The organism is Demequina iriomotensis, from assembly GCF_000971395.1.
Classification (GTDB): domain Bacteria; phylum Actinomycetota; class Actinomycetes; order Actinomycetales; family Demequinaceae; genus Demequina; species Demequina iriomotensis.
In genome coordinates this window covers 114,651-155,941 of record NZ_BBME01000017.1, presented here as the reverse complement: position 1 = coordinate 155,941, position 41,291 = coordinate 114,651, and the positions used below count along the sequence as shown (strand labels likewise).

46 protein-coding genes and 1 pseudogene (1 of these 47 only partly in view) are annotated in these 41,291 nt (G+C 72.2%); 32 read left to right on the top strand and 15 right to left on the bottom strand.

The window, feature by feature from the left end:
• The 10 genes and pseudogenes from AOM09_RS15390 to AOM09_RS12415 form a co-directional block, all read left to right on the top strand.
• Positions 1-904 (top strand): annotated as a pseudogene (locus AOM09_RS15390) (hypothetical protein); the annotation flags it as partial.
• Complete coding sequence (locus tag AOM09_RS12450; RefSeq protein WP_062389024.1) at positions 901-1,902, top strand: HAD-IIA family hydrolase; 1,002 nt, start codon at positions 901-903, stop codon at positions 1,900-1,902. The pseudogene AOM09_RS15390 and the gene AOM09_RS12450, both read left to right, overlap by 4 nt.
• A gap of 11 nt (positions 1,903-1,913) precedes the next feature.
• The gene (locus tag AOM09_RS15245) at positions 1,914-2,087 is read left to right on the top strand and encodes a hypothetical protein (protein ID WP_156162358.1); all 174 of its coding nucleotides are present in this window, start codon (positions 1,914-1,916) and stop codon (positions 2,085-2,087) included.
• Between the two features lie 2 nt (positions 2,088-2,089).
• Entirely contained in the window at positions 2,090-2,911 is an 822-nt protein-coding gene (locus tag AOM09_RS12445) for a TlyA family RNA methyltransferase (RefSeq protein WP_062389020.1), read from the top strand.
• A complete protein-coding gene (locus AOM09_RS12440; protein ID WP_062389017.1) occupies positions 2,908-3,774 on the top strand; it encodes an NAD kinase in 867 nt (288 codons plus the stop codon). Before AOM09_RS12445 ends, AOM09_RS12440 begins: the two co-directional genes overlap by 4 nt.
• Before the next feature lies 1 nt (position 3,775).
• Positions 3,776-5,458, top strand: coding sequence for a DNA repair protein RecN (recN, locus tag AOM09_RS12435; protein ID WP_062389015.1), 1,683 nt, complete (start codon positions 3,776-3,778; stop codon positions 5,456-5,458).
• Between the two features lie 5 nt (positions 5,459-5,463).
• Complete coding sequence (steA, locus tag AOM09_RS12430) at positions 5,464-6,591, top strand: putative cytokinetic ring protein SteA (protein ID WP_062389012.1); 1,128 nt, start codon at positions 5,464-5,466, stop codon at positions 6,589-6,591.
• On the top strand, positions 6,588-7,466 hold the full coding sequence (locus AOM09_RS12425; RefSeq protein ID WP_062389009.1) for a copper transporter: 879 nt from the start codon (positions 6,588-6,590) through the stop codon (positions 7,464-7,466). Before steA ends, AOM09_RS12425 begins: the two co-directional genes overlap by 4 nt.
• 38 nt (positions 7,467-7,504) lie before the next feature.
• A complete protein-coding gene (pyrG, locus tag AOM09_RS12420; protein WP_062389007.1) occupies positions 7,505-9,193 on the top strand; it encodes a CTP synthase in 1,689 nt (562 codons plus the stop codon).
• Positions 9,193-9,819, top strand: a complete 627-nt coding sequence (locus tag AOM09_RS12415; RefSeq protein ID WP_062389004.1) for an NUDIX domain-containing protein — start codon at positions 9,193-9,195, stop codon at positions 9,817-9,819. Before pyrG ends, AOM09_RS12415 begins: the two co-directional genes overlap by 1 nt.
• Before the next feature lie 75 nt (positions 9,820-9,894).
• Here AOM09_RS12415 and ilvA read toward each other — a convergent pair whose 3' ends face one another.
• Together ilvA and AOM09_RS12405 are read right to left on the bottom strand one after the other, a co-directional pair.
• Positions 9,895-11,121, bottom strand: coding sequence for a threonine ammonia-lyase (gene ilvA, locus AOM09_RS12410; protein ID WP_062389001.1), 1,227 nt, complete (start codon positions 11,119-11,121; stop codon positions 9,895-9,897).
• The gene (locus tag AOM09_RS12405) at positions 11,118-12,062 is read right to left on the bottom strand and encodes a COX15/CtaA family protein (protein ID WP_062388998.1); all 945 of its coding nucleotides are present in this window, start codon (positions 12,060-12,062) and stop codon (positions 11,118-11,120) included. The genes ilvA and AOM09_RS12405 overlap by 4 nt, the downstream gene beginning before the upstream one ends.
• Positions 12,063-12,342: 280 nt before the next feature.
• Between AOM09_RS12405 and AOM09_RS12400 the strand changes: the two genes are divergently transcribed.
• Genes AOM09_RS12400 through AOM09_RS12365 form a run of 8 tightly spaced genes read left to right on the top strand, consistent with a single transcriptional unit; the run spans position 12,343 to position 18,784 of the window.
• A complete protein-coding gene (locus AOM09_RS12400) occupies positions 12,343-12,993 on the top strand; it encodes a helix-turn-helix transcriptional regulator (protein WP_062388995.1) in 651 nt (216 codons plus the stop codon).
• Positions 12,994-12,995: 2 nt separating this feature from the next.
• Positions 12,996-14,423, top strand: a complete 1,428-nt coding sequence (gene sufB / locus AOM09_RS12395; protein WP_062388993.1) for a Fe-S cluster assembly protein SufB — start codon at positions 12,996-12,998, stop codon at positions 14,421-14,423.
• Complete coding sequence (sufD, locus tag AOM09_RS12390; RefSeq protein ID WP_062388991.1) at positions 14,420-15,607, top strand: Fe-S cluster assembly protein SufD; 1,188 nt, start codon at positions 14,420-14,422, stop codon at positions 15,605-15,607. Before sufB ends, sufD begins: the two co-directional genes overlap by 4 nt.
• Complete coding sequence (locus AOM09_RS12385; protein ID WP_062388988.1) at positions 15,600-15,956, top strand: non-heme iron oxygenase ferredoxin subunit; 357 nt, start codon at positions 15,600-15,602, stop codon at positions 15,954-15,956. The genes sufD and AOM09_RS12385 overlap by 8 nt, the downstream gene beginning before the upstream one ends.
• Positions 15,953-16,708, top strand: coding sequence for a Fe-S cluster assembly ATPase SufC (gene sufC / locus AOM09_RS12380; protein ID WP_062388982.1), 756 nt, complete (start codon positions 15,953-15,955; stop codon positions 16,706-16,708). Before AOM09_RS12385 ends, sufC begins: the two co-directional genes overlap by 4 nt.
• Positions 16,709-16,710: 2 nt before the next feature.
• A complete protein-coding gene (locus AOM09_RS12375; protein ID WP_062388980.1) occupies positions 16,711-17,982 on the top strand; it encodes an aminotransferase class V-fold PLP-dependent enzyme in 1,272 nt (423 codons plus the stop codon).
• On the top strand, positions 17,979-18,461 hold the full coding sequence (gene sufU / locus AOM09_RS12370; RefSeq protein WP_062388977.1) for a Fe-S cluster assembly sulfur transfer protein SufU: 483 nt from the start codon (positions 17,979-17,981) through the stop codon (positions 18,459-18,461). The genes AOM09_RS12375 and sufU overlap by 4 nt, the downstream gene beginning before the upstream one ends.
• Positions 18,458-18,784 carry a metal-sulfur cluster assembly factor gene (locus AOM09_RS12365; RefSeq protein WP_062388974.1) on the top strand — a complete coding sequence of 109 codons (327 nt, stop codon included), beginning with the start codon at positions 18,458-18,460 and terminating at the stop codon, positions 18,782-18,784. Before sufU ends, AOM09_RS12365 begins: the two co-directional genes overlap by 4 nt.
• 82 nt (positions 18,785-18,866) lie before the next feature.
• Here the strand turns inward: AOM09_RS12365 and AOM09_RS12360 are convergent, their stop codons facing one another.
• The 5 genes from AOM09_RS12360 to AOM09_RS12340 all read right to left on the bottom strand — a co-directional run bounded on the left by AOM09_RS12360 (position 18,867) and on the right by AOM09_RS12340 (position 22,897).
• The gene (locus tag AOM09_RS12360) at positions 18,867-19,703 is read right to left on the bottom strand and encodes an alpha/beta hydrolase (protein ID WP_062388970.1); all 837 of its coding nucleotides are present in this window, start codon (positions 19,701-19,703) and stop codon (positions 18,867-18,869) included.
• A 38-nt stretch (positions 19,704-19,741) separates the two neighbouring features.
• Positions 19,742-20,530, bottom strand: coding sequence for an SDR family NAD(P)-dependent oxidoreductase (locus AOM09_RS12355; RefSeq protein WP_062388967.1), 789 nt, complete (start codon positions 20,528-20,530; stop codon positions 19,742-19,744).
• A gap of 22 nt (positions 20,531-20,552) precedes the next feature.
• Complete coding sequence (locus AOM09_RS12350; RefSeq protein WP_062388964.1) at positions 20,553-21,422, bottom strand: helix-turn-helix transcriptional regulator; 870 nt, start codon at positions 21,420-21,422, stop codon at positions 20,553-20,555.
• A 66-nt stretch (positions 21,423-21,488) separates the two neighbouring features.
• A complete protein-coding gene (locus AOM09_RS12345; protein WP_062388961.1) occupies positions 21,489-22,013 on the bottom strand; it encodes an MmyB family transcriptional regulator in 525 nt (174 codons plus the stop codon).
• 86 nt (positions 22,014-22,099) lie between these two features.
• A complete protein-coding gene (locus AOM09_RS12340; protein ID WP_062388959.1) occupies positions 22,100-22,897 on the bottom strand; it encodes a helix-turn-helix transcriptional regulator in 798 nt (265 codons plus the stop codon).
• A gap of 130 nt (positions 22,898-23,027) precedes the next feature.
• Here AOM09_RS12340 and AOM09_RS12335 point away from each other — a divergent pair, with 130 nt between their 5' ends.
• Both AOM09_RS12335 and AOM09_RS12330 read left to right on the top strand, forming a co-directional pair.
• A complete protein-coding gene (locus AOM09_RS12335) occupies positions 23,028-23,594 on the top strand; it encodes an NADPH-dependent FMN reductase (protein WP_062388957.1) in 567 nt (188 codons plus the stop codon).
• On the top strand, positions 23,587-24,129 hold the full coding sequence (locus AOM09_RS12330) for a DUF1697 domain-containing protein (RefSeq protein WP_062388955.1): 543 nt from the start codon (positions 23,587-23,589) through the stop codon (positions 24,127-24,129). The genes AOM09_RS12335 and AOM09_RS12330 overlap by 8 nt, the downstream gene beginning before the upstream one ends.
• A gap of 29 nt (positions 24,130-24,158) precedes the next feature.
• On the opposite strand, the gene AOM09_RS12325 is transcribed toward AOM09_RS12330, so the two are convergent.
• From AOM09_RS12325 to AOM09_RS12310, 4 genes are all read right to left on the bottom strand, one after another.
• Positions 24,159-25,541: an HNH endonuclease signature motif containing protein gene (locus AOM09_RS12325; RefSeq protein WP_062388952.1), complete on the bottom strand. Its 1,383-nt coding sequence runs from the start codon at positions 25,539-25,541 to the stop codon at positions 24,159-24,161.
• A 66-nt stretch (positions 25,542-25,607) separates the two neighbouring features.
• A complete protein-coding gene (locus AOM09_RS12320; RefSeq protein WP_062388949.1) occupies positions 25,608-26,369 on the bottom strand; it encodes a CbiQ family ECF transporter T component in 762 nt (253 codons plus the stop codon).
• Positions 26,366-27,073 (bottom strand): energy-coupling factor ABC transporter ATP-binding protein, encoded by a 708-nt coding sequence (locus tag AOM09_RS12315; protein WP_062388946.1) that lies wholly within the window; start codon positions 27,071-27,073, stop codon positions 26,366-26,368. Before AOM09_RS12315 ends, AOM09_RS12320 begins: the two co-directional genes overlap by 4 nt.
• A 10-nt stretch (positions 27,074-27,083) precedes the next feature.
• The gene (locus tag AOM09_RS12310) at positions 27,084-27,764 is read right to left on the bottom strand and encodes a biotin transporter BioY (protein ID WP_062388943.1); all 681 of its coding nucleotides are present in this window, start codon (positions 27,762-27,764) and stop codon (positions 27,084-27,086) included.
• Between the two features lie 131 nt (positions 27,765-27,895).
• Here AOM09_RS12310 and AOM09_RS12305 point away from each other — a divergent pair, with 131 nt between their 5' ends.
• Positions 27,896-29,494, top strand: a complete 1,599-nt coding sequence (locus AOM09_RS12305) for an ABC-F family ATP-binding cassette domain-containing protein (RefSeq protein WP_062388941.1) — start codon at positions 27,896-27,898, stop codon at positions 29,492-29,494.
• A gap of 105 nt (positions 29,495-29,599) precedes the next feature.
• On the top strand, positions 29,600-30,892 hold the full coding sequence (locus tag AOM09_RS12300) for a glycosyltransferase (RefSeq protein WP_062388938.1): 1,293 nt from the start codon (positions 29,600-29,602) through the stop codon (positions 30,890-30,892).
• Here AOM09_RS12300 and AOM09_RS12295 read toward each other — a convergent pair.
• Positions 30,889-31,719 (bottom strand): SURF1 family protein, encoded by an 831-nt coding sequence (locus tag AOM09_RS12295; protein ID WP_062388935.1) that lies wholly within the window; start codon positions 31,717-31,719, stop codon positions 30,889-30,891. The two genes, AOM09_RS12300 and AOM09_RS12295, sit on opposite strands and share 4 nt — an antisense overlap.
• 61 nt (positions 31,720-31,780) lie before the next feature.
• Between AOM09_RS12295 and fabG the strand changes: the two genes are divergently transcribed.
• The 4 genes from fabG to AOM09_RS12275 are packed head-to-tail and all read left to right on the top strand — an operon-like array spanning position 31,781 to position 34,736.
• A complete protein-coding gene (fabG, locus tag AOM09_RS12290; protein WP_062388932.1) occupies positions 31,781-32,488 on the top strand; it encodes a 3-oxoacyl-ACP reductase FabG in 708 nt (235 codons plus the stop codon).
• A 25-nt stretch (positions 32,489-32,513) separates the two neighbouring features.
• Complete coding sequence (gene fabI / locus AOM09_RS12285) at positions 32,514-33,281, top strand: enoyl-ACP reductase FabI (RefSeq protein WP_062388928.1); 768 nt, start codon at positions 32,514-32,516, stop codon at positions 33,279-33,281.
• A 4-nt stretch (positions 33,282-33,285) separates the two neighbouring features.
• Positions 33,286-33,798: a SixA phosphatase family protein gene (locus tag AOM09_RS12280; protein ID WP_062388924.1), complete on the top strand. Its 513-nt coding sequence runs from the start codon at positions 33,286-33,288 to the stop codon at positions 33,796-33,798.
• The gene (locus AOM09_RS12275; protein ID WP_062388921.1) at positions 33,795-34,736 is read left to right on the top strand and encodes a glycoside hydrolase family 88 protein; all 942 of its coding nucleotides are present in this window, start codon (positions 33,795-33,797) and stop codon (positions 34,734-34,736) included. Before AOM09_RS12280 ends, AOM09_RS12275 begins: the two co-directional genes overlap by 4 nt.
• Before the next feature lie 14 nt (positions 34,737-34,750).
• Here the strand turns inward: AOM09_RS12275 and serB are convergent, their stop codons facing one another.
• Genes serB through AOM09_RS12260 form a run of 3 tightly spaced genes read right to left on the bottom strand, consistent with a single transcriptional unit; the run spans position 34,751 to position 36,860 of the window.
• Entirely contained in the window at positions 34,751-35,383 is a 633-nt protein-coding gene (serB, locus tag AOM09_RS12270; RefSeq protein ID WP_062388918.1) for a phosphoserine phosphatase SerB, read from the bottom strand.
• A complete protein-coding gene (glgC, locus tag AOM09_RS12265; RefSeq protein ID WP_062388914.1) occupies positions 35,380-36,621 on the bottom strand; it encodes a glucose-1-phosphate adenylyltransferase in 1,242 nt (413 codons plus the stop codon). The genes serB and glgC overlap by 4 nt, the downstream gene beginning before the upstream one ends.
• Before the next feature lie 35 nt (positions 36,622-36,656).
• Positions 36,657-36,860, bottom strand: a complete 204-nt coding sequence (locus AOM09_RS12260) for a hypothetical protein (protein WP_062388911.1) — start codon at positions 36,858-36,860, stop codon at positions 36,657-36,659.
• A gap of 205 nt (positions 36,861-37,065) precedes the next feature.
• On the opposite strand from AOM09_RS12260, the gene glgA reads away from it, so the two are divergent.
• The 6 genes from glgA to AOM09_RS12230 all read left to right on the top strand — a co-directional run.
• Positions 37,066-38,268, top strand: a complete 1,203-nt coding sequence (gene glgA / locus AOM09_RS12255; protein WP_062388908.1) for a glycogen synthase — start codon at positions 37,066-37,068, stop codon at positions 38,266-38,268.
• 10 nt (positions 38,269-38,278) lie between these two features.
• The gene (locus AOM09_RS12250; RefSeq protein WP_062388905.1) at positions 38,279-39,061 is read left to right on the top strand and encodes an ABC transporter ATP-binding protein; all 783 of its coding nucleotides are present in this window, start codon (positions 38,279-38,281) and stop codon (positions 39,059-39,061) included.
• A gap of 4 nt (positions 39,062-39,065) precedes the next feature.
• Complete coding sequence (locus AOM09_RS12245) at positions 39,066-39,539, top strand: RrF2 family transcriptional regulator (protein WP_062388901.1); 474 nt, start codon at positions 39,066-39,068, stop codon at positions 39,537-39,539.
• A gap of 86 nt (positions 39,540-39,625) precedes the next feature.
• Positions 39,626-40,531, top strand: coding sequence for a sulfite exporter TauE/SafE family protein (locus AOM09_RS12240; protein ID WP_062388898.1), 906 nt, complete (start codon positions 39,626-39,628; stop codon positions 40,529-40,531).
• 104 nt (positions 40,532-40,635) lie between these two features.
• A complete protein-coding gene (locus tag AOM09_RS12235; protein WP_062388895.1) occupies positions 40,636-41,082 on the top strand; it encodes an NfeD family protein in 447 nt (148 codons plus the stop codon).
• Position 41,083: 1 nt separating this feature from the next.
• A protein-coding gene (locus tag AOM09_RS12230) for an SPFH domain-containing protein (RefSeq protein WP_062388892.1) crosses the window boundary here: on the top strand, positions 41,084-41,291 show its start. Its footprint extends 869 nt past the window's final position; the window shows 208 of its 1,077 coding nt (coding positions 1-208); the start codon lies at positions 41,084-41,086; its stop codon lies beyond the right edge, outside the window.

The window sequence follows — 41,291 nt, the reverse complement described above, 5'->3', positions numbered from 1 at the left end:
CGGCGACCGTGACCGTGCCCCGCGCGGCTCCGGCCGCCCCGGCGCGCGCCCCGACCGCGGTGGGCGTGAGCGTCCCGACTCGGACGAGCGCACCGCCCGCGTCGCTGGCGTGCCCCTCACCAAGTCGCAGATCATCGAGGCGCCCGAGGTGCCCGAGGAGATCACGTACGGCCAGCTCGACCGCGATGTCCGCGCGCGTCTGCGCACGTTGAGCAAGGACAACGCCGAGGACGTGGGCCGCCACCTCATCATGGCCGGCAACCTGGTCGACACCGACCCTGAGCTCGCGTACCGCCACGCGCAGGTCGCGCTTCAGCGCGGCGGCCGCGTCGACGTGGTCCGCGAGGCGGCCGCGCTCACGGCCTACGCCACGGGGCGCTATGCCGAGGCGCTCCGTGAGCTCCGCACCGTGCGCCGTCTGGGCGGCTCGATCGAGCACCTTCCGCTCATGGCCGACTGCGAGCGGGGCCTCGGCCGCCCTGAGCGCGCCCTCGCGATCTCGGAGGAGCCCGACGCGAAGCTGCTCCCGCACGACTCGTCGGTCGAGATGCAGATCGTCATCGCCGGCGCCCGTCTCGACATGGGCGACCCCGAGGCGGCGCTGCTCGTGCTCAACCGGGTCGATACCAAGAACGCGGAGCTCAAGGTCCGCGTCGACGAGGCCCGCATCGCGGTCCTGCGCTCGCTTGGGCGTGACGAGGAGGCGGACGCGCTCGAGGCCGCCCTGCCCGAGGCGGTCGAGGAGGAGGCCGAGGAGGACATCGTCCTCTACGACACCGCGGAGCTTCCCGAGCCCGAGCCGGAGCTCGACGAGGATGACGACCTCGACGAGGACCAGGCCGCCGAGTACGACGACGAGGATGGCCTCCACGAGGTCGACGACGAGCGGGAGGACCGCGCGTGAGCGCGGGACTGCTCGGCACCGAGGCCTCCCTTCAGGAGACCTTCGACGTCGCGCTCGTCGACCTCGACGGCGTGGCGTACAAGGGACCGGACGCGATCCCCTCGGCGCCCCCGGCGCTCGCGGAGGCGCGCGCCGCGGGCATGGCGGTGGTGTTCGTCACCAACAACGCCTCGCGTGAGCCCGAGACCGTCGCCGAGCACCTCGCCGAGGTCGGGATCCCGTGCGCCGCGTCCGAGGTGATGACCGCCGCCCAGGCGGGCGCCGAGCTCCTGGCCGAGCACATCGCCGCCGGGGAGAAGGTCCTCGTGGTCGGGGGCGCCGGCCTCTACACCGCTGTGCACGCCAAGGGCTTCGTCATCGTCGACTCGGCGGACGAGCACCCGACCGCCGTCATCCAGGGCTTCGCCCCGAACCTGGGCTGGAAGGAGCTCGCGGAGGCGACGTACGCCATCAACGCCGGCGCGCGGTACTTCGCGACCAACCTCGACCTCACGCTCCCCACCGAGCGCGGCTTCGCGCCCGGCAACGGCTCGCTCGTCGGGGTGGTCCGCACCGCTACCGGCGTCGACCCGCTCGCCGCGGGCAAGCCCGAGCCCGCGATGCTCCACATGGCCGCGAGGAAGGCGGGCGCGAGCCGCCCGCTCATGATCGGCGACAGGCTCGACACCGACCTCAAGGGCGCCCGCGCCGCGGACGTCCCCGGGCTGCTGGTGCTCACCGGCGTCTCGACGGCGCGCGACGCCGTGCTCGCAGTGCCGGGCGAGCGCCCGGCGTTCATCGGAGCCGACCTGTCGACGCTCGCGGAGGCTCATCCCGCGCCGCAGCTGGTCGACAGCTGGTGGCACGTGGGCGAGGCCCGTGCGCGCGTGACGGACGGGCACCTCAGCGTGGACGGCGGATCGCCCATCGACCGGGTCCGCGCGGCCTGCGCCGCGGCGTGGAATGCGGCCGACGCCGGTGTGCACGTGGATGTCGACACGCTCCCGCACTTCGGTTAGCCTCCTGACCCATGGCTGACCTCAACAACACGCGCGACTTCAAGGGCCAGCTCGAGTACCCGGCCGAGGTGAGGGCGGCCCTGCAGGCCGTCACCGAGCTTCCCGACGACCTCGAGAAGCAGGCCGACTTCTTCGACAAGGTGCAGGAGGCGCTCTCGACGCGCCTCCGCGACGAGTCGCGCTGAGCATGCGGCTGGACCGCGCGCTCGTCGCGCGCGGGCTGGTCGCGTCGCGCACCCGCGCGCAGGAGCTCATCGCCGCGCACGCCGTGACCGTCGACGGCGCCATCGCGGCGAAGGCGTCCCTCGAGGTGGGGGACGATGCGCTGCTCGAGGTCGCGGGTGACGACGGCTATGTCTCGCGCGCCGCGCACAAGCTCCTCGGCGCGCTCGACGCGTGCCCGGAGATCGACGTGACCGGCCGGCTGTGCCTCGACGTCGGCGCCTCCACCGGCGGCTTCACGCAGGTGCTGCTCGAGCGCGGCGCCGCTCGTGTCCATGCGATCGACGTCGGTCACGGCCAGCTCGACGCGCGCGTCGCGCGCGACCCCCGGGTCGCAGCGCGCGAAGGCCTCAACGCTCGCGAGCTGAGCTCGTCCTCGCTCGGCGGCGACGCACCCGACCTGGTGGTCGCCGACGTCTCGTTCATCTCGCTCACGCTTCTCGTGGCGCCCATCGTGGCCACCGTGGCGGCGGACGCCGACCTGCTGCTCATGGTCAAGCCGCAGTTCGAGGTGGGCAAGGAGCGGCTCGGCAAGGGAGGCGTGGTCACGGACTTCGACGACAGGGCGCGTGCGGTGATGTCGGTGGCCGCCGCGATGATGGGTGCCGGGCTCGCGATCCATCGCATCGCGCGATCGACGCTCCCGGGCCCGCACGGCAACGTCGAGTTCTTCGTCTGGGCGTCACGGTCATGGCAGGCTGGTGGCGGCGTCCGGCATCGGCCCGCGCCGCTGACGGAAGCCCAGGTCAGGGCCGCGATCGAGGGAGAGACGGGAGGCACCGCATGACCCGCCGCATCCTGCTCGTGGTCCACCCGCATCGTCCCGAGGCGCAGGAGGCGGCGAGCCTCGCCGCCGCCGCGCTCGAGGCGGATGGCGTCGCGACGTGCATCGATTTCGAGAAGGGCGTCGACGCTCCGATCGAAGCCGCGCTGGTGCTCGGCGGGGACGGCACGATCCTCCACGCCGCCGACATGACGCGCGGCACCGGCATCCCCCTGCTGGGCGTGAACCTGGGGCATGTGGGCTTCCTCGCCGAGCTCGAGCGCGACGACGTCGCGCATGCGGCGCGTCGGCTCGCCGCGGGCGACTACGACATCGAGGAGCGTGGCACGCTCGACGTGACGGTGACGGCTCCGGACGGTCGGGAGACCTCCGGGTGGGCGCTCAACGACGTCACCGTGGAGCGAGCGAACCTCCGCACCACCATCGAGGTGGCGCTCGACATCGACGACCGCCCGCTGTCGACCTTCGGCTGCGACGGTGTGGTGGTCGCGTCCGCAACCGGGTCGACCGCACATGCGTTCAGCGCGGGCGGCCCCGTCCTGTGGCCCGACGTCGACGCGCTGCTGGTGGTGCCCCTCGCGGCGCATGCGCTGTTCTCGCGCCCGCTCGTGGTGAGCCCGTCGTCCGAGGTGCGCATCGAGATCCTCGACCGCTCGACCAGCGACGGACAGGTGGTGCTCGACGGCGCGCGCGCCCTCGACCTCGCGCGCGGCGGTCGCGTCGAGGTGCGGCGCGGTCGGCAGACGGTGCGTCTCGCGCGCATGTCCGACGCGCCGTTCAGCGAGCGCCTGGTGCAGAAGTTCGCGCTGCCCGTCGACGGCTTCCGCGGCGAGCGCCCCGTCTCCGATCCCGGCGCGGGGATCTGACATGCTCCACGAGCTGTCCATCGAGAACCTCGGTGTCATCGAGTCCGCGCGCATCGACCTGGGCCCCGGGCTCACGTGCGTGACGGGCGAGACGGGCGCGGGCAAGACCATGGTGCTGACCGGGCTGGGGCTCATCCTGGGGTCCAAGTCCGTCCGGGCGACGGTCCGCACGGGGGCCGATGCGGCGGTCGCGGAGGCCGTCGTGGACGCGCCGCCGGGTTCGTGGGCGGCCGAGCGTCTCGAGGAGGCCGGCGCCGCGTTCGACGACGACGGCACCGTCATCGTGAGCCGTAGCGTCGGCGCGACCACCCGGTCCCGCACCGTGATCGGTGGCCGCACCGTGCCTCAGGCGGTGCTGGCCGAGGTCGCGTTCCACTGGGTGACGGTCCACGGCCAGAGCGATCAGGCGCGCCTGCGCTCCTCGGTCGAGCAGCGCCTGATCCTCGATGGCTACGCCGGGCATTCGGCCCTCCTCGAGGACTACACGGCCGCGTGGTTCACGTGGCGGCAGGCCCAGGACGAGCTCGAGCGCATGGAGTCCGGCGCGGAGCTCGCCCGGCTCGAGGCCGCCCGCATGAGGGACGACCTGGAGGCGATCGACGCCCTCGCCCCGGAGGCCGGGGAGGACGCGCGCCTCAAGGCCGAGTCCGAGGTGCTCGAGAACTCCGAGGCCGTGCGCGCCGGCGTGGCCGGCGCGATGGCCGCGATCGATGGGGAGGCGGAGCTCACTCTCGTCGTCGCTGCCGACGCCGCGCGCCGCGCGCTCGCGGAGGCGGCGCGCCACGATGCGGCGCTCGGCGACCTCGAGACGCGCCTGGGCGACGTCGCCTATGCCGCGGCGGACATCGGCCACGAGCTCGCGTCGTACCTCGACCGCATGGAGGCGGACCCCGCCCGTCTCGAGCAGATCCAGGTGCGCCGCGCGGAGCTCACCGGGCTCATGCGCCGCATCGGCGCGGACCTCGACGGCGTCCTCGCCTACCGCGAGCGGGCCGCGACGGCCGTGCTCGAGGACGACACGTGGGACGAGACGCTCGAGGCGCGCCGTGCCGCCGTGCGGGCCGCGGGGGAACGGGTCGGGGAGCTGGCGGAGCGCCTGACGGCGAGCCGCCGGGAGGCGGCCGCGCGCCTCGCGGCGGACGTCGACGCCGAGCTCGCGGGTCTCGCGATGCCGGACGCGAGCTTCGCCGTCGAGGTGGAGCGCGCGGAGCTGCGGCACTCCGGCGCGGACGAGGTCTCGATGACCCTCGCGTCGCATCCGGGGGCCCCGCATCGTCCTGTCGCGGAGGCGGCCTCCGGGGGCGAGCTCTCGCGCATCATGCTCGCGATCGAGGTGTCGCTCGCGCGGCATGCCGCGGCGCCGGGGCACACGTTCGTGTTCGACGAGGTCGACGCCGGCGTCGGCGGCAAGGCCGCGATCGCCATCGGGCGGCGCCTCGCGGAGCTCGCGCGGACGCACCAGGTGCTCGTCGTGACCCACCTCGCCCAGGTCGCCGCGCACGCCGACCGCCACGTGGTCGTCGCCAAGTCCTCGGACGGCGCGGTCACCCGCTCCCAGGTCCACGAGGTCACCGGCGAGGCGCGCGTCGAGGAGCTCGCGCGCCTGATGTCGGGGCACGAGGGCTCGAAGACCGCACTCGCCCACGCACGTGAGCTGCTGGAGGCCTCGCGCGTGGCACCATAGCCGCCATGACCACCGCCGCCACCCTCATCTCGGGACCGGCTCGCGTCGACGCCTCGCCGCGCGCGCTCGCGCGCCGCCTGCAGGCCGGCGACGTCGCCATCGTCGATGCGCTCGACCTGGACAAGGGTGCCGCCGAGGCGCTCGCCGAGCGCCGTCCCGCCGCCGTCGTCAACGTGCAGTCGTGCATCTCCGGGCGGCTCCCCACCACGGGAGCGCTCGTGCTGCTGGAGGCGGGGATCCCCGTGATCGAGTCGGCCGGCCCCGGGGTGATGGCCCTGCGCGACGGCGCGGCGCTGACCGTGGACGGTGGGCGGGTGTCCGCCGCCGGCACGGCCGAGGAGGGCGTGCGCCTCACGCTCGAGGGCGTCGCGGACCGCGTGCGCGCCGCCGATGCCGACCTTCACGTCCACGTCGCCTCGTTCACCGCGACCGCGCTCGACCTGCTCAACCAGGACGCCGACCTGCTGCTCGACGGAGTGGGCCTCCCGGAGCTCAGGCTCCCGGTCGAGGGCCGTCCGGTGGTGGTGGTGACGGCGCGCTTCACGGGTTCCGATCCGGTGCTCGCGCGTTTCGCGCGGGAGCGTCGTCCCGTGGTGATCGGCGTGGGCGAGGGGACCGATGCGGCGCGCGCCGCAGGGCTCAACCCGCGCATCGTGCTCGGAGACATCGACGCCGTGAGCGAGGAGGCGCTGCGCCGCGCCGCGCAGGTGGTGGTGCACGACGGCGAGGGCCGCGACGCCGGTCGCGCGCGTGCCCAGGCCATCGGCCTCACCCACGATTCGTGCGAGGCGACGCTGTCGAGCGAGGACGTCGCGCTGCTTGCCGCTCACGCCGCGGGCGCGTCCGTCGTGGTGGTCGCGGGCGCCCGCGACGGGCTTCTCGACTATGTGTCCGACCGCTCGACCGCCGGCGCGGGTGCGCTCCTGTCGCGCCTGGTCGCGACGGGTGCCGTGATCGACTCCCGCGTGCTTCCCGCCGTCTACCGGCACCGGTACAGCGCGGCGATGTCGTGGGGCGCCTTCGGGCTCGCCCTCGGGGCGCTCGCGCTCGCGGCGTGGGGCACCCCCGAGGGCCACGACGCGATCGCGGCCGGGTGGGGCTGGCTCTCCGCCACCCTGGGCGGCGGCCGATGACCGACGCCCGCACGCGCGTCGTGTCCGCTGCGGCCGGCGTCGCGGTGCTCGCGGTCGGCGTGGTGCTCGGCTCGGGCCCGCTGCGTGCGGCCCTGCTGGGGCAGACGGGCGACCGGATCGACGCCCTCGAGGCGGAGGTCGGGCGCGCCGATGCGCGTGTCGAGGCGGCCGACGAGCACGCCGACCGCGCCGTCGACTATGTCGACGCGACCGCGCCGACCCTGCTCATCGGCCTGCTGCCCGACGCCTCGGTGGTGCTGGTCTCGGCGCCCGGCGCGTCCGGCGAGGTCCGCGACGCGGTCGCCTCGCGGCTGCCGCTCGCGGGCGCCGTCGAGGCGGGATCCGTGACCGTGGGAGCGGGGTGGGACGACCTGGCGACGGGGGAGTACCGTGCAGCCCTCGCCGACCAGGTGGCGCCGTCGCTCGTGGGCGTCGACGCGACCGACGTCGCGACCGTGCTGGCGCATGCGTTCGTGCAGGGCGCGACGGGCGGCGCACCGTCCGGCGCGGACCACACCGACGTCTCGGCCGCGGGCACGGACCGTGGCGCGGTGCTGTGGGACCTCCTCGAGCAATCCGAGCTCGCGATCGGCGAGCCGGCGGCCCGGGCCGATGCGGTGGTGATCGTCGCGGGCGACGGCGAGGCGACCGAGGCCCTGGTCGCGGCCTTCGCCGCCTACGACGCCCCCGTCACCGTCGTGGGGGCGCCCGCCTCGATCACCGCCGAGACCAGGCGCGACGATGTCGCGACCGTCGCATCGTCCGACTGGACCCTGGGCTCGATCACCGCCGTCGCGACGCTCGCGGAGACACTCGAGGGACAGCGTCCCCACTACGGCGACGGCGAGGTTCCGGGACTTCTGGGCGTTTCCTGAGACGCACCCGGGACTTCCGGCTGTTAGAGTTGAAGCCCGTGGAGCGAACGCGATTCTCGTCCGGAACGGACCATGTCACCCGTCACATCTTCGTCACCGGAGGCGTGGTGTCCTCCCTCGGGAAGGGCCTGACGGCCTCCTCCTTGGGACGGCTTCTCCGCTCGCGCGGCCTGCGCGTGACGATGCAGAAGCTCGACCCCTACCTCAATGTGGACCCGGGGACGATGAACCCCTTCCAGCACGGCGAGGTCTTCGTCACCGACGACGGCGCCGAGACCGATCTCGACATCGGCCACTACGAGCGCTTCCTCGACGTGGAACTGTCCGCCGCGTCGAACGTCACCACGGGTCAGGTGTACTCGCAGGTGATCGCCAAGGAGCGTCGCGGCGAGTACCTGGGCGACACCGTCCAGGTCATCCCGCACATCACCGACGAGATCAAGCGCCGCATGCGCCAGCAGGCCGGCCCCTCGGTCGACGTCATCATCACCGAGATCGGCGGCACCGTCGGCGACATCGAGTCGCAGCCGTTCCTCGAGGCCGCGCGCCAGGTGCGCCACGACGTCGGCCGCGACAACGTCTTCTTCCTGCACGTCTCGCTGGTGCCGTACATCGGCCCCTCGGGCGAGCAGAAGACCAAGCCCACGCAGCACTCCGTCGCCGCGCTGCGGTCGATCGGCATCCAGCCTGACGCCCTGGTGCTGCGCTCCGACCGCGAGGTGCCGACCTCGGTGAAGAACAAGGTCGCGCTCATGTGCGACGTCGAGCCGGGCGCCGTGGTCAACGCCATCGACGCGCCGAGCATCTACGACATCCCCAAGGTGCTCCACGCCGAGGGTCTCGACGCGTACGTGGTGCGGCGCCTCGACCTTCCCTTCCACGACGTCGAGTGGGGCGCCTGGAACGACGTCCTCAAGCGCGTGCACAAGCCCGCGAAGGACGTCGAGATCGCGCTCGTCGGCAAGTACATCGACCTGCCCGACGCGTACCTCTCGGTGAGCGAGGCGCTGCGTGCCGGCGGCTTCCACCACAACGCGAAGGTCCGCATCCGCTGGGTCGCGTCGGACCGCTGCCAGACCCCGCAGGGCGCCCAGGAGGCGCTCGGCGGCGTCGACGGCGTGCTCGTGCCCGGCGGCTTCGGCGTGCGCGGCGTCGACGGCAAGATCGGCGCGCTGCGCTGGGCGCGCGAGAACCTGGTGCCTACGCTCGGCATCTGCCTCGGCATGCAGACCATGGTGATGGAGTACGCCCGCAACGTCCTCGGGCTCGAGGGCGCCTCCAGCTCGGAGTTCGACCCCGAGACGCCGCACCCCGTCGTGGCGACCATGGAGGAGCAGCTCGACATCGTCGAGGGTAAGGGCGACCTCGGCGGCACGATGCGCCTGGGCGAGTACCAGGCGGTGCTCAAGGAGGGCTCGGTGACCGCGCTCACGTACGGCAAGACCACGGTCGGCGAGCGTCACCGCCACCGCTACGAGGTCAACAACGCCTACCGCGCGCAGCTCGAGGAGGCCGGCCTGGTCGTCTCGGGTGAGAGCCCCGACCGCTCGCTCGTCGAGTTCGTCGAGCTTCCCGCCGACGTGCACCCGTATTACGTCGCCACGCAGGCCCACCCCGAGTTCCTGTCGCGCCCGACCAAGGCGCACCCGCTGTTCGCGGGCCTCATCGGCGCGGCGGTCACGCGTCAGGAGGGTGCCTCGACCCCGGCGGACGCCGCGACCGTCTGATGATCGCCGACGTCGCGGGCGCACGGCCCGTCCTCGAGAACACCCTGGTGTACGCCGGGCGGGTGTGGGACGTGCGCTCGGACGTCGTCGACCTGGGCGAGTCGGGCGTGGTGACGCGCGACTACGTCCACCACAACGGCGCCGTCGCGGTCTTCGCGATGGACGAGGCCGAGCGTGTGTTCCTGGTGCGCCAGTACCGGCACCCCGTCCACCGCGAGCTGTGGGAGCCGCCGGCGGGCCTGCTCGACGTGCGCGACGAGCCTCCGCTGGACGCCGCCGCCCGTGAGCTGTTCGAGGAGGCGGACCTCCGCGCCGGGCGCTGGGACACGCTGATCGACTTCCTTCCGTCGCCGGGAGGCTCCTCCGAGGGCATCCGCATCTACCTCGCGCGCGAGGTGACGCCGGTGCCCGTCGAGGAGCGCCACGCCCGCGCGGAGGAGGAGCGCGACATGGAGGGTCGCTGGGTGCCCCTCGACGATGTCGTCGCGTCGGTCCTGGCCGGCGAGACGCAGTGCCACACGCTCGTGGTCGGCGCGCTCGCGCTCGACGCGGCTCGCCGCTCCGGGTTCGCCTCGCTGCGTCCCGCGGACGCGCCGTGGCACCGCCCGCCGTCGCGGCTCGGCTGAGCCGGCGCAGCGTCCCCGCACCGGACAGCGCCGCCGCATGTCACGGCTACGGTGCCTCCCGCGCGCGATGGCGCGTCAGCCCGCGACCACGTCGGGCGCGTAGCCGGCGCCCCGCAGCGCGTCGAGCACCTCGGCCTGGTGGTTCGGACCACGGGTCTCGATGCTCATCTGCAGGACCACGTCGTTGAGCGTCAGCCCCAGATCGTGCCTCGTGTGCAGCACCTCGATGACGTTCGCGCCGACGCCCGCGAGGAGCTCGGAGACCCGCGCGAGCTGGCCCGGGCGGTCGGGCAGGGGGATCCGGATCGTCATGTAGCGCCCGGACGCGACCAGGCCGTGGGCGACGATGCGCTGGAGCAGCAGGGGATCGATGTTGCCGCCCGAGACGAGCGCCACCGTGGCGCCGCGCGGCTCGATGAGCCCCTCGAGCACGGCGGCCACGGGTGCCGCGCCGGCGGGCTCCACCACGAGCTTCATGCGCTCGAGCAGCGTGAGCACCGCGCGCGCGAGCGCGTCCTCCTCGACGGTCACCACATGGTCGACGAGGTCCCGGACGATGGGGAAGGTGTGGTCGCCGGGCCGCACCACCGCGATCCCGTCCGCGATGGTGCCGCCGCGCTCGATGGTCACGGGATGCCCGGCCTCGAGCGACGGAGGGAAGGCCGCGGTCGCCGCCGCCTGCACCCCGATGATGCGGATGTCGCGGCCCCGCTGCGCGGCGATCGCCTTGGCCGCGACTGCGACGCCTGCGATGAGGCCGCCGCCGCCGATGGGGACCACCAGCGTGTCGGCGTCGGGGACCTCGGCGAGGATCTCGAGCGCGATGGTGCCCTGCCCGGCGATGACGTCGGGATGGTCGAACGGGTGGATCATCACCGCACCCGTCCGCGCGGCGTGCTCGGCGGCGAGCGCCAGGCAGTCCTCGACGGTCGCGCCGTCCGTGATGACCGTCGCTCCGTAGCCGCGGGTCGCCAGCAGCTTCGGCACGGGCGCGCCGAGCGGCATGAAGATGGTCGCCTCGACGCCGAGCTGCTGGGCGGCGAACGCGACCCCCTGCGCGTGGTTGCCGGCCGACGCGGCGACCACGCCCCGCGCCCGCTCCTCGTGGGTGAGGCGCGACAGCCGGTAGGTCGCCCCGCGCAGCTTGAATGAGCCGGTGCGCTGGAGGTTCTCGAGCTTGAGGTGCACGGGCGCGCCGTGGAGCTCGGACAGGTAGGTGGCGGTGTCGACGGGGGTGCGCTGCGCGACTCCGGCGAGGGCGCGCGCGGCATCCTCGATCGAGGCGAGCGTGACGGCGTTCATCGCGCGGCGGGGGCGCGCTTGTCGAGCAGGAAGAAGGCGGAGTGGGCCGCGGTGAGGGTCGCCGCGCCGAGCAGGTGCATGCCGACCAGGATCTCCGGCAGCCCCGTGAAGTACTGCACGTATCCGATCGCGCCCTGCGCGAGGGTGACCCCGACCAGGACCCACCATGCGCGGCGCGCCTCGTCCCGCTCGCCGACGCTGTGGTCGCGGCGGATCCTCCACCCGATCCACGCGAGCAGCGCGACGAAGGCCCAGACGGTCATGGCGTGCGCACGGGCGACGAGCGCCGGGTCGAGCGCGAGCCGCTCGGTCGCCTCGGCGTCCCCGGAGTGCGGGCCGGCGCCGGTGGTGAGGGCGCCGAGCACGAGCAGCACCACGAGCAGGCCCGCGGACAGCCAGCGCTCCAGGGCGAGAGAGCCCCCGGTCCGTCCTTGGGCGTCGCGGTAGCGCAGCGCGAAGCGCACCGAGTACCAGACGAGGCCGAGGCTCAGCAGCATGTGGGGCGCCACCACCAGCGGGTGGAGCTCGACCAGCACGGTGATCCCGCCGACCACCGCCTGCCCGAGCACGCCCAGCGCGGGCACGAGGCCCCACCACCGGAGGTCGGGCCGCGTGCGCCAGACGCCGATCGCCATGAGGACGGCGACCACGAGGAGCACGAAGGTCAGCGTGCGGTTGCCGAACTCGATCGACTGGTGGAACACCGACTCCGGGTGGGAGACGGGGGTGAAGCTGCCGGGCTCGCACTGCGGCCACGTCGAGCAGCCGAGCCCCGATCCGGTGAGCCGCACGGCGCCGCCCGTGACGATGATCCCCGCCTGGGCCGCGATGTTCGCAAGCGTGAGGCCGCGGGTGTGGCGCCCGATGAGGTCGCCGAGGCGTCGCGGTGCCGTGCGGAGGGGGGAGGCGGGTCGGGCGGGGTGCTGCTCGGTGGTGCTCACCGGGCAAGTCTAGGGCGGGACGATGCGCGATCGTCCCGGCCCGTCGACCCTTCGGCCGGAGGCGCGCGGGCGCGATAGCGACGTTGTCGCAGGCTCCCGGCCCCCGGGCACAGATCCGCCGCCACGGGCGTTGTCAAGGTCGCAGAGGAGCGCGCTCCGGCAGGGCCGGGAAGGTAAGGCGACCCTTGGTTGCGCCCTTTTTTTTAATGAATCAAAATGTTGCCTAATTGGAGCGAGCGCGTCAGCGTGCCCGCTCTCGGGACGAAGGAGAGGCCACCGGATGCACACCGACACCACGCGCGATCGTGTGCTCAGCCTCATCGCGACCGCGGGGCCCATCACGGCGGCCGCGCTCGCCACCGAGCTCGGCGTGACGCCGGCGGGAGTCCGCCGCCACCTCACCGCGCTCGAGGACGAGGGCCACATCGTCGATCACGAGCCGCCCGGCCAGCACGCCCGAGGCCGGGGCCGTCCCGCCCGCTCCTTCGTCGCCACCGGCGAGGGCCAGCGCGCCCTCGCCACCGCCTACAAGGACGTCGCCGTCGACGCCGTCGAGTTCCTCCGCGGCGCGGGCGGGCTCGAGGCGTTCGTCGAGGCCAAGGCCAAGGAGCTCGAGGACGCCGTCTCCGGCGCCGTCGACCCCGATGCGCCCATGGCGACCAAGGTCGAGGAGCTCGCCGCCGCGCTCGGCGAGCGCGGCTTCGCGGCCTCGGTGCGTCCCGGCCCGGGCGGCATCACCGTCCAGCTGTGCCAGGGGCATTGCCCCGTCCAGTCCATCGCGGAGAAGACCCCCGAGTGGTGCGAGGCCGAGGCCCGCGCGTTCTCGAGGGTCCTCGACGTGCACGTGCAGCGGCTGTCGACCCTCGCGGGCGGCGCGCATGTCTGCACCACCACGATCCCGCTCGCCACCCCCACCCGTAAGGAAGGATGAGCATGAGTGCTCCGACCGAGCCCATGACGCAGGACGAGGCCATCGCCTCGATCGGCAACTACCAGTTCGGATGGCATGACTCGGATGAGGCTGGCGCGCTTGCCAAGCGCGGCCTCAACGAGGACGTCGTCCGCGAGATCTCGGCGCTCAAGAACGAGCCCGAGTGGATGCTGAACCTGCGCCTCAAGGGGCTGAACCTCTTCGGCAAGAAGCCGCTCCCGAACTGGGGCTCCGACCTCACCGGCATCGACTTCGACAACATCAAGTACTTCGTGCGCTCCACGGAGAAGCAGGCGACCTCGTGGGAGGAGCTGCCCGAGGACATCAAGGCGACGTACGACAAGCTCGGCATCCCCGAGGCGGAGAAGCAGCGACTCGTCGCCGGCGTCGCCGCGCAGTACGAGTCCGAGGTGGTCTACCACCAGATCCGCGAGGACCTCGAGGCCCAGGGCGTGATCTTCCTCGACACCGACACGGCCCTCAAGGAGCACCCGGAGCTGTTCGAGGAGTACTTCGGGACCGTCATCCCGGTGGGCGACAACAAGTTCGCGGCGCTCAACACCGCCGTGTGGTCGGGCGGCTCGTTCGTCTACGTCCCGCCGGGCGTCCACGTGGAGATCCCGCTGCAGGCCTACTTCCGCATCAACACGGAAAACATGGGCCAGTTCGAGCGGACGCTGATCATCGCGGACGAGGGCTCGTACGTGCACTACGTCGAGGGCTGCACCGCGCCGATCTACTCGAGCGACTCGCTGCACTCCGCGGTGGTCGAGATCATCGTGAAGAAGAACGCCCGCGTGCGCTACACGACCATCCAGAACTGGTCGAACAACGTGTACAACCTCGTCACCAAGCGCGCGACCGCGGCCGAGGGCGCCACCATGGAGTGGGTCGACGGCAACATCGGCTCGAAGGTCACCATGAAGTACCCGGCGATCTTCATGCTCGGCGAGCACGCCAAGGGCGAGACGCTGTCGATCGCCTTCGCGGGTGAGGGTCAGCACCAGGACGCCGGCGCCAAGATGGTGCACGCGGCCCCCAACACGTCGTCGTCGATCATCTCGAAGTCCGTCGCCCGTGGCGGCGGTCGTACCTCGTACCGCGGCCTCGTGCAGGTCCTCGAGGGCGCCAAGAACTCGAAGTCGAACGTGCTGTGCGATGCGCTGCTCGTCGACCAGATCAGCCGTTCCGACACCTACCCGTACGTCGACGTCCGCGAGGACGACGTCCACATGGGCCACGAGGCATCCGTCTCGAAGGTGTCCGAGGACCAGCTGTTCTACCTCATGTCCCGCGGTCTCGAGGAGTCGGAGGCCATGGCGATGATCGTGCGTGGCTTCGTCGAGCCCATCGCGCGCGAGCTCCCCATGGAGTACGCCCTCGAGCTGAACCGCCTCATCGAGCTCCAGATGGAAGGATCCGTCGGTTGACCGTCACCGATCACACCCAGGCCACCGCTGACGCCGCGCACTCGCACGGCATCATCCCCGACAAGTCCCGCGCCGACCGTCCCACGTCCTTCGACGTGGACGCGTTCCCGGTGCCCACGGGCCGCGAGGAGAACTGGCGGTTCTCGCCGGTGCGCGACCTCCGGACGCTGTTCGCCGACGAGGCCGTCGAGGGCACCCTCGAGTGGGGCGCGAGCGACCTTCCCGAGGGCGTCGCCCTCACCCAGCTCACGGCGGACGATGCGCAGGCACGCACCGTGCGCGCCCCCGGCGACCGTGCCTCGGCCGTCGCGGTCAAGCACGCGGCCGCGCCGATGGCGCTCACCGTCGCGGCGAACACCGTGGTCGACGAGCCCATCTCGATCGACCTCACGGGCAAGGGCGGCGAGGCGCGCGGCCACATCCTCGTCGAGCTCGGTCAGAGCGCCGAGGCGACCGTGGTGATCCGCCGCACCGGCACCGCGCACTACTCGGAGCTCGTCTCCGTGAACCTCGCCGACAACGCCGGGCTCAACCTCGTGCTGCTCCAGCAGTGGGACGAGGACGCCGTGCACGCCGGCGAGGTGCTCGCCAAGCTGGGCCGCGACGCCCGCCTGCGCGGCACCGTCGTGACGCTCGGCGGCAAGGTCGTGCGCCTCAACACGTCGGTGGCCTTCGCGGGCGAGGGCGCGAGCGTGGACCTGTTCGGCCTCTACTTCGCGGACTCGGGTCAGCACCAGGAGCACCAGCTCTTCGTCGACCATGCCGTCCCGAAGTGCACGTCGCGTGTCACCTACAAGGGTGCGCTGGCCGGCAAGACGGCGCGCTCCGTGTGGATCGGCGACGTCCTCATCCGCGCCGCGGCCGAGGGCACCGACACCTACGAGCTCAACCGCAACCTCGTCCTCACCGACGGTGCGCGCGCGGACTCGGTCCCGAACCTCGAGATCGAGACCGGCGAGATCGAGGGGGCGGGCCACGCATCCGCGACGGGCCGCTTCGACGAGGAGCAGATGTTCTACCTGCGCTCGCGCGGCATCTCGGAGGAGCAGGCCCGCAAGCTCGTGGTGCGTGGCTTCTTCGCAGACCTCATCCACGAGATCGGCGTGCCGGCGGTCGAGGAGTCGCTCATGCGCCAGATCGACCTCGAGATCGCGCACGTCGAGGAGGAGCTCGGCGATGAGTGAGCAGCTCGCGTGCCTGGTCGGAGACCTGAAGCCGGGCTCCGCCATGCTCGCCGAGCTGACGCTCGCGAACGGCGCCGACATCCCCGTGGCGATCGTGCGCACGGACGACGGCGACTACTACGCGATCGACGACATCTGCACCCACGGAGAGGTCTCCCTCTCCGAGGGTGACGTCGAGGGGTGCTTCGTCGAGTGCTGGGGCCACGGCTCCCGCTTCGACGTCCGCACGGGCGAGCCGGACGAGCTCCCCGCCATCCGCCCCGTCACGACCTACCCCGTCCGCGTCGACGGCGAGCGCGTGCTCGTCGACGTCGACGCACCCAAGAATTCCCAGAAGGAGAACGCATGAGCACCCTGGAGATCCGCAACCTCCACGTCACCGTCGAGACCCCCGAGGGCACCAAGGAGATCCTCAAGGGCGTCGACCTGACGATCAACTCGGGCGAGACGCACGCCATCATGGGCCCCAACGGCTCGGGCAAGTCGACCCTGGCCTACTCGATCGCCGGCCACCCGAAGTACCAGATCACCGAGGGCTCGGTCACGCTCGACGGCGAGGACGTCCTCGAGATGAGCGTCGACGAGCGCGCCAAGGCGGGCCTGTTCCTCGCGATGCAGTACCCCGTCGAGGTCCCCGGCGTCTCGGTGTCGAACTTCCTCCGCACCGCGAAGACCGCGATCGACGGCGAGGCCCCCAAGCTCCGCACGTGGGTCAAGGACGTGCGCGTCGCGATGGACAACCTCCGCATGGACCCCGCGTTCGGCGAGCGCGGCGTCAACGAGGGCTTCTCGGGCGGTGAGAAGAAGCGCCACGAGATCCTTCAGATGGAGCTGCTCCAGCCGAAGATCTCGATCCTCGACGAGACGGACTCGGGCCTCGACGTCGACGCGCTGCGCATCGTCTCCGAGGGCGTCAACCGCGCCAAGGAGAGCACCGGCCTGGGCGTCATGCTCATCACGCACTACACGCGCATCCTCAACTACATCAAGCCCGACTTCGTCCACGTGTTCGTCAACGGTCGCGTGGCCGAGCAGGGCGGCCCCGAGCTCGCCGAGCGTCTCGAGGCCGAGGGCTACGACCGCTACGTGGCGAACGCCTGAGCATGCTCGCGGATCTGCACGGCGACTTCCCGCTCCTCGCCCGCACGGTGAGGAACGGGAGGTCGCTCGTGTACCTCGACTCGGGTGCGACGGCGCAGAAGCCGCTCGCCGTGCTCGAGGCCGAGGATCGCTTCTACCGTGAGCACAACGGTGCGGTCGCCCGCGGCGCGCACATCCTCGCGGAGGAGGCCACCGAGGCCTTCGAGGACGCGCGCGCGGACGTCGCCGAGCTGATCGGCGCGTCCACCGACGAGGTCGTGTGGACCTCGGGCGCCACCGCCGCGATCAACCTCGTGGCGAACGGCATGCTGCAGGCGTCGCTCGGCGCCGGCGGCGCCGAGGCCGAGCGCTTCCGCCTGGGCCCCGGCGACCGCATCGTGGTCACGGAGCTCGAGCACCACGCGAACCTCATCCCGTGGCAGCAGCTCGCCGCCCGCACGGGCGCCGAGCTCGCCTGGGTCCCCGTGGACGATGCGGGCACGCTACGGTACGAGGCGATCGAGTCGGTCATCACGGAGAACACCCGGGTGGTGGCGTTCAGCCACGCCAGCAACGTCACGGGAGCCGTCACCGACGTCGAGTCCTTCGTGCATCGTGCCCGCGAGGTCGGCGCGCTCACGGTGCTGGACGGCTGCCAGTCGGTCCCGCACCTGCCCGTGAACGTCGCGGAGCTCGGCGTGGACCTCATGGCGTTCTCCGGGCACAAGATGCTCGGACCCACCGGCATCGGTGCGCTGTGGGGTCGCAAGGACCTCCTCGACGCGCTGCCTCCGTCGCAGTTCGGCGGCAGCGCCATCAAGGTCGTCACCATGGAGACCACCACGTGGCTCGACGCGCCGCAGCGCTTCGAGCCCGGCACCCAGCCGGTCGCGCAGGCGGTCGGCATGGGAGCCGCGGCCCGGTACCTCATGGACCTCGGGATGGAGAACGTCGCCCGGCACGAGGCCCGCATCGCGCAGATCCTGCGCGAGGGCGCGTCCGAGATGCCGGGGGTGCGTCTGCTCGGCACCGTGGGCGACCCGGGCGCGATCGATGTGCTCGGCCTCGCCGCCGTGGTCGTCGACGGGGTCCACGCGCACGATGTGGGCCAGGTCCTCGACGATCGCGGCATCACGGTGCGCGTCGGCCACCACTGCGCCCAGCCCCTGCATCGTCGCCTGGGGGTGACGGGATCCACCCGTGCCTCCGCGCACGTCTACACCACCGAGGACGACGCCCACGCCTTCATCGAGGCGTTGGCCGGCGTCCGCGAGTTCTTCGGAGTTGCCGTATGAGCCTCGAGGCCATGTACCAGCAGGTCATCATGGACCACGCCCGCGAGGGCCACGGCCGTGGCCTGGTCGAGATCGACCTCCCGCACCGCGGCGAGTCGCACCAGGTGAACACCACCTGCGGCGACGAGGTCACGCTGCGCGTCGGCGTCGAGGGCGACACCCTCGCGCGGATCGCGTGGGAGGGTCAGGGCTGCTCGATCTCTCAGGCGTCCATCTCGGTGCTCGCGGAGCTGCTCGAGGGGGAGTCGCTCGACACCGCCGACGAGACCTTCGAGGCGTTCCGCGCGCTCATGCAGGCGAAGGGCGAGCACCTCGACGAGGAGCGCGAGGACCTGCTCGGCGACGCGACCGCCTTCGTCGGGGTGGGCAAGTATCCTGCACGCATCAAGTGCGCGCTCCTGGGCTGGATGGCCCTGCAGGACGCGCTGATCCAGGCGCGCGGCGCATCGTCCGCCGCCGTGGAAGGAGGACAGGCATGACCGAGACCACCACTCCGGCTAACGCCGCCGACGTCGAGGAGGCGCTCCGCGACGTCATCGACCCCGAGCTCGGCATCAACGTCGTCGACCTCGGCCTGGTCTACGGCGTGATGCTCGACGAGAACCGCCACGCCGTCATCGACATGACGCTCACGTCCGCGGCCTGCCCGCTGACCGACGTCATCGAGGACCAGGCGGGCCAGGCGCTTGCAGGTCTGGTCGACGGCTTCCGCATCAACTGGGTGTGGATGCCGCCGTGGGGCCCCGACAAGATCACGGACGACGGCCGCGAGCAGCTTCGCGCGCTCGGCTTCAACGTCTGAGACGCATCGTCTGGCGCACGAGAGCCCCCTTCCCTTGCGGGAAGGGGGCTCTCGGCGTTCTCGGGGACGATGCGGCGTCCCGTCAGCGCGTGGCGTCGGCGCCGGCGGCGGTCGCGCTCGGCGTGAGGCCCTGCTCGCGCAGCCACGCGAGGACGTCCTCCGCGACGTCCTTCCACCCGTAGTCGAGCGTGAGGGAGTGCCCGCGCCCCTCGTACTCGTGATACTCGGTGGTCGACGCGCTGTTGTCCGCGTAGAGCTTCAGGACCTGCTTGGTCACCACGGCAGGTACCACGTGGTCCTCGGTGCCCGACGTCAGCAGCAGCGGTCCACGGACGGCGTGGTGCGTGTCGACGGCCGCGGGGGAGCGCCTGACGAACGCCGCGGTCGCGTCCTCGAACAGCGGACGCCCGGGACCGGGGATGACGAACGTGTCGAAGATCGCGTTGCACTCCTCCTCCGAGATGGCGTTGCCGAAGGCGTAGTGGAACTCCTTCGGGGTGAGCGCGACGGTGCGGTTCTTGTTGGCGGGGTTCTTGAGCACGGGGAACCCGGACTTGAGCTGGGAGAACGGCAGGGCCGTGACGCCCTTGATCGGTGCCGGGTCGATCGCGACCGCGCCGCGGACCAGGTCCCGGGCGAGCAGCTCCTGGGCGACCAGGCCGCCGAACGAATGCCCCACCGCGATCGGCGTGCCGTCCAGTCCGCCGATCACGTCGGCGTAGTGGTCGACGATCTGCGCGATCCCCACCCCGTCGAGTGCGCTGGGATCCTCGCGGGTCTTCGCGACGGTGTCCTTGTCGCCGGGCCAGCCCGGCGCGATGGAGGTGTAGCCGTGTTGCGCGAACAGCTCCTGCCAGGGTTGCCACGCCGTGGCGTGGATCCACAGGCCATGGATGAAGACGACGTCGGTCGGGGACATGAGCGGTGCTCCTTCGGGGTGAGGGTGTCGTAGGGGGATCAGAGGGTCTTGATCAGCCCGCCGTCGATGAGGACGTCGGCGCCGGTGACGTTGCCGGCGCGTCCGCTGGCGAGCAGGAGGACAAGGTCGGCGACCTCGGACGGCTGCGTGAACCGCCCGGTCGAGAAGCCGCCCTGGTGGGCGACGACCGCCTCGCGTGCGGTCGCGACGTCCACGCCCATCTGTGCGGCCGCGGTGGCCGCGACGCCGTGCTCGCCCAGCCACAGGTCGGTCGCGACGGGGCCGGGGCTGATGCTGTTGAAGCGGAGGTTCTGGGGCCCGTACTCCTTCGACAGCGCCTTGGAGAGGTTCCACACCGCCGCCTTCGCGGCCGAGTAGTCGACCACGCCCGGGTCGGGGAGGAAGGCGTTGACGGAGCCGACCGTGACGACGTTCCCGCCGCCGCGGGCGATGAGCGCGGGGATCGCCGCGCGCGTCATCCTCAGCATCGAGAAGAAGCACACGTCGAAGGTCCGCCGCCACGCCTCGTCGTCGATCGCGGTGAAGCCGTCGCCGCGCAGGGTCACGGCGCCGACGTTGTTGACCAGGATGTCGAGCCCGCCGGCGTCCTCCGCGGCCGCGACCAGTGCGGCCGGGGTGTCGGGGTCCGTGAGATCGGCCTGGATGAACGTCGCCGTCTCGCCGAGCGCGTCGATCTCCGCGGTCCGGGAGCGGGACGCGGCGATGACGTGAACGCCTTCCGCCACGAGTGCGGCCGCGATGGCCAGCCCGATGCCCTTGCCCGCGCCGGTGACGATCGCGGTCTTGCCCTGCAGTCCGAGGTCCATGCCGCCGATGCTAGGAAGCACCTCAGGCCGCCGTCGTGCCCCCGGCCTTCCTAGGTGCGGCACGGTCACCCTCGCGTGAGCGCTCGTACGTCAGCTGCGACAGGAGCTGGAGACGCTCTGCGGAGGGGCTGCCGGGGGCGGGCACGTACATGCCGAGCGACTGCCCGTCCGTGGCCGGCAGGTCGAAGACCTGGTAACGCAGCTCCATGACGCCCACCTCGGGGTGGTGGAAGAAGGTCGGCGCGCCCGCGGGCACGGCGGACTCGTGCAGCTCCCAGATCGACTCGAAGTCGGGTTCGAGCTTCCGGAGGTCCGCGAGGAGGTGCGTGATCTCGGGCCCGTCGTCGTACGGGTCGACGGAGGCGCGCAGGTAGGCGGCCGCGCGACGCGCGTCGACGCGCCAGCCGGCGTCCCGGGGCGCCTCGGGACGGTAGACCAGCTTCACGAGGTTGCCGCCCGCGCGGAAGGCGGGGCTGATCCGCTCGGCGAGCGGATTGACGAACAGGATGTCGAGGTAGCGGTTGAGCACCTGAGCGGGGATGGACGGCATCGAGTCGAGCAGACCGAGGAGCGTGGGGCTCACCGTGCCGTCGGGCGGTGCCATGGGTGTGAGCGGGGGCCGCGCGAGGCGATGCAGGTGGAGCAGGAGCGGAGCATCCAGCGCCAGCGCACGGCCGATGCCGTCGAGGACGGTCGATGAGGGGTGGAGCTCGCGGCCCTGCTCGAGCTTGAGGTAGTAGTCGGTGCTGATCCCCGCGAGCAGGGCCACCTCCTCGCGACGCAGGCCGTCGACGCGGCGCGCCGAGGAGCCGCGCGTGAGCGCGACAGCCTCCGGCTGCACCATCGCCCGCCGTGCGCGCAGGAACTGCGCGAGCGGGCCCGCCTTCTCCATGCGGTCAGCGTACGAGCACAGCGCTCACCTGGACATGGCCGTGGCGCACCCATGTTGGCCTGCGGGTCAGCGCTCCAGGGGATCGTCCTGCCGCGCGAGCATCAGCAGCCTCTCCTCCGAGACGGTCCCGCGCTCCGCGTGGGCGAGGATCACCGTCTGGTCGCCGCCGGTGACACGCAGCAGCTCGTAGGTGAGCACCATCCGGCCGACCACGGGATGCTCCATCGTGACGGTGAGCGCGTGCCCCGTCGCCGGGAGGTCCGGGGGTGCCGCGCCGATCTCGACGCCGCGGCGCGCGAGCTCATCTCGGAGCATGTCCGCGCCCGATACCGCGGCCTCCGACGGGGAGAGGGGATGCGCGAGCAGCCCCGCCATGCGGTCGGCGACCTGCCCCCACTCCGGCAGGGTCCGGCGGGCGCTCTCCGCGAGGAACGTCGCCTCGGCAAGGTTGCGACCGACGGTGAAGTGCGGCGATACCGCTCGGGCGACGGCGTTGGAGGCGACCACGTCCCAACGGTCGTCCACCACCGCGGCGGGGGTGGCGGGAAGCGACCCGACGAACTCGGCGAGCAGCGCATCGATCGGCACCATGCGCCGAGCCTAGAGCGGGCGCGCGCGGGCAAGGAGGACCCTTCCGCACCCACCCAGCTCGCTCGCTCGGCATCACTCGCCCGGCATCACTCTCCGAGTGACCGCAGCGCCTCCGCCTCCGGCGTTCCGGGGTCGGCGTAGTGCGCGACCAACGTGAGACCGCCGTCGCCCGGCACCGACATGCTCTGCCAGCGCAGCGTGAGGAGCATGCCGAGCGCGGCGACCCACGCGGTGCCCACGCCGCTCGACTGGACCGTGACGTCGTGCCGGGCCCAGAGCCGCGCGAACTCGGGCTCCGTCACCAGGAGCCGCCCGACCAGCTCGTGAAGCCGCGGGTCGTCGGGGTCGCTTCGCTCGCGGAGGGCCGAGATCCCGAGCGCGACGTGGTCGTCCCAGTGCGGCAGGTTCGCGCGCGCGGCGTCGGAGAAGAGCGTGTCGAACATGTTGGAGCCGACCGTCCCGAACGTGAACACGCGGCTCGCGCGCTCGTTGACGGCCATGACGTCCTGGCAGGCGTTGATGACGTAGGCGGCGGTGTCCTCGAAACCGTCGAGGAACTCGAAGACAGAGTCGTCGAGCGAGCCGGGGAGCGGGGTGAAGGAGCGCAGCGGCGGCGGATCGGCGACGCGACGCATGTACGCTGCGGCGGCCTCGTCGAGTCCGAGCGCCGCGGCGAGGCCCCGCAGCACCTGGTCCGACGGATGCGTGTCGCGGCCCTGCTCGAGACGCAGGTAGTACTCGGGGCTGATCATCGCGAGCTGCGCGACCTCCTCGCGGCGCAGGCCGTCGACGCGGCGCCCGGTGTCGGTGGGGAGGTCGACGTCCTCCGGGCGCACGGCGTGCCGACGTGCACGTAGGTAGTTGCCCAGCTCGTTGATCGCCACAGCGGTCAGGCTAGATCGCGTTCGCGCGCTTGGCTACGGTCGTGATGCGGGCGGTATCGCCGTTGCGGGTCGCGCGCGCAGGTGTGACGATGAACGAGGCCCGTCACCCGTGATCCCCGGAGCGTCATCCATGGTCTACAAGGTCGGATACTTCGTCGGCAGCCTGTCCTCACGCTCGATCAACCGCCTGCTGAGCAAGGCGCTGATCCGGCTCGCCCCGGAGGACCTCGAGTTCACCGAGATCCCCATCGGCGACCTCCCGCTGTACAGCCCCGACTATGACGCGGACTTCCCGCCGTCGGCGGTCGCTCTCAAGGACGCGATCGCGGCCTCGCAGGCGCTGCTGTTCGTCACGCCCGAGTACAACCGCTCGATCCCCGGCGCGCTCAAGAACGCCATCGACTGGGCGTCCCGGCCGTGGGGACAGAACTCGTTCGATCACGTGCCGGCGGCGGTCATCGGCGCCTCGATCGGCGGCATCGGCACGGCGGTGAGCCAGCAGAGCCTCCGCGGGGTCCTCAGCTTCTGCAACGCGCGCCAGATGACCGCGCCCGAGGCGTACATCCACTTCACACCGGGCCTCATCACCGAGGACGGAGACGTCACCATGGAGAGCACGGCCGCCTTCCTCGCCGCCTACATGGAGGAGTTCCGGCTGCACGTCGAGCGCGTGCTGACGGTGCTGCCGCGTGGCTAGCCACGTCGCGCTGATCCGCGGCATCAACGTCGGCGGCAAGAACCCGGTCTCCATGGCGCGGCTGCGCGAGAAGCTGGGTTCGCGGGGCGTCGCCTCCCGTACCTACATCGCCTCGGGCAACGTGCTGCTCGATACCCCCGACCTCGACGAGCCCGGAGTCGAGGCGCTGGTGGAGGGCGTGCTCCGCGAGGAGTTCGAGGTGGACACGGTGGTGGTCGGGGTCGCCCAGGCGCGCATGCGCGCCGCGGTGGACGATGCCCCGGCCGGGTTCGGCACCGAGCCTCATCTCTACCACTCGGACGTCGCGTTCCTGCGGGCCGGCGTCGACGCCTCGGAGGCCTTCGGGGCCTTCGGGCTGCGAGAGGGGGTCGACGCGGGCTGGCCGGGGAGAGGGATGGTCTACTTCCGCCGGCTCAGCGCGCAGCGCACCAAGAGCCGGATGAACAAGGTGATGTCCACGCCCTTCTACGCGGACATGACCATCCGCAGCTGGACCACGACGGTCACGCTGGTGGAGCTCCTCGACGGAGGCTAGGGGCCATCGGCCGCGCCCGCGGCGCCGTGTCATGGTGGTCCGGCGCGGCTGGCTGCGGTGAGTTCGGCGTGGGTGGGTCTGATGCGTGCCTGGTATCCCGGGCGGGGTTGCTGGTGCGGGTCGATGGCTGCCGGGGGGATGAACTCGGGGCTGCCGTGGCGGAGTCTGATGGCCCATTGGTCGCGGTGGATCCAGTGGTGGCAGGCGACGCAGAGCATGATGCCGTTGTCGAGGTCGGTCGGGCCGCCGTGGACCCAGTGGCGGATGTGGTGGACGTCGCAGTGGCTCGGCGGGGCGCCGCACCAGGCGCAGCCGCGGTCGCGCTGCGCGATCGCTCTGCGTTGGGCGGGGGTGTACAGACGCTCCGCGTGGCCGTGGTCGAGGACCTCGCCGCGAGTGCCCAACACGGTGGGGATGACCTCCGCGTCCGCGGCGTACCAGCCCAGCAGGCGCCCCGGCAGCGGACGCCGGATCCCGTCGATCTCGCCGTAGCCGTGGCCCGTCTTGAGGTCGTCGAGGCAGATGCGGATGGTGACGGTGGTCTTGACCGCGTCGTGGGGCTCACGGCAGCCGGTGGCGTGCCGTCCCAGCCAGCCCAGCCCGTCGGCGCGCATCTGACCCGGGGTGGGTGCAACCGCGCCGCCGTCGCCGTCACGGTAGGCCCGGAACTGCTTCTTCAGGTAGCCGTCCAGCGCGGCCATCAGCGGCGCTGCCGTCAGCGGATCCAGGATCGCGACGAGTCTGACCATCCCGTTGGCCTCCTCGCGCACCGTCGCCTGTCGTGCCAGGTACAGCTCCTCGTACTCCTCCTCGCCGGTCGACGGCGGCGTCAGCCCCGCGTGCAGCTGCGCCACCAGCGAGCGGACCGTCCTCAGCGGCGAGATGACGGCCTTGTCGACCGCCATCGTCTCCACCCGCGCCAACGGGAGGCGACCCAGCGCGGTGGCGCGCACCGCATCGTCCACCACCAGGCCGTCCATCTCACGCGCGTCGGGATGCCTCATCAGCACCTCACGCAACAGCACGAACTTGTCCACGCTGAGGCGACCCTCCCTCGCCTCGCACGCCAGGTGCGGCAGCACCGTCGCGCCACCGGGCGCATCGTCCGGGCCTCCATACAGGGCGGTGCCCATGATCCGCAGCCGCTCCGCCTCGGCGACCGTGCCGCCGGTCTCCGCGGCGATCAGCTGATCGATCCCCGCGAAGCCGTGCCGGCTCGCCAGACCAGCCCGCCCCGGCCCGCACCGCGCCGCGAGCTGTGCGGCCATCCGCGCCACCACCAGGTCCGTCGACCGCCGCCGAGCGACCGCCTCCCGCATCAGCGCGACCGCATCCCAATCCGCCAGCCCATCCGCCGCCTCGACACGCACACGAAGCGCGTCAACGGGATCGAGAACCAGCTCCGGGGCCATGGAACCAGTCCACCACCCACCACCGACAACGAACCCGACAAAGCCGACAGTTATCCCCAGGGTGCGTCAGCGGCGCCGCTCGCGCCGTCCGCGGCGGTTCGGCTCGGGCACCTCGGGAGTCTCGCCGGTGGGCGCCTCGCGTACCGGGGGCTCGGCGAGCAGGGGAGCGTGGGCCTCGTCCGCGCGGGCACGATCCTCGCGGTCCGCCGCGCGCGCGGAGCGCCCGTGCTCCGCGATGCCGCGCGCGTGCAGCGCCTGACCCAGCTGCAACGCGAAGCCGACCGTGCGGGCGCCGGAGGGGATGAGGATCGCGCGCGGGTCGCGCTCGAGACCGCGGGCCCGGGCGGCCACGCGCGCCTCCGTGAGGATCTGCGCGGCCTCGGGGATCGCGCGAAGCGTCAGCGCGACGAGCAGGCCGAGCGTCTCGGGAGGCAGGATCCACCGCAGGGGAGCCGCGAGGCGCACCACCAGGTCCATCATCTGCGCCATCGAGGTCGAGGACGTCACCGCGAGCGCGAGCGCCGAGATCGCGATGAGGTCTCCCGCGAGGTCGAGCGCGCGCACGTAGTCGCCCAGCCAGACCTGGAAGCCCGCGGCCATGATCGCGAGCGCGGCGATGAACGCCATCCCCTTGAGGGTCGCCTTGAGCGGCGGTCGCGTCGACGCGAGCAGCAGCAGGCATGCCGCGAGCAGGCCGAGGCTGGTGACCGGGTCCGAGGTCGCGAGGCTGAGGATCGAGATGCCCAGCAGCATCAGCATCTTCAGCCACGCGGGCGCGAGGTGCAGCGGGGTGCGCGCCGGCCGGTAGATGCCGAGGAGGGTGATCACGCCGTGGCGCCCTGCGAGGCGCGACCGAACATGAGGTCGCGGTAGAGCTGCACCGCCTCTTTGGGGTCGCCGTCGAAGACCACGCGCCCGAGGTCGACCACGAGCGTGCGCTCGGCGCGTGCCGCCGAGTCGAGGTCGTGCGTCACCTCGATGACCTGGAGGGGCAGCGAGCGCAGGAGCGCGCCCACGTGCGCTCGCCAGCGCAGGTCGAGCAGGGTGGTCGGCTCGTCGGCCACCACGATGGACGGCGTGCAGGCGAGCACCCCCGCGAGCGCGAGCAGCTGGCGCTGACCGCCCGACAACGCGTTCACGGAGACATCGGCCTTGGACGCGAGGCCGATCTCACGCAGGGCGGCGAGCGCCGCATCGTCCCGCTCCTTGCGGTTCTTGATGACGCGGCGCAGCGACAGCGCGACGTCCTCCACCGCGGTCGGCATGATGAGCTGCGCCGATGCGTCGGTGAACAGGTAGCCGACCTTGCGTCGCACCTGGGCGCCCTGCTTCTGGGTGTCCAGGCCGTCGACCTCGACGGATCCCGTCACCGGGAGGACCAATCCGTTGATCAGGCGTGCGAGGGTCGACTTCCCGGATCCGTTGGCGCCGATGATGCTGATGCGGTCCTCGGTGAGCGTCAGGGTGGTGGGCTCGAGGATCGGCACGCCGGAATCGGGCGCGACGACGGCCGCGTCCTTGAACTCGATCATGCGGTCAAGGCTACGCGGTGGCGTGGGCCGCCTCGTCCTCGTCGTCGCGGGACGATGCGCCGGTCGCCCGGCGGGCCGAGCCCAGGAGCCCGGGGTAGGCGCGGTGGATCGCCGCGGCGACGACGCCCGCCACGATCACCTTGATGATGTCGAACGGCACGAACGGCACCACGCCGACCGTGAGGCCGGAGACGCAGTCCTTGTCGAACAGGCCCGCGCACGTCTCGGGCGGGAGCAGCGGCCAGCCCAGCCGGACGGCGAGCCAGGGCGCGCCGATGGCGTACACCACCGGGATCGAGACGAGCCCGGCACCGATGAGCCACGCGGTCGCGGCGCCGCGCCGGGCGAGCCGTCCGGTGCGGGCGAGCAGCTGCGCGAGAGCACCCACCACGACGGCGGCCGACAGGAACCCGACGAGGAACCCGCCCGTCGGCCCCGTGAGGATCGCGAGCCCACCCACGTGATTCGCGAAGACGGGCACGCCGACGGCGCCCATGACGAGGTAGAGCGTCACCGCGCCGAGCGCGCGCCAGGGTCCGAGCACGAGCGCGGCGAGCACCACCGCGAACGTCTGCAAGGTGATCGGCACGACGCCGATGGTGATGCTCACCTGCGACGCGGCGGCGATGAAGGCCGCGAAGACGGCGACGAGCGCGATGGACTGGCCGGTGAGAGCGCGGTGCTGAGCCATGGGGACCCCCTGGGATAATGGACGCGGTCACCCTATCCGCGCCGCATGTCCCCCTGGCCGGGTTCTCGTACGGGTGCAGAAACGTTGTAGGGACGCCACAACATCGGCCACCCCGCCGGCAAGGAGAACGTGTGATCATCGCCAAGGATCTCGAGGTGCGCATCGGCGCCCGAGTGCTGCTGCACCCGACGAGCTTCCAGATCGGCCCCGGCGACCGGGTGGGCCTGGTGGGCCGCAACGGTGCAGGCAAGACCACGATGACGCGCCTCCTCGCGGGCGAGGGTCAGCCCACGGGCGGGCAGGTCACCCACAAGGGCAGCATCGGCTACCTTCCTCAGGACCCGCGCGAGGGCGAGCCCACGCAGCGCGCGCTCGACCGCATCCTGTCCGTGCGCGACCTCGCCGGGCTCATGCAGAAGCTGCGCGAGGCGGAGGAGGGCATGGCGAGCCCCGACACCGCGGTGATGGAGAAGGCGATGAACGCCTACCCCCGCCTCGAGGAGCGCTTCCGCGCCGCCGGCGGGTACGCCGCCGAGTCCGAGGCGCAGCGCATCGCCGCGAACCTCGGGCTGGACGAGCGCATCCTGGGCCAGCCGCTCGGCACGCTGTCCGGCGGTCAGCGCCGCCGCGTCGAGCTCGCGCGCATCCTGTTCTCCGACGCGGAGACGCTGCTGCTCGACGAGCCGACCAACCACCTCGACGCCGACTCCATCGTGTGGCTGCGCGGCTTCCTCGCGAACTTCCCCGGCGGCCTCGTGGTCATCTCCCACGATGTCGAGCTGCTGCGCGCCTCCGTCACACGCGTCTTCCACCTCGACGCCAACCGCGGCGAGCTCGACCAGTACGCGCTCGGCTGGGACCTGTACCTCCGCCAGCGCGAGACGGACGAGAAGCGCCGCCGCCGCGAGCGTGACAACGCCGAGAAGAAGGCCGCCGCCCTCATGGCGCAGGCCAACAAGATGAAGGCGACCGCCACCAAGGCCGTCGCCGCGCAGAACATGGCGAAGCGTGCCGAGCGCATGCTCGAGGGCGTGGAGGGGGAGCGCGTGCAAGACCGCGTCGCGGCGCTGCGCTTCCCGACTCCTGCCGCGTGCGGCAAGACGCCGCTGCGGGCGGCCGAGCTGTCCAAGTCCTACGGCTCGCTCGAGGTGTTCACCGACGTCGAGCTCGCGATCGACCGCGGCTCGCGCGTGGTGGTGCTGGGTCTCAACGGCGCCGGCAAGACGACGCTCCTGCGACTTCTCAGCGGCGTCGAGGACCCCGACACCGGTGAGGTGCAGCCCGGCCATGGCCTCAAGCTCGGCTACTACGCCCAGGAGCACGACACGCTCGATATGAACGCCACCGTCCTCGAGAACCTGCGCCACGCGGCGCCGGACCTCGACGACACCGCCGTGCGCAACGTGCTCGGCTCGTTCCTCTTCATCGGCGACGATGCGCACAAGCCCGCCAAGGTGCTCTCGGGCGGGGAGAAGACCCGTCTGGCGCTCGCGACGCTGGTCGTCTCGCAAGCCAACGTGCTCCTGCTCGACGAGCCGACCAACAACCTCGACCCGGCCTCGCGCGCCGAGATCCTCCGCGCGCTGCGCACCTACGAGGGCGCCGTGGTGCTGGTGACGCACGACGAGGGCGCGGTGGAGGCGCTCGAGCCCGAACGCGTGCTGCTCCTGCCGGACGCGGTTGAGGACCTCTACAACGAGTCGTACCGGGAGCTCATCTCGCTCGCGTGACGGATTCCTGGGTCGTCGCGTTGCCTCGTTGACGCGGGGGCGCCGTCGGCGGATGCTCCGTCGTAGGACGAGCGGCCGGAGGGCGGCTCCTGAGAGGCGGTCCCCATGGCTTCGATCCTCATCGCCAGCACGCCGATCCACGGGCACGTGGTGCCTTTGCTCACGGTCGCCGCGCACCTGGTGGAGCGCGGCGACCGCGTCCGTGTCATCACGGGCTCCCGCTTCGCCGCGAAGGTCGAGGCGACCGGCGCCGAGCTCGTGCCGCTGCCGACCGAGATCGACTTCGACGACCGCCAGGACTGGAACCAGACCTTCCCGGAGCGCGCGTCGCTCAAGGGATCCAAGGCTGTCGCCTTCGATATCGAGCACATCTTCATCGGTCCCGCGCGGGCGCAGCATGCCGCGCTGGCGGCGGCCCACGCGCGCGAGCCCGCTGACGCGGCGCTGCTCGACCCGGCCTATGCGGGTGGGGCGCTGCTGCTCGGCCAGGGCGCAGCGACGCGGCCCCCGGTGATCGTGTGCGGGATCCTCCCGCTCACGCTCTCGAGCCGCGACACCGCGCCCGTCGGCATGGGCCTTCCGCCCTTCCCAGGCCCCATCGGCCGGATGCGGAACGCCGTGCTCGCGATGCTCGTCGGCCGACTGGTGCTGGACCGCGCGGACGCCCTCGCCGCGGAGCAGTACCGCGACGTTCACGGCGGCGCCATGCCGTTCGCGGTCATGGACTGGATGCGCCACGCCGAGGCGATCGCCCAGTTCACGGTCGAGGAGTTTGAGTACCCCCGCTCCGATGCGCCCGCGACGCTCCATTTCACCGGGCCGATCTCCGCGAGCGGCTCGGCGGCGCCGCTGCCGGAGTGGTGGACCGACCTGGACGGCTCACGGCCCGTCGTGCACGTGACGCAGGGCACCATCGCCAACAAGGACTACCGCCAGATCATCCGGCCGGCGCTCGAGGGGCTCGCCCACGAGGACGTGCTCGTGGTCGTCTCCACCGGCGGCCGGCCCGTCGACACCCTCCCGCCTCTTCCGGCGAACGCACGCGCGGCGGAGTTCCTGCCCTATGACGACCTCCTACCGCTGACGGACGTCTATGTCACCAACGGCGGCTACGGCGGCGTGCAGTACGCGCTCAAGCACGGCCTGCCGATCGTGACGAGCGGTGGTCAGGAGGACAAGCCCGAGGTCGCCGCGCGCGTGGCGTGGTCGGGCGTGGGCCTGCGAGTCAAGGGGGAGAACCCGTCGCCCGCCGCGGTCCGCAAGGCGGTGCTCGCGGTGCTCGAGGATCCGCGCTACCGGGAGGCCGCAGGCCGGGTCGCCTCGAGCATGGAGCGCTCCGGCGGCCTGCCGCAGCTCGCCACGCTCGTCGACGCCCTGATCGAGCGCCGGGCGACCTAGAGCGCGTCCTCGATCTCCTCGTCCGAGGGCTGGCGGCGACGCCGCGGCGCCTTCGGCGGGGACGATGCGCGGGTCGGGGCGGGCGCATCGTCCCCGGCCTCGCCGGTGAGCTGCCAGTCGCGGCGCGCGAGCAGCACCCCGCCGATGGGTGCGATCACGGCGAAGCCGAACCACTGCCACGTATACGCGAGGTGCGAGCCCAGCGAGAGGTGGGGGAGCGGCACCGGTGACCCGAGCGCCTCGACGCAGCCCGAGGCGTCGCAGATCTCGCGCACCATGCCGTAGCCGTCGATCGGAGCCGCGGACGGCTCGGGCATCTGGGCCGGGGTGATGCGGGACGCGCCGTCGTCGCGCTTGCCGTCGTCGGGCTCGGCCGCACGCAGCACCACGGTGAGCGTCACGTCGCCGGACGGGAGCTCCGGCACCACGTCGGCCGGGTCGCCGCTGTCGGGGATGGGCACCCAGCCCGCGTCCACCATGAGCGAGCGACCGTCGTCGGTGTCGAACCAGGCCAGGATGTGCCAGGTGCGCTCGCGGTCGACCGGGCGGTTGCGCAGCAGCGTGGTGGAGCCCTGCTCGAACCGGCCCTCGACGGTCGCGCGCGACCATTCGGCATCGCCGACCGGCTCGCCCTCGGGCACCGCCGCGGCCAGCGGCACCGGGGAGGCCTCGGCGTTCGCCTCGTAGAGCGCGATCGCGTCCGCCCGCACCACGTGCCGGCCGTGCTGCCAGAACCCCGCACGCACCGCGACGGCGGACATCACCAGCGCGACCAGGACGATCGCGACCACGCGCAGGACGCGCGAGGCGGCGGAGGGCGAGGTCACCCGACGATGCTAGTGGTCGCGCTTTCGCGCTTCGGACTCGGCCTCCGCTAGCGTGGCCCCCATGACCCCCCGCCACGTCCTCGTCACCGGTGCCGCGCGCGGCATCGGCCGTGCCATCGCCGAGGCCTTCGTGGCCAACGGCGACACCGTGTCCACGATCTACCGCGGAGGCGACCTCCCCGCAGGAGTGACCGGCGCGATCGCGGACATCACCGACACGGACGCCGTCAACGCCGCCTTCGACGAGCTCGAGGCTCAGCACGGCAGGGTGCGCGTGCTCGTCGCCAACGCCGGCATCACCAAGGACGGCCTGCTCATGCGCATGAGCGACGAGGACTTCGAGAACGTCATCGACGTCAACCTCACCGGCACGTTCCGCTGCGTGCGTCGCGCGGTCAACTCGATGATGCGCGAGAAGTACGGGCGCATCGTCCTCATCGGCTCCGTCGTGGGCCTCATGGGCAACCCGGGTCAGGTCAACTATTCGTCGTCCAAGTCCGCCCTCGTCGGCATGGCACGCTCGATCACCCGCGAGGTCGGCGCGCGCGGCATCACCGCCAACGTCATCGCGCCGGGCTTCATCACCACGGACATGACCGCGGAGCTGCCCGACGACACCGTCAAGCAGTACTCGGCGACCATCCCCGCGAAGCGCTTCGGCGCCACCGCCGAGGTCGCCGCCGCCGCCGTCTACCTGGGCTCCGACGCCGCGGGCTACGTCACGGGCGCGGTGCTGCCCGTCGACGGCGGCCTCGGCATGGGCCACTGACACCCTTCATCCGCTAGGAGCAGCTATGGGCATTCTCGAAGGCAAGAACATCCTCGTCACAGGCGTCCTCACCGAGGGCTCGATCGCGTTCGAGGTGGCGCGGCTGTGCCAGGAGCAGGGCGCGACCGTCGTCCTCACGGGCGTGGGCCGTTCGCTCAAGATCACGCAGGCCATGGGCCGCCGCCTCCCCGTCGAGGCGAAGGTGGTCGAGCTCGACGTGACCGACCCCGAGCACCTCGCGTCGCTCGCCGACAAGGTCCGCGAGCACGTCCCGACGCTCGACGGCGTGGTGCACTCCATCGGCTTCGCGCCGCAGTCCGTCATGGGCGGCAACTTCATGGCGGGTGAGTGGGAGGACGTGTCGACCGCGATCCACATCTCCGCCTACTCGCTCAAGGCGCTCGCGCAGGCGACCGCGCAGCTGATGGAGAACGGCGGCTCGATCGTGGGCCTCACGTTCGACGGTCGCTACGCGTGGCCGGTCTACGACTGGATGGGCGTCGCCAAGGCCGCCTTCGAGGCCGTCAACCGGTACGTCGCGCGCGACCTCGGCCCGCAGGGGATCCGCTGCAACGTGGTCTCGGCCGGACCGCTCAAGACCACCGCCGCGCGTCACATCCCCGGCTTCGACCAGATGGAGGGCGGCTGGTCAGCGCGTGCCCCGCTCGGCTGGGACTCCGAGGACACCGTGCCCACCGCGCGCACCGTGACGGCCCTGCTCTCGGACTGGTTCCCGGCCACGACCGGCGAGATGATCCACGTGGACGGCGGCGTGCACGCTATGGGACAGTGACACCGTGCCTACGCTGATCCTCGCCCGCCACGCCAAGGCCGAGGCCCCCGCGGCCGGTCTCCAGGACACCGACCGCGCTCTCGAGCTCATCGGTCGCAAGGCCTCCACCCGGCTCGGCCAGGTGATCGCCGAGGCGGGGCTGGAGCCCCAGCTCGCGCTCGTGTCGCCCGCGGTCCGCACGCAGCAGACCTGGAAGCTCATGTCGACCGCGCTCGGCGAGTGCGAGACGCGCCTCGACGACGAGCTCTACGAGACCCACGTCGCCGGCCTCCTCGAGGTCCTGCGCGACGCTGGAGACGCGGAGACGGTTGTGGTCGTCGGCCACGAGCCCACGTCGTCCGCCGCCGCCGCGCACCTCGCGGGCGCGGGCTCGGACAAGACCGCGCTTCAGCGGGTCGCCCACGGCCTGCCGACCGCCACGGCCGCGGTCCTCGAGTTCGACTGCCCGTGGACCGAGATCACATCGCGCTGCGGCCGCCTCGTCTCGGTCCTGTCGGGCCGCGACGTCGAGGAGTGAGCACCGCCCTTCCCGGGTCCGGCGCCGACACCGCGTCGCTATGGCGCGCCCTGCTGTCGATGCAGCGCTTCGCCTGGGAGCAGGGCGTCGCGAGTCATGCCGCGCTCGACTCCGGCGACCTCGACCTTGCGCGCCTGCTCGTGCGCGACGCGATCGCACGGCAGGACGCCGACGGCCAGCTCGGCGGGATGGACGATGCGGGAGCGGTCAACTCCGGCTCCCTCCTCGAGGCCGCGCTCGCGGTCGGCGAGCACGATGCGGCGCAGCGCCAGCGCTGGTGGCTCCTGCGCTACTCGCCGCGCGACGACTGGGGCGTGCTCCACCACCTCAAGGGCTCGGCCGAGGTCTGGGCCGACTCCGTCTACATGGTGGTTCCCGCACTGGTCGCGTCCGGCGACCTCGCGCCCGCCGATATGCAGTACCGCATGCATCGCGAGCAGCTGTGGGACGCCGAGACGGGGCTCTACCGCCACCGCTTCGACATGGCTTCCCGGTCCTTCGCGCGCGACGCCTTCTGGGCGAGCGGCAACGGCTGGGTCGCGGCCGGCATGGCGCGTGCGCTCCACCTCGGCGTCGACGCCGAGACCGTGCGGGAGCGCTGGCAGGCCGAGACGCGGGCGCTGCTCGACGCCTGTGCGGCGCATGAGACCGCGGACGGCCGCTTCCACGACGTGCTCGACGACCCGGCGACGTTCACGGACGGCTGCGCGGGCCTCATGCTGGCATACGCGGCGTTCACCGGCGTCGCCGACGGCTGGCTGCCCGCGTCCTATGCGGACGATGCGGCGCGCTGGACGGACGCGGCGCTCGCCCACGTCGACCCGCAAGGGTTCGTGCGCGAGGTGTGCGGCGCGCCATCCTTCGATGCCGTCGGCACGAGCGCCGAGGCGCAGGCGTTCGCGATCATGGCGCTCGCCGCCCGGGCGCGCCTCGCCTGACCGGCGCGGCCGGCTCAGCCGCGCGCGAGGATGAGCGGCAGCGACTCCGCGAGGCTGGGCCCGTTGAGCGCGACGTCGGCCTGCGCCTGGACGATCGGCTTGGCGTGCCACGCGATGCCCAGCCCGGCGACGGCCATCATGTCCAGGTCGTTCGCGCCGTCGCCGATCGCGACGGCGTCCTCCAGCGCGCACCCGACCTCGGCCGCGAACTCGCGCAACGCCTCCGCCTTGGCGGCGCGGTCGATCACGGGGCCGATGGTGCGTCCGGTGAGCCGTCCGTCGGCGACCTCGAGCCGGTTGGCCCGGAAGCGCGTGATCCCGAGCTCCGAGGCGAGCGATGCGACGATCTCCTCGAAGCCGCCGGAGACCAGCGCGACCTCCCACCCCTCGGCCTGGAGCCCGGCGATGAGCTCGCGCACGCCGGGGGTGAACTCCACCTCGGCGCGCACGTCCGCGAACACGGTGTCGGGCACGCCGGCGAGCGTGGCGACGCGCTCCTTGAGGGACGCGGAGAAGTCGAGCTCGCCCTGCATCGCACGCTCGGTGATCGCCGCGACCAGCGCGCGCGTGCCCGCACGGGCGGCGATCAGCTCGATGACCTCGGCGGTGATCAGGGTGGAATCGACGTCGAGGACGCACAGCCTCATCGGGTGACGACCGTCCCCTTCGCCACGACGGTGATGCCCGTCTCGGTGACCGTGAACCCGCGCGCGAGATCGGACTCGCGGTCGATGCCGACGCGGGCGCCCTCCTCGACCACGACGTTCTTGTCGAGGATGGCACGGTGGACCTGGGCGTGGCGGTTGACCTGGACGCCGTCGAGCAGCACCGAGTCGGACACCGTCGACCACGAGTGCAGGCGCACGCCGGGCGAGAGCACCGAGCCGGTGACGGTCGCGCCGGAGACGATCACCCCGGGCGAGACGATCGAGTCGGCGGCGTGGCCCAGGCGACCCTCCTCGGAGTGGATGAACTTGGCCGGCGGATGCGTGACCAGGCCCTGGTGCAGCGGCCACTTGTCGTTGTAGACGTTGAAGACCGGCTGGACCGCGATGAGGTCCATGTGGGCGTCGAAGTACATGTCGAGCGTTCCCACGTCGCGCCAGTAGTCGCGGTCGCGGTCGGTCGAGCCGGGGACGTCGTTGCGGATGAAGTCGTAGAACCCGCACGTGCCCTTGTCGACGAAGTAGGGCACGATGTCGCCGCCCATGTCGTGCTTCGACGACGGGTTGTCGGCGTCCGCCGTGAGCGCCTCGAGCAGAGCATCGGCGTTCGCGACGTAGTTGCCCATCGAGGCGAGGATCTCGCCGGGGCTGTCCGGCAGGCCGTCGGGGTCCTTGGGCTTCTCGAGGAACGCGCGGATGCGGTCGGGGCTCGCCGGGTCGACGTCGATGACGCCGAACTGGTCCGCGAGGCCGATCGGCTGGCGGATGCCTGCCACGGAGAACTCGGCGCCCGACGCGATGTGGGCGTCGACCATCTGCGAGAAGTCCATCCGGTAGACGTGGTCCGCGCCGACGATCACGACGATGTCGGGCTGCTCGTCCTCGATGATGTTGACGGTCTGATAGATCGCGTCGGCGCTGCCGAGGTACCAGTGCGGGCCGCGGCGCTGCTGCGCGGGGACCGGGGCCACATAGTTGCCCAGCAGCGGCGACATGCGCCACGTGCGGGCGATGTGACGGTCGAGCGAGTGCGACTTGTACTGGGTCAGCACCACCACGTGGAGGTACCCGGAGTTCACCAGGTTGCTCAGCGCGAAGTCGATGAGCCGGTACGTGCCCCCGAAGGGCACCGCGGGCTTCGCGCGGGACGCGGTGAGGGGCATCAGACGCTTGCCCTCACCTCCTGCAAGGACGATGGCGAGAACTTTCGGCGCTGACATATGTCCAGCCTAGGCGATATCGGTCCCCGCGCGTATCAGGGAGTTTCAGGGGCCGCAGCGCTCCAGCGGGAGAGCGCCTCGTCCAGCCGCTCGAGCGCCGCACGCGACCGTTCGCGCGCGATGAGGGCGGCGCAGAACGCACGGGCGGTCGCGTCGCGGGCCTCGGCCAGGGTGACCCGCGACGATGCGGCGCAGGACGGCCGCACGGCGGCGGCTTGCCCGAGCGAAGGAGAGGTCATGGCGGTCCCGGGTCGGAAGGTGGAGGCGACCCGTGCATCGTCCGCCGTGGCCCCGCCCGCCCGCGGGGACGTTGGTCTGCTCCGGCGCACAAGCCCACGGATGGCGTACGGCGCGTCTACCGCGCGCGCCGTACCGGACCGGGATCTCCGTCGGCGCTGGCGGGTGCAGGCGCCCGCGACGAGGCGAGCCGCTAGCGTGGGGGACATGCGCGTCGACATCCTCACCCGTGAGTACCCGCCCCACATCTACGGCGGCGCCGGAGTCCACGTCACGGAGCTCGCCGCAGTGCTGCGCGCGCACCTCGATGTGCGGGTCCGGGCCTTCGACGGGCCGCGCGACGAGCCGGGCGTGACCGGCTACGACGCTCTCGGCGGCGGCGTCGGGGATGCCTCGCTCGACGTGCTCGCGCACAACCTCCCGATGGCGAAGGGGTGCGAGGGCGCCGACCTGGTCCACTCGCACACCTGGTACGCCAACATGGCGGGCCACCTGGCGGCACGGCTCCACGGGATCCCCCACGTCCTCTCCGCGCATTCGCTCGAGCCGCTGCGGCCATGGAAGGCCGAGCAGCTGGGAGGCGGGTACCGCGTCTCCAGCTGGATCGAGAAGACCGCGTACGAGGCCGCCGACGCCGTCATCGCGGTCAGCGAGGGCATGCGTCAGGACGTGTTGCGCTGCTACCCGGCGATCGACCCGGGCAAGGTGCAGGTGGTCCACAACGGCATCGACGTGTCCTCGTGGGCCCCGCCGGCGGACGATGCGGCGCGCGCCGCAGCCGATGCCGTGGTCGCCGAGCACGGGATCGACCCGAGCCGTCCCGCGATCGTCTTCGTGGGCCGCATCACGCGCCAGAAGGGCCTCCCGTACTTCCTCAAGGCGGTCGAGCGGCTCCCGAAGGACATCCAGGTGGTGCTGTGCGCGGGCGCGCCCGACACCAAGGAGATCGCGGCCGAGGTCTCCGGCGCGGTCGCGCGCCTCCAGGAGCAGCGCGACGGCGTGGTGTGGATCGAGAAGATGCTGCCGCGCCCGGAGCTGGTGGCGGTGCTCGACGCGTGCACGGCCTTCGTCTGCCCGTCCGTCTACGAGCCCCTGGGCATCGTGAACCTCGAGGCGATGGCGGTGGGGCTGCCGGTGGTCGCGACCGCGACCGGGGGCATCCCCGAGGTCGTCGTGCCCGGCGAGACCGGCACGCTGGTCCCCATCGACCAGGTCCAGGACGGCACCGGCACGCCGCTCGACCCGGAGGGGTTCGCGGCCGATCTCGCCGCCGCGCTCACCGCCATGGTCTCGGATCCCGCCCGGGCGCGCGCCATGGGCGAGGCCGGCCGCGCCCGCGCGGCCGAGAGCTTCTCGTGGGAGGCGATCGGCGAGCGGACGTTGGGCGTCTACCGGTCGATTCTTGGATAGGCTCGCCGCCATGACTGAGGTGCTCGGCTTCGAGGGCGTGCGGGTGCGCCGTGGTGACAACGAGATCCTGCGGGACGTCTCGTGGACGGTGTCGGATCGCGACCGGTGGGTGGTCCTGGGACCGAACGGCGCGGGGAAGACGACCCTGATGTCGATCGCCGCGGCGCGTCTGTTCCCGACCGCGGGCCGCGCCACTGTCCTGGGCGAGCAGCTCGGCGAGACCGACACCCGCGAGCTGCGCGTGCGCGTGGGCCTGTCGAGCGCCGCGCTCGCGGACCGCATCCCGCCGCACGAGACGGTGCGGAACGTGGTGATGACCGCCGCGCACGGCGTGACGGGACGCTGGCACGAGGACTACGACGGCCTCGACGAGGACCGCGCCGACGCGCTCCTGTGGGCGTTCGGCATGGCGGACTTCGCGCAGCGCGAGTTCGGGACCCTGTCCGAGGGCGAGCGCAAGCGCGTCCAGGTGGCGCGCGCGCTCATGCCGGACCCGGAGCTGCTGCTGCTCGACGAGCCCGCCGCGGGCCTCGACCTCGGCGGCCGCGAGGAGCTGCTCGGCGCGCTCTCCGAGCTCGCGGGCGACCATCGCTCGCCCGCGATCGTCATGGTGACCCACCACGTCGAGGAGATCCCTGTCGGGTTCACGCACGTGATGCTGCTGCGCGACGGGCAGATCGTCGCCGCGGGGCCGCTCGCCGAGACCCTGACCGCCGAGGCGCTGTCGCGCACCTACGGCATGCCCGTCGAGCTGACCTCGTCGAGCGGCCGCTACGCGGCGCGCCGCGCCTGAGCGGATGAAGGTCTCCGCGCGCGCCGACTACGCCCTGCGGGCCGTCGCCGAGCTCGCCCGCGCGGGGGCGCCGCGCACCACCAGCGAGCTCGCGGCGAGCCAGGGGATCCCGCGCAAGTTCCTCGAGGGCATCCTCACCGCGCTGCGCGACGACCGCCTGGTCGTGGGGCAGCGGGGGATCGGCGGCGGCTACCGCCTCACCCGGCCCGCCTCGGAGATCACGCTCGCCGATGTGGTGCGCGCCGTCGACGGCCCGCTCATCTTCGTGCGGGGCGAGCGGCCGTCCGGTCTCGAGTACGAGGGCGCGGCCGCCGAGCTCCTCACCATCTGGGTCGCCGTGCGCGCCTCGATCCGCGCCGTGCTCGAGCGCGTGACGGTGGCGGACCTCGCCGCGGGCGAGCTTCCGGAGGAGATCCGGATCCTTGTCGAGGACCAAGCGGCCTGGGAGGACGCCCAAACAAACCTATCTGGCGAGTAGGAATTGATTCCTACCTACTAGGTGGGTATGGTTTTACCCATCCCGACTCATGGGCGCATCCGCGTCCGGCTCGGGCGGAGGAGACCATGCGTTCACTCGTCCTGCTGGCGATCGTCGGATTCGGCGCGCAGCTCGTCGACGGCAGCCTGGGCATGGCCTACGGCGTGACCTCGTCGACGCTCATGCTCGCGGTGGGGCTCAGCCCCGCGCTGGCCTCTGCCACCGTCCACCTCGCGGAGGTGGGCACCACGCTCGCCTCCGGTGCCGCGCACGCGCGGTTCGGCAACGTCGACTGGCGCGTGGTGTGGCGCGTGGGCGTGCCCGGCGCGATCGGCGCCTTCGCCGGCGCGACCTTCCTCTCGCGCCTCTCCACCGAGGCCGCCGGCCCCATCATGGCCATGCTCCTCTTCGGGCTGGGCGTCTACGTGCTCACGCGCTTCACCGGCACCAAGGTCAAGGCCGACCAGGCCAAGCGGCCCCTGCGCTCGCGCTTCCTCGCTCCGCTCGGCCTCGTCGCCGGCTTCGTCGACGCGACCGGCGGCGGCGGCTGGGGGCCTATCGGCACCCCGACCCTCCTCGCCTCGGGCCGCATGGAGCCGCGCAAGGTGATCGGCTCCATCGACACGTCCGAGTTCCTGGTCGCCGCGGCCGCGTCCGTCGGCTTCATCTTCGGCCTCGGCACCTCCGGCATCGACTTCGGATGGGTCCTGGCGCTCCTCGCGGGCGGCCTGCTCGCCGCGCCCCTCGCGGCGTACCTGGTGCGCCACATCCCGCCTCGCATGCTCGGCGCCGCGGTCGGCGGCATGATCCTGCTGACGAACGCCCGCACGCTGCTCCACACCGACGCGCTCTCCGCCGTGGCCCCGTACAGCTGGGCCGTCTACGCCGTGATCGTGGCCGTCTGGGCTTGGGCGATCTCCCGCGCGTGGCGCGGTCACCGGGCCGAGCGGGCGATCGCCCGGGAGGCGGCGCCGGAGTCCGCTGCGGCCTGACATCAGGCCCGACGCGCCCGACGCGAGAAGGAGGCGCGCATCGTCCCCGCGGACGATGCGCGCCTCTCGTCGTCCCTGCTAGCGTGCCATGAGACAAGGAGGCCATGGTGGAGCAGTTCCTGTGGTGGTTCATCGGGGCGATGATCCTCGGCGCGGTCGAGATCTTCACGCTCGACCTGCTGTTCGCGATGCTCGCGGGCGGCGCGATCGCAGGCGGCGTCGCCGCGCTGCTGGGCGCGCCGTGGTGGCTGAGCGTCATCATCGCGCTCGTCGTCGCGACGGCGCTCATCGGGGGCCTGCGCCCGTTCCTGCTGCGCTCGCTGCGCGCCAAGGGCGAGGGTGCCTCCGAGACGAACACGGCGGCCCTGGTGGGCCGCACCGCACGTGCGATCGACGCCGTGACGGAGACGAGCGGCCGCGTCAAGCTCAACGGGGAGGTGTGGACGGCGCGCACCGAGGACGATGCGCGCGCGATCCCCGAGGGTGCGGACGTGACCGTGCTGAGGATCGATGGCGCGACCGCCGTGGTCGCGCCCGAGAAGGAGAGCTGAGATGGACGACATCGGCACGATCATCGTCTGGGTCGCGCTCGCGGTCCTGGCGATCTTCGTGATCGCCGCGATCGCGCGCGCGATCATCGTGGTGCAGCAGACGCAGGCCTACCTGGTCGAGCGTCTGGGCCGCTACCACACCACCATGGACGCAGGCCTGCACCTGCTGGTGCCGTTCATCGACAAGGTGCGCGCCAAGGTGGACCTGC

Coding starts and splice junctions, on each gene's coding strand:
- AOM09_RS12245 (WP_062388901.1), top strand. CDS start 39,066: ATGAAGGTCTCCGCGCGCGCCGACTACGCCCTGCGGGCCGTCGCCGAG.
- AOM09_RS12250 (WP_062388905.1), top strand. CDS start 38,279: ATGACTGAGGTGCTCGGCTTCGAGGGCGTGCGGGTGCGCCGTGGTGAC.
- sufB (WP_062388993.1), top strand. CDS start 12,996: ATGAGTGCTCCGACCGAGCCCATGACGCAGGACGAGGCCATCGCCTCG.
- ilvA (WP_062389001.1), bottom strand. CDS start 11,121: ATGAACGCCGTCACGCTCGCCTCGATCGAGGATGCCGCGCGCGCCCTC.
- AOM09_RS12425 (WP_062389009.1), top strand. CDS start 6,588: ATGACCGACGCCCGCACGCGCGTCGTGTCCGCTGCGGCCGGCGTCGCG.
- AOM09_RS12375 (WP_062388980.1), top strand. CDS start 16,711: ATGCTCGCGGATCTGCACGGCGACTTCCCGCTCCTCGCCCGCACGGTG.
- sufC (WP_062388982.1), top strand. CDS start 15,953: ATGAGCACCCTGGAGATCCGCAACCTCCACGTCACCGTCGAGACCCCC.
- AOM09_RS12345 (WP_062388961.1), bottom strand. CDS start 22,013: ATGGTGCCGATCGATGCGCTGCTCGCCGAGTTCGTCGGGTCGCTTCCC.
- AOM09_RS12335 (WP_062388957.1), top strand. CDS start 23,028: ATGGTCTACAAGGTCGGATACTTCGTCGGCAGCCTGTCCTCACGCTCG.
- AOM09_RS12350 (WP_062388964.1), bottom strand. CDS start 21,422: ATGGAGAAGGCGGGCCCGCTCGCGCAGTTCCTGCGCGCACGGCGGGCG.
- AOM09_RS15245 (WP_156162358.1), top strand. CDS start 1,914: ATGGCTGACCTCAACAACACGCGCGACTTCAAGGGCCAGCTCGAGTAC.
- recN (WP_062389015.1), top strand. CDS start 3,776: ATGCTCCACGAGCTGTCCATCGAGAACCTCGGTGTCATCGAGTCCGCG.
- AOM09_RS12400 (WP_062388995.1), top strand. CDS start 12,343: ATGCACACCGACACCACGCGCGATCGTGTGCTCAGCCTCATCGCGACC.
- sufU (WP_062388977.1), top strand. CDS start 17,979: ATGAGCCTCGAGGCCATGTACCAGCAGGTCATCATGGACCACGCCCGC.
- glgA (WP_062388908.1), top strand. CDS start 37,066: ATGCGCGTCGACATCCTCACCCGTGAGTACCCGCCCCACATCTACGGC.
- AOM09_RS12385 (WP_062388988.1), top strand. CDS start 15,600: ATGAGTGAGCAGCTCGCGTGCCTGGTCGGAGACCTGAAGCCGGGCTCC.
- AOM09_RS12415 (WP_062389004.1), top strand. CDS start 9,193: ATGATCGCCGACGTCGCGGGCGCACGGCCCGTCCTCGAGAACACCCTG.
- AOM09_RS12315 (WP_062388946.1), bottom strand. CDS start 27,073: ATGATCGAGTTCAAGGACGCGGCCGTCGTCGCGCCCGATTCCGGCGTG.
- glgC (WP_062388914.1), bottom strand. CDS start 36,621: ATGTCAGCGCCGAAAGTTCTCGCCATCGTCCTTGCAGGAGGTGAGGGC.
- AOM09_RS12355 (WP_062388967.1), bottom strand. CDS start 20,530: ATGGACCTCGGACTGCAGGGCAAGACCGCGATCGTCACCGGCGCGGGC.
- AOM09_RS12310 (WP_062388943.1), bottom strand. CDS start 27,764: ATGGCTCAGCACCGCGCTCTCACCGGCCAGTCCATCGCGCTCGTCGCC.
- AOM09_RS12235 (WP_062388895.1), top strand. CDS start 40,636: ATGGTGGAGCAGTTCCTGTGGTGGTTCATCGGGGCGATGATCCTCGGC.
- AOM09_RS12260 (WP_062388911.1), bottom strand. CDS start 36,860: ATGACCTCTCCTTCGCTCGGGCAAGCCGCCGCCGTGCGGCCGTCCTGC.
- AOM09_RS12325 (WP_062388952.1), bottom strand. CDS start 25,541: ATGGCCCCGGAGCTGGTTCTCGATCCCGTTGACGCGCTTCGTGTGCGT.
- serB (WP_062388918.1), bottom strand. CDS start 35,383: ATGAGGCTGTGCGTCCTCGACGTCGATTCCACCCTGATCACCGCCGAG.
- AOM09_RS12365 (WP_062388974.1), top strand. CDS start 18,458: ATGACCGAGACCACCACTCCGGCTAACGCCGCCGACGTCGAGGAGGCG.
- AOM09_RS12300 (WP_062388938.1), top strand. CDS start 29,600: ATGGCTTCGATCCTCATCGCCAGCACGCCGATCCACGGGCACGTGGTG.
- AOM09_RS12445 (WP_062389020.1), top strand. CDS start 2,090: ATGCGGCTGGACCGCGCGCTCGTCGCGCGCGGGCTGGTCGCGTCGCGC.
- fabI (WP_062388928.1), top strand. CDS start 32,514: ATGGGCATTCTCGAAGGCAAGAACATCCTCGTCACAGGCGTCCTCACC.
- AOM09_RS12240 (WP_062388898.1), top strand. CDS start 39,626: ATGCGTTCACTCGTCCTGCTGGCGATCGTCGGATTCGGCGCGCAGCTC.
- AOM09_RS12440 (WP_062389017.1), top strand. CDS start 2,908: ATGACCCGCCGCATCCTGCTCGTGGTCCACCCGCATCGTCCCGAGGCG.
- AOM09_RS12360 (WP_062388970.1), bottom strand. CDS start 19,703: ATGTCCCCGACCGACGTCGTCTTCATCCATGGCCTGTGGATCCACGCC.
- fabG (WP_062388932.1), top strand. CDS start 31,781: ATGACCCCCCGCCACGTCCTCGTCACCGGTGCCGCGCGCGGCATCGGC.
- steA (WP_062389012.1), top strand. CDS start 5,464: ATGACCACCGCCGCCACCCTCATCTCGGGACCGGCTCGCGTCGACGCC.